The sequence below is a fragment of the Achromobacter sp. 1011791174 genome (assembly GCF_059760925.1).
Genome location: NZ_JCBANH010000025.1, coordinates 1 through 56,483, shown reverse-complemented (window position 1 = coordinate 56,483; position 56,483 = coordinate 1). Strand labels below are relative to the sequence as shown.

Sequence of the window (56,483 nt, the reverse complement as noted above, 5' to 3'; positions counted from 1 at the left end):
ATGGCGGGCCACACGAGCACCCGCAGCGCCTCGCGCGCGAGTGAACGGCAACGCGCGAGGCGCAAGGCCACGACGCGAAACTTCATATCGGACTCCGGGAGAGTTCGGCCGCGACATCGGCGTCGCCAGGCTCGGGAAAATCAAGGCGAAAGCAGGCGCCGCCGTCCGGCCCGGACGCCACGGAAACTTCGCCTCCGTGGCGGCGGATGATGCGGGCCACCAGGTTCAGGCCCAGGCCGGCGCCCGTGCTGTGCGGCGACTCCTTGACGAAGGGTTTGAAGATGTCTTCCCGCCAGCCTGGCGGCACGCCGTCGCCCTGGTCGCAGACCTCGACCGCGCGAACGCCATGAACGCGCAAGGTGATGACGCCGCGACGGCCGCCGTGCTGAATGGCGTTCTGCACCAGGTTCGACACGGCCCGCTCCAGCGCGGGCCGATCCCCGGCCACCGTCACCGGCCCTGCCCCCGACTCGAATGCGATTTGGTACCCGGCGCCAACGGCCAGCGGCGCCAGCTCCGCCGTGACACCACGCACCAGCTCGACCAGGTCCAGCGGCAGCAGCGGCGCGCTGTCGCGCTCCAGCCGCTGCGCGTCGAGCAATTGTCCCGCCAGCAAGGACAGGCGCGCCGCGTCCTCCAGCAGGCGGGCGCGCTCCGGCCCGGCCGGCAAGGTCTCCAGGCGCATGTTCAGGATGGCGATCGGCGTGCGCAGCTCATGCGCGGCATCGGCCAGGAAGCGCTGGTGGCGCGCATAGCCTTCGTCCAGCCTGGCCAGCGCGCCGTTGACCGCCCGCACCAGCGCGGCGGCTTCTTCCGGCACGTCGCCCAGGGGCAGTCTCGTCTCGCGACGATCGATGTCGATGCGACCGGCCTGCTCGGCCGCCGCGCGCAATCCGCCCAGCGTGCGCCGCACCACCAGATGGGTGGCCAACAGCGTCGCCGCGAGCGTCATCAACGCGATCGGCAACACCATCTTCCACAGGACCAGGCCCGCCCCGATCAGCGCATTGCGCGCCGTGATCGAACTGGCTGGCCCCGTCAGCACGGCCACGCGACCCGCCTCGGTCTCGACCTTGCGCATCCGCGCCGTGCCGCGCGGCGGATCGCCCAGGTTCCAGCCCAGCCGCGCCTGGCCCACGCCGTCCAGCGCGCCGCCAATGGCGGCGAATTCCGGCGGCACGGGCCCATCGCGCAGCTCCCTGCCCTGGCCGTCCCGCAACACGGCCCATAGATCGGGCTGCTCGGCGCGCAGGCCGCGCAGGCGTGGCGTGTCACGCAGCACCAGCGCGCCGGACGCATCCCGCGCCACGGCCTCCTGCAGGATCTCCACCGTGTTCTCCTGCGACGAGAATTCGACCAGGTTGCCGGTGACAAACAACAGCGCCACGACCAGGATCTGTATGCCCACCTGCGCCAGCACCAATCGCCAGACCAGCCGCCGTCCCAGCGAGGCGCGGCGTCCGGCCGGCGGATCGGAAAGGCCGTCCGCCGTCATGATGCGGCAGCCTGGGGCGGCAGGGCCCGCAGCAGATAACCCACGCCGCGGATGCCGCAGATCTCCACGCCCGCCGACGCCTGTTCCAGCTTGCGCCGCAGGCGCGACACATGCGTGTCCAGCGCGTTGGACTGGATATCATCATCCAGGCTGAACACCGCGCTCTCGAGCGCGGCGCGCACCACGGTGCGGCCGGCCCGCCGGACCAGGGTTTCCAGCACCAGCAATTCGCGGCGCGGCAGTTCCAGCCGCTGGCCCGCGACGCTGGCCTCGCTGTGTGTCAGGTCGAACGCCAGTCCCCCCAGCCGGACCACGTCGGGCTGCATCAGCACGGGACGACGCAGCACGGCGCGCAGGCGTGCCAGCAGTTCATCGAACGCGAAGGGCTTGACCAGATAATCGTCCGCGCCCGCGTTCAGGCCGCCGACCTTGTCGGCCAGCTCGCCCACCGCCGTCATGACGATGACCGGCACGCCCTCTTGCCGGGCGCGCAGCCGGACCAGCAGCTCCAGCCCGTCGCCATCCGGCAGCCGCCGGTCCAGCAGCACCGCGTCGTGCTGGCCGCTGTCGGCGAGGCTGCGCGCCGCGGCCAGCGTGCCGGCGTGATCCAGCGCGATGCCATGGCGGCGCAATGCGGCCGTCAGCGCGTCGACCATGCCCGCCTCGTCCTCGACCAGAAGAATCCGCACGTGCAGTCTCCCTATCCCTAGTACCGGATCACGGGCGGCAACGCGCGGCGGCCGCGAAACAGCGCCTCGCAATCCACCGGCCGTCCCCAATGGATGCGGCCGTCCCGGCACGGATCATATGCCGGCTCGGCGCCGTAGAGTATGACCGGCCCCTGACCGCGCCGCATCAGCTCCTCGCAGTTCACGGGACGTCCCCAGTTGATGCTGCCATCGCGGCAGGGGTCGTAGTGCGGCGCGGGCACCACCACGGCCGGCGGCGGCATCACGATCACCGGCGGGCCGCCGTAGACCCAATCCTGGGCCGGCGCGGCGGCCGGCGCCAGGCAGGCGCAGGCGACAAGCAGCAAGGCCAGGCGCGACGGCCTGGAAGCAACGGTATGGGCGAATTCCTGGAGCATGGCTTTTCCCGAAACGCGGGGCGCATCCCCGCCACGGCCGCCAGTATCGAAGGGGTCGATTGCGTGAACATTGCGCGCGAACCGCCCCCGCGCGCCCTTGCGCCAGCGCCCGCAGGCTGCAAGATTCATCCCATACAATCGAGCGGCTCCGCCACGTTCGCATCGCGCCCTTCCATGCACGACGCGACGTTCCTCCATCCCCACACCTGTATAGATAGCCTGCATCCGATGAAAGCGCTATTGCTTTGCCTGACCCTCGCCGCCGCCAGCGGCGCCGCCCTCGCCCAATCCGCGCCTGCCGTGTCCCAGAAGGAAATGCAGGACACGATCGAACAGCTCAAGAAACTGCAGAACCCCGCGCCCGGCGCCAGCGCCGTCAAGGGCTGGGTGTGCCGCGACATGGAGGATGGCGGCACGCGCCTGTACATCGTGGACCGGACCGGCATCGCCCGCATGAACAAGGTCCCCAGCACGGAAGCCGCGCTGCTGGACACGACCACGCCGCTCGAACAGCTGCAGGCCTGCAAGCGGCCGGACTGACGCCGCCAGGCAGCCAACCCGGCGCGGGCGGCGCAACGCCATCATCCCGCGCCGGACGGCGGCTTCGCCCGCGGCGACGATGTCCATCGCCAGGCATTGGCGCCGGGCGAGCCTCGGGAGTAATCTGGCGTGGCATTCACGACATGCCGGAGACCATCATGTCCCGCAGCCCTCTTATCGAAGCCGGCACATCCCAGACGGGCAATCTGCTGCAGTTCCTGGCCTGGCTGTCCGAGCGCCCCCGCAGCTACGCCGACACCATGGAAGCCTGGAAAACCAGTTGCCCCCGGCTGTCCGCCTGGGAAGACGCGACGTCCAACGGCCTGGTCGACACCGCCCACGGTCCCGCCAGCGCCGGATCCATCATCGTGCTGACAGACAAAGGCCGGGCGCTGCTCGACGCCTATAAAGGCGCGTAGCACGCGGCATCGGCCGCGTGCGGTTACATCCCGTGCCACGGCAAGCAAGAATCCTTACAGTCGACCCGCAAATCTCCACTATTCCGCGCGCCGCGACGCCGCACAATTTCGTTTCGATCAACCAGGATTCACACTGATCAAATGAAATGGCTATTGGTCGCGGCGCTTTGCGCGCTCGCATCGGGCTGTGGCCTGGCCGCCGCGCCCTGCCGCGTTGCATCGGCCGCCATCAAGATTGTTCCCGTCGTCGGCCACACCGTCGCAACGCCGACGGACGCCTGCGCCGACATCATCGACTGACGGCTCCGCTCGTGCCACCGATGGATCGGCAGCGCCATTGGGTGGCACCAGGATCAGTCTGAGAATTGACATGCGGCACATGCCGGCGTCGACCCGCGCGACATGCACGCCGCCATCATCATTCCTGCTCCGACGCGCTCGCTCACATCACCAAGAACAAGCCTGCAGCGCGGCGAATGCGTGTCCGCCACGCCGAATCGATACGCGAACGCGTCTATCGTTTTCCCTCATCCATCAGTCGCCCCCCAGCACGGCGCGACGCCATCGTTACAGAAGCGGATCAACATGTAATTCCCCTGTTCGGTGAATGACAGAAGCACGGGACTAGAGTGCGTTGACCAGGCTGCCGCGAAGAGGGGACGGCACGCACTGGGCAGCTGCCGGTGGCGTCATGCCGCCGGCGGTTTCGTCCCCTGCCGCGCGCGAATGGCGATCTACCCGATAGCGATCAAAACCAAACAAGGGGAGCCACTCCATGAAGAAACACCTGTTCGCGGCCAGTGTGACCACTGCGCTCGCAGTCACCTCTGCAAGCGTTGCCGCCGAATCATCCGTAACGCTGTATGGCGTCATCGACACGGGCCTCGGCTACGCCAAGGTAAGCGGCGACTACCGCGATCCGAAGACTGGCGCGGTCAATCGCCTGGACAACAGCCATGTCGGCATGACCAACGGAACCACCGCAGGATCCCGCTGGGGCCTGCGCGGCAAGGAAGACCTGGGAGGCGGGCTGTATGCAACATTCAAGTTGGAATCGGGCTTCAACTCGGCCAATGGCACGCCGGGACAGAACAACCGGCTGTTTGGCCGCGACGCCGTGGTCGGCCTGACCAGCGCTGACTTGGGAAAACTCGAATTCGGCCGCCAATTCAACATCGGCACTCAGTACATGCTGAGCATATTCGGCGCGAACTTCGGCAACGGTTTCACGCAGTGGAACACCGGCGCGGGCCTGGGCCTGAGCGGAGCGGCTTTTGGCCGCTACGACAACATGGTGCTCTATGAAACACCGTCCATGGGCGGGCTGACCGCAGCGATCAGCTACTCGAGCAACATCGACGACAAGCGGGACGGCGAAACCGGATTCGCGACCGCGGACAATACCCGCGCCGTCACGGCGGGGCTGCGCTACCTGAATGGACCGCTCGCCGCGTTCCTTTCCTATGACCAGCTGAACGGCTCCAACAAGCTGTCACAGCCGAGCGAGCGCAACGCCACCCCTCGCTCGTACCTGATCGGCGCCTCATACGACTTTGAGGTCGTGAAACTCCTGCTCGCGTATGGCCGTACCACGGATGGCTGGTTTGGCGGCAGTTCATTGCCCGCCGGCGCCACGATCGGCAAATTCAGCGGCATACCAACCAACGCCTTCGTCGACGGCTTCAAGTCCAACTCGTACCTGGCAGGCATTTCAGCGCCGGTCGGCGCGGCCGGCAGCATGTTCGCGTCCTGGCAGCGCGCCGACGCGAACAATTCGCGCCTGACCTCCGATGACGCCACCACCAACACGTTCTCGCTCGGCTATACCTACAGCCTGTCCAAGCGAACCGCCATCTACGGACTGGCGTCCTATACCAACAACTATGCGTTCCTGAAGGACGCGAAATACACGGACGTCAGCGTGGGCTTGCGGCACGCGTTCTGACGAGCGTCGGCGCGACACGCCTGAATGCGAGCCTGAAGGCGTGACGCGCCGCTCCTGCCGATAGCCGGCCTCCAACCGCACGTCGCCTGCAATGAGACAGGTCGAGACAAACCCACGGCGTGCCAGCGGCAATCGGTCTATTTGACGGACATCCCTCCTCCGCGAAGGGACGGGAATCGTCGCAGCGCATGCCCGCGCAAGCAGGCATGCGCTTTTTTTCATTGCGCGCCTGTTGCGCACATCCGCAACGACGATGGCAGATTTGTCTTTTACACAAGAACTTCCATGCTATTTCTTGGCACAGCGCCACATCACATGGACGGACGAGTCTAAAAGAGCGCATGCTGTGGACTTGATCCCCGGCCGGTACAGCCGGGGATTTCTTTTTCCCGTCGCAATCGTCCGAACGCATCGCACCCAAAAAACGAGCCACCGCTCGCGCCGTCCTTGTCCGCAACGTCGCATGCATCGGCAGTATCATGGCCTCCCACGACAGGCGCCAGCCTGTATGCCACAGCACAGACGCCCATCTCCAGGACCCGACGCGATGACCATCATGACGTTGCTCGAATTCGCCGGCATGGATCGGCAGGCCTACGACAGACTGGGCGCAAGCCTGCAGGCGCAAGGCGCGCCCGCAGGCATCCTCTTCCATTCCTGCGGCGCGGTTCCGAATGGCTGGCGCATCGTCGACGCCTGGCGGTCGCAGGAGGACTTCGATCACTTCGTTGATGAAACCCTGTTGCCCGCGGCCCGAAGCCTGGGCATCCCCGCGCCGGCCCGGCGCGAGCACTTTCATGCCTACCATGCGGGCATGGTGGCCCCAGGGGCCTGCTGAGCGCGAATGCCCGGCATCCGCATGTGGCCGTTCCCCACGGCATGACAAAAAGAAGTCAGTTTTCTTGAACAACTCGCAAGACCGACGATCAATTGTTCACGAAACTTCAAATTTCTCGTCGACGCGATTGATAGAGTGACCGGACTGTTGAACAAATTGGTTCGGCAGCGACGCTTGCATGGACAAGGCCTCCATAGCGGAGAGAGGCTGCCATATCTGCGCCCGCATCCCGGAAGCCCGCCACGGATTCTCGATTCATCCAAGGGCGGATTGCCGTTGCGTTGCACTCATCTTTCAGTCGACAACATGAAAACCAACAATCAGAAAACAAGCAGGAAGCAATCCAGCAGGAACGGGATCTTGTCAGGCATCACTTGCCTGATGCTATTCAATGCCGCGGGCCCGGCCACCGCAAGCTCCGGTGGTACGCAAGGCGGCATCAGCGTGCACTACGGCGTCGGGGATCGATACCAGCGCTACACGTTGAACTATGAAACGCCCTCGGTCTGGACCACGCGATTCGGCGGCCGCTGGGGCCGCCTGGACCTGACGCCGGAGATCGGCGTTTCGTACTGGACCGCAGACCGCCCGCGCTCGCCCGGCCAGGCCTGGCAATTCAGCGCGATCCCGATGTTCCGATGGTGGACCAGCGAACGCTTCTACATCGAGGCCGGCGTGGGCGCCACGGTGCTCACGCGCACACGATTCTCGAATCGGAACATCGGCTCGGCGTTTCAGTTTGGCGACCACATCGGCGTGGGCTTTCTGCTGACGCCCAACAGCCGTGTTGGCGTGCGCTATTCGCATTTCTCCAACGCGGGCATCAAGCGACCGAATCCGGGACTGGATACGGTGCAACTGACATACACGCATCAATTCTGATGCATGGCCCGCATCGCCGACAAGGCGTTGCGGGCGCCGCCCTTGCGGCTTGCCGGCAAGCGCCGGTTTGATCGTCAACGGGCAATGGACTACTCTATTGCGATGATAACGATTAGATCTTCCCGCCCCGGCGAGGGCGCCCGCGTCGTCGAAATCTGGCGCCGCGCGGTTGACGCCACCCATGATTTTCTTTCCCCTGAAGACCGCCAGGCCATCGATGAAATGGTGTGCGGCTTCCTGCCCCAGGCGCCGCTGCTGCTTGCCGTGGACGCGCAGGACTATCCGCAGGCATTCATGCTCATCGACAACGGCCACATGCAGGCGCTGTTCGTCGACCCGGCCTGCCGCGGCACCGGCATCGGCGCCGCGCTGGTGCGCCACGGCCTTGCGCTGCATCCCCGGATGACGACCGACGTCAATGAGCAGAACGGCCAGGCCGTGGGTTTCTATGAAAGGATGGGGTTCAAGCGCATCGGCCGGTCGGCGCTTGATGATCAGGGCAGGCCTTATCCGTTGATTCATCTGGCGTATCAGGCGTAGCGCTGCGCTGAACGAAAATACAGTCCGAGCCACCTGCGGGTGGCTTTTCATTTGAGTCGCTCGGGGGCTGGGATGCCGTGGAAGTTTCAGCCGCGTCGGCGTGACGATTTCCTTGCGTTTCTTGTCTGGTTCCGTGATTAGAATAGTCGCATCCCGATGCCGCCGACCATCACACGGAATTCCCATGAAAGACATTCGATCTCTCACATTTGCGCTTGCTATAGCTGCCATTGCGCTTGCTGTGGCCAATCCGGCCGCGGCCGAACAGGGATGCTCGGACGGCTATAAGCCCACTCCCACGCAGAATGGAATTGAATGCCGGCCGGTTCCCGGGCTGTACAGAGGATCGGGCGGAGGAGCCGCCCCCCAGGTCCGCTGGGAGGAGCGCTGGGGCGCGATCGTCATGGATGCCGCTTCCGGGATGACCGGCATCGGCGGCAGCCAGCCCACCGAGGAAGCCGCCATCCAGACCGCCACGGCCATGTGCCAACGCAAGGGCGGCAAGAGTTGCCGCGTCGACATCACCTATTCCAATCAATGCGGCGCTCTCGCCTGGGGCAGCAACCATGCCGTCTCGGCCCGCGGGCGGACGCTGGAAATCGCATCCAAGTACGCCATTGACTCGTGCGAGAAAACGACTGGCAAGAAGTGCGAGGTCTTCTTCTCCGATTGCAGCTTGCCGGTGCGAGTCCAATAGGCAGGTCGCGCATCAATCATGGCGCGATAGCCTGTCCAGGCTTCCTGCCGCAGCCCTGAAGCCTCGGTGCCCCAGGAGCGGAAGAGGCACCTTTCCGGACACAACAAACGCTGGAAAAGAAACAGCCGCCATCGCTGGCGGCTGTTTGCTCCTGATAAATCAGGAGTTTCTTGGTAGGCCCCCCGAGAGTCGAACTCGGCACCAACGGATTATGAGTCCGCTGCTCTAACCAGGCATGAGCTAGAGGCCCAGGAAACTTACTGCCCTTCCAGGAAGCTCTTCAGCTTGTCGGCCCGGCTGGGGTGACGCAGCTTGCGCAGTGCCTTGGCTTCTATTTGGCGGATGCGCTCGCGGGTCACGTCGAATTGCTTGCCCACTTCTTCCAGGGTCTGGTCGGTGCTCATTTCGATGCCGAAACGCATGCGCAGGACCTTGGCTTCACGCGGGGTGAGAGAGTCTAGCACTTCCTTGACCACGTCGCGCATGGAGCCGTGCAACGCCGCGTCCGAAGGCGCCAGCGTCGAGGTGTCCTCGATGAAGTCGCCCAGGTGCGAATCGTCGTCGTCGCCGATCGGCGTTTCCATGGAGATCGGTTCCTTGGCGATCTTCAGGATCTTGCGGATCTTGTCTTCCGGCATGTCCATCTTCTGCGCCAGGGTCGCGGGATCCGGCTCGGCGCCGGTTTCCTGCAGGATCTGGCGGCTGATCCGGTTCATCTTGTTGATCGTTTCGATCATGTGAACCGGGATACGGATGGTGCGCGCCTGGTCGGCGATGGAGCGCGTGATGGCCTGACGGATCCACCACGTGGCGTAGGTCGAGAACTTGTAGCCGCGACGGTACTCGAACTTGTCCACGGCCTTCATCAGGCCGATGTTGCCTTCCTGGATCAGGTCCAGGAACTGCAGGCCGCGGTTCGTGTATTTCTTGGCGATCGAGATCACCAGGCGCAGGTTGGCCTCGGTCATTTCGCGCTTGGCCTTGCGGGCCTTGGCTTCGCCGGTGGCCATGCGCTTGTTGACGTCCTTCAGGTCCTTGAGCGGCAACACGACGCGCGTCTGCAGGTCGATCAGCTTCTGCTGCAGTTCCTGGACGGCCGGGATCTGGCGCTCAAGCGTCTCGGCGTAGGGATGGCCGGCGGCGACTTCGTCCATCACCCACTGCAGGTTGGTTTCGTTGCCGGGGAAGACCTTGATGAAGTGCGTGCGCGGCATGCCGGCACGGTCCACACACGTGTGCAGGACGGCGCGCTCGAGCTGGCGCACTTCCTCGACCTGGTTGCGCAGCGTGTCAGCCAGCTTCTCGACCATCTTGGCGGTGAAGCGGATGCCCATCAGTTCGTTCTGGATGGATTCCTGGGCGCGCACGTAGATGTCCGACTTGTAGCCGTCCTTCTCGTACGACAGGCGCATCTTGTCGAACTGCTTGCCGACTTCGTCGAACTTGGCCAGGGCCTTGACGCGCAGGTCTTCCAGCTGCTTGCTGGACATGCCGCCGGCCGGGCCGTCATCGCTCTCGTCTTCGTCGGCGCTGACGCCGGCGCCGGCGTATTCCTCGCCGTCTTCCGGGTCGACCAGGCCGTCGACGACTTCGTCGATCTGGGCCTGGCCTTCGCGCACGCGCACGACGTGTGCCAGGATTTCGTTGATGGTGGTCGGGCAGGCCGAGATGGCCATGACCATGTGCTTCAGGCCGTCTTCGATGCGCTTGGCGATTTCGATTTCGCCTTCGCGGGTCAGCAGCTCGACCGAGCCCATTTCACGCATGTACATGCGCACGGGATCGGTGGTGCGGCCGAAATCGGAATCCACGGTGGTCAGCGCGGCTTCGGCTTCGTCCTCGACGTCGTCGTCGTTGGACGCGACCGGCGCGTTCTCGCTCATCAGCAGCGTTTCAGCGTCGGGAGCCTGGTCATAGACCGCGATGCCCATGTCGCTGAAGGTGCTGATGATGCCGTCGATGGCCTCGGCGTCGACCAGGTCGTCAGGCAGATGGTCGTTGATTTCGCCGTAGGTCAGGTAGCCACGGTCCTTGCCCAGCTTGATCAGCTGCTTGAGGCGGTTGCGGCGGGCTTCGTATTCCTCGGCGGACACCGGACCGCGGGCGATCAGGTCCTTGGGATCGGCCTTGCCGCGCTTGCCGCCGCGCTTGGGCGGCTTCAGGTCGGGCAGGACTTCGCCTTCGCCGTCCATCGGATCGTCGAAGCCGTCGGAATCATTGTTGGCGTTCTTGGCCGGACGACCAGGACGGCGGCCGCTGGGGGCCGGGCGCGCGCTGCCCACCAGGTCGGCCAGCTTGTCCTCGGCCTTCTTGGCGCGGGTCTTGGTGGCCTTCTCGGGCTTATCCGCCGCGGCGGTCTTGGCGGCCTTCTTGACGGCCGTCTTCGCAGCGGGCTTGGCGACCTTCACCGCAGTCTTGGCGGGCGCCTTTTCCGCCGCCATGCTGACGGCGCGCTTGGCCGTCGTGACCTTGGTTTCAGCCGCATCAATTGCAGAGGAGGATTTGCCAGTGGATTTGGTCATAGTCGCTTCCGTGGTCGTCGCAACCCGTTCGGGCATGTTGCACCGCGCGGAGCCGCGGGAGGCTGGGCCTGCCGCGGCGGCGTTGCGGGTAAAACTGATGAACCGGCCGACTCCATGCGGCTGCGTTGGTCGCAGCGCCTGTCCTTGCGGACCCGCCTTGCGCCATGCCGGTGCGAAACCGTTGGGGCGCTTGGCATACATGGACTCATCCCGCGGGGATGCCCGGGCGTCGGGGGGGCTGCCTGCCTATAAATAGGCGACGCTTGCTTATCGGGTCGTTGCCCTTAGCAGCTGAGTAGACACAGCACCCAAACCTCGAACGCTACGCGGAAGCATCATCCGCCGAACTGCTCGATTCACCTCTGTATAGTAATTAACTGTGTAACAAGCTTGGCGCCCCTGACGTAAGCACCCGCGTTTTTCAGGCGGGGCATCCGGACTTGCCGTTGCCGCTCAGCCGCGAAAACACGTGCCAAACGCCAGACTCGCCAAACTGCACTTCGATTCTGCTTAATCTTTTCCGGCTTTACACAAGGCCCGCGAAAACCGCACATCCGGCAAACTCGGGACCCGACTGGCAACTGTCCGACAATCCGGCCCCGCAATCTTGCGCTGCTGTCCTGCCTGCTTTCCTGCCTGTTGCCCGGCGCTACGGCCCTGCCTTGAACCCTCGGATCCGTCCTGGATCCGGCCGCCCAAGCCATGCGACCGCCATGGTGCTTAGATCACATACGGCGGAAATAGATCCTGCCGCCTGGGCCTCCCGGCACTTCTGGCCAATCCGGCCCCGCCACAATCAAGGACTTATCCGCAGCCAGTGCGGAAAACCCTTGATTTTAACGTATTTAGCGTATGCCGGCACCTTTCAGCACCATCATGCGCTGATTCAGCTCCATGTAACGCTTGCGCGCCTCTTCCGTCGCCAGCCCGCCCGCGGCCAGCTTGGCCATTTCGAGCTTGGCCGAGTCGAACTCGATGCGCCGCAAGGCGTCGTCCCATTCGGTCTGGGGATCGGGCAGATCCTCCTGCGACAGCACGTCCGCGCGCAGGCCCTTGAGCACGGTGGCCAGATCCGAATCCGGCTCGGCCGCCTCCAGCAAGGCGCCCACATGGCGCGCGCCGCTGGATTGCGCCAGCATGATCAAGTCCCGCACAAGACCTAGATGGGGGCCGTGGTCGATCACTTCAAGCTGCTGGTCTCCCATAGAGTCCACCAGCTCGGGATGCGCCAGCAGCAAGCCGAGCAGGCGCTTGGCCAGCGACGGCATGGTGCGGCGGCCTTCGAAACCGCCGACGTCGTCCTCGCGCCGGCCTTTCCAATTGCCCTTGCCCTTCCAGTCGCCCTTGCCTTTCCAGTCGCCCTTGGGCTTCCATTCCTGGCGACGCTGACCGCCCTGCTGACCTCCTGGCGCACCGGCGGGCTCGCCATGGGCGCCGTGAAAATGCCCGTAATCGGTGTAATCGGACTCTTCCGCCGGAATGTCGTGAAAGTCATGGCCGGCGAAGTCATAGCCCCCATCCACGAAGCCCGTATCCGATCCCGAGGATCCGGTCGGGGCGTCGCCTGCCGGCTGCGCCTTGGCAGCCGCCGGCGCGCCGAATGGTTTGGCCGGCTGCTGCGCCAGCACCTGGGCCATTTCTTCGGGCGTGAGCTGGACCAGCTTGGCCATCTCGCGCTCGATCTGGACGCGCAGCGCGCATTCCGGGATCGCGGCCAGCAGCGGCTTGGCCTCATGCAGACAGCTCGCCCGCCCTTCGGCCTCGTCCATGTTATGGCGCGAGGCCAGCTCGTCCAGCAGGAATCGCGACAAGGCGACGGCTTCGCCCAGACAGGCCCGGAACGCCTCGGCGCCGAGTTCGCGCACATAGGAATCGGGATCGTGCTCGGCCGGCAGGAAAAGGAAGCGGATCGCGATGTCGTCGCGCAGCACCGGCAGGCAGGCCTGCAGGGCGCGCCAGGCCGCGCGGCGGCCCGCGCCGTCGCCGTCGAAGCTGAAGATGACCTTGTCGCTGGCGCGCAGCAGCTTCTTCACATGGTCGGGCGTCGTCGCCGTGCCCAGCGTCGCCACCGCGTTGGCGATGCCTTGCTGCGCCAGGCCGACCACGTCCATGTAGCCCTCGACCACGATGACCTGGCCTTCCTGCCGGATCGCCTGGCGGGCCTCCCACAGGCCGTACAGTTCCTGTCCCTTGGAGAACAGCGGCGTCTCGGGCGAATTCAGATACTTGGGCTCGCCCTTGCCGATGATGCGGCCGCCAAAGCCGATCAGGCTGCCGCGCGCATTGCGGATGGGGAACATGACCCGCTCGCGGAAGCGGTCGTAGCGACGTCCGTCTTCCGACTCGATCACCAGCCCGGCCTCGACCAGCGCCGGATCGTCGTAATTGGGAAAGACCTGCGACAGCCCATGGCGGTCGGTGCCCGACCAGCCCAGCCCGAAATGCGCGGCGATCTCGCCGGTCAGGCCACGTTGCTTGAGATAGCGGATCGCGGCCGGCGAGGCCTTCAGCAGCTTCAGGTACTGCGCCTGGGCGGCGTCCAGCACTTGCGTGTGCCTGGATTCCTCGGCCTTGCGGCGCGCGGTTTCGGCTTGCTGTCGGGGGCTGCGATTTTCTTCGGGTACCGTCATTCCCGCCGAAGCCGCGAGCGTGCGCACGGCTTCGGGGAAACTGGCGCCCGTATGCTCCATCAGGAAGGTGATGGCGCTGCCATGCGCTCCACAACCGAAGCAGTGATAGAACTGCTTGGTGGGGCTGACAGTGAACGACGGGCTTTTTTCGTTATGAAAGGGGCACAGGCCAAGCAAGTTGGCCCCACCCTTTCGCAACTGCACGTATCGCCCGACGACATCGACGACGTCGACCCGGGCGAGCAAATCCTGGATGAATGATTCTGGAATCAATAGATTCGGGAATCAAAGATCAATACAGGCGCGGGGGCAGTTGCTGGCTACGAATCCGCTTGTAGTGGCGCTTCACCGCGGCGGCGTGCTTGCGCTTGCGCTCGGCCGTGGGCTTCTCGTAGAACTCGCGCGAACGCAGTTCGGTGAGCAAACCGGTCTTTTCGATGGTGCGCTTGAAGCGACGCAGAGCGGCTTCAAACGGTTCGTTTTCCTTCAGTCGAACGATAGGCATAAAGTATTGGGCCTGCTTAAGGGGTAACAAAAGTTGATGATAAACCTGGCTTGCTTACCAGCGACGCTGCACAGGTCCAGCCTGCCGGCGCCTGCCCTGGCGTTCAAACGCCTGGCGCTGGCGCCAGTACAACCCCGGCTGGGATCTCCTGACAATCTCTCTTAACGCTATTTCAGCTGGCTGTTCCCGTTACCCGTGAGACACAGTTCACCTTGCAGTCCGGCCCCGCCAATGTTGAACATTCTTATTCGAATGCCCAAGGCGTGGCCCAAAGGAAGGGCGGAAAGCCAAGTTCGGTTTAGCGATAACCAGCGATTCTAGCACGGGCGGCCGGATTTTGACCATAGACCGGGCACAATCGGCGCCCGGCCCCGCCCTGCCGCCTCGCGATCCGGCGGCTCAGCTCTTGGAGCCCTTGCGGATCCAGGCTTCGAGTTGGTGCGGCCGCAGGCTGTCGTAATCCTCGAACGGCTGGTGAATCCAGGGATTGGTGGGCAGCTTGTCGACGTAGTAGTCCGGCGTGGCCTGAGAGTGGCCCTTCCACCACAGCACGGCGCTGCGCAATTCGGTGATCTCGGCGAACTGGTTCTTCAGGTGGTCGAAAACCTTGTTGAAGGTCATGCCGGTGTCCACCATGTCGTCCACCAGCAACACCCGCCCGGACAGGGTGCCGCGCGTGATGGTGATGAACTGGGCGATGTCCATGTCACCCTGCTTGGTGCCGGCCGCCTCGCGATAGCTGCTGGTGGCCAGGATGCCCAGGGGCACGTCGAAGATCCGCGACATCACATCGCCGACACGCACACCGCCGCGCGCCAGACAAAGAATCTTGTCGAACTGCCAACCGGATTGGTGCACCTGCAAGGCAAGCCGCTCGATCAGGCGGTTGTAGTCGTCCCACGTCACCCACAGATGGCTGTCATCATTGGTCGGCGCGCTCATAGGCGGAATTCTCCTGCATGAAAATACGAAAAGGCCGCCTGCTGGCGTGAGCTGCGGCGGCGATGTGGCGAAATCATAACCCGGCGGCCGGCGCCGCGGATATCAGGACCGGCGCGCGGGCGTCGAGCCGCGTTCCAGACAATGCCCGTCCAGCACGATGCGGCGCGGCGGCGCGGCGGCGTTTTCGACGCGGTCCAGCAACAGCATCATGGCGCTGCGGCCGATTTCCTCCACCGGCTGCTCGATCAGCGTGATGCCGCCCCCGACCATCTCCGTCCACGGCTCGTTGTCGAATCCCGCCAGGGCGATATCCTGCGGCACGACCAGGCCGGCGCGCTGCAAGGCGCGGATGACATCCAGCAGCATGAGTCCGTTGCTGGCGATCAGGGCATCGGGCCGGCCCGGCGCGGCCAGCAGCTCCGCCAGCCGGGCATCCACATCGCCCGCGCGGTGCTCGACATAGGCGGCGCGCACGGGCAGCCCCAGACGCTGCATCGCCGACTCGTAGCCCTGGCGCCGCTCCGCGCCGGTGGCGGACGCGGCGCCGAACAGGCCTGCGATCCGCCGATACCCCTGGCGATGCAGATGCTCGACCAACGCCGCCGACGCGCCGGCATTGTCCAGCACCACGCAATCGTGCAACTGGCCCTGCTCCGCCCGGTCGACCATCACTATCGGAAAACCGCGCCGCACGCGCCCGACCTGCCCGGCCGTGCGCCGCGTCGGCGCGCAGATGGCGCCGAGCACGCGCTCTTCTTCCATCAGCCGCAAGTACATCTCTTCCTTTTCGGGATTCTCGTCGGTATTGCAGAGAATCACCCGCAGGCCACGCGCATAGGCCAGATCCTCGACGCTGCGGCTGATGGCCGTGAAGAACGGATTGCGGATGTCGGCGACGATCAGGCCTATGGTGTTGCTGTGGCGCGAGCGCAGGCGCCGGGCCGCCAGGTTGGGCAGGTAGCCGGTGCGCCGGACGGCCTCTTCGACGCGGCTGCGCATCTCCGGATCGATGGCCTTGCCCGCCAGCGCCCGCGATACCGTGGCCGGCGACACGCCGGCCGCCTTGGCCACATCCTTGATGCCCACCTTCATTGGAAAACGTTTCCTGAAATAGAAAAAAACAAGCGCCCCAGGGAATCCCGATTGTATTTTCAACACCCTTTGAGATCCAGGCACTTTTTCTTCTAAAATCCAGAAAACGTTTTCCCAAGCATGGGTTCCAGGAGACAGATCATGACAACCACGCAGGTTGAATCCCTGCTGCGCCCGGATTGCGTGCGCCTGGATGCGGCCGTGACCGACAAGCGGCAGGCCATCGCACTGCTCGGACAGCTCCTGGCCGCCGGCGGCTGCACGGACGAAAGGTACGGGCACAGCATGGCGCAGCGCGAGGCCCTGGCGGATACCTTCCTGGGCGCCGGCGTGGCCATTCCGCACGGCCGGGTCGAAGACCGCCATCTGGTGCGCCGCGATGGACTGGCGGTGCTGCAGATTCCAGGCGGCATCGAATGGAACCCCGGCCAACGCGTCCGGCTCGTGGTCGGCATCGCGGCCCGCTCGGATGGACATATCGCCATCCTCAAACGGCTCACCGGCCTGATTCAGGACGAGGCCCGTCTGCGCCAACTGGCCGCGACCCGCGATCCGCAGGACATCATCGCAGCACTGACCGCCGCTGTGCCGAAGACCGCGGCAGCCGCGGAGCCCGCCACCGATCTGGAGCACAGCCTGGAATGGGTCGTCTCGTATCCGTCCGGCCTGCATGCCCGGCCGGCCTCGACCTGGGCGCAGGCCGCACAGGCCAGCGGCCTGCCGATACGGGTGCGGCACGGCGCGGACAGCGCCGACGCGCGCAGTCTGGTCGACCTGTTGCAGCTGGGCCTGACGGCCAAGGCGCGCGTGTTGTTCTCCGCGTCGGGCAGCGAAGCGCCTGCGGCGCTGGCGAAGTTCCTCGCCGTGGTCAATGGCCTGACCGCCCAGGAACGCAGCGCCGCCCAGGCGCAGGCGCCCTCCGCCGCGCCAGGCCGGACCTGGCAGCCCGTCACCGCGCTGGCCGCCGTCACGGGCGTCGCAGCCAGCGCGGGCCTGGCGGTCGGCCGCGTCCGCCGACTTGCCAGCGCCGACGCGCAGGTGCCCGATCGCCCCGCGCCGCTACTCAACGGCAAGGCGCTGCTGGAAGCCGCGCTGGCCGCTGCCCGCCAGGAAACGCAGGCCCTGGCCGATGCCACCGCCAAGCGCCTGGGCGCGGCCGATGCCGCGATCTTCCAGGCCCAGGCCGGCCTGCTCGACGACGTCGGCCTGATCACCGACACCTGCCAGCTGATGGCGGCGGGCCACGGCGCGGCCTGGGCCTGGCATGAAGCGGTGCAAGCCCAGGCCGAACGCCTTTCCGCGCTGGGCAATCCGATGCTGGCCGCCCGCGCGGCCGACCTGCGCGATGTCGGCCTGCGTGCGCTGCGGCACATGGAGCCATCGCTCGCCGGCGACTCCGAGCAGGCCGCCACGCACGGCGACCCGGTCGTGCTGATCGCCGCCGATCTCGCGCCTTCCGATACCGCCGCGTTGGATATCCGCCGCGTGGCCGGCCTGGCGACGACGCTGGGCGGCCCCACCTCGCATACGGCCATCCTGGCGCGCACCCTGGGACTGCCGGCGATCGTCGCCGCGGGCGCGGAGCTGCTGGATCTTGTCGACGGCGCGCAGGTGATCATCGACGGCGATGCCGGACGCATCCACCTGTCGCCCACCGAGGCAGACCTGGACAGCGCGCGTGCCTGGATCGCGCAGGCCGAGGCCGCGCGCCAGGCTGCCGCCGCCGAGCGTCAACTGCCGGCCAATACACGGGACGGCCATACCGTCGCCATCGGCGCCAACATCATCCGCGCCGAACAGGTCGCGTCCGCGCTCGAACAGGGCGCCGAAGGCGTGGGCCTGATGCGCACCGAATTCCTGTTCCTCGAGCGCCACGACACGCCCGGCGAGGACGAACAGTTCCACGCCTATCGAGGCATGCTGGACGCGCTTGCCGGCCGACCGCTGATCGTCAGGACGCTGGACATCGGCGGCGACAAGCAGGTGCCGCACCTGGGCCTGCCCGTGGAGGAAAACCCCTTCCTGGGCGTGCGCGGCGCGCGCCTGCTGCTGCGCCGCCCCGACCTGCTCGAACCCCAACTGCGCGCACTCTACCGCGCCGCCGCGCAAGGGGGCGACCTGTCCATCATGTTTCCCATGGTCACATCGCTGGCCGAACTGCTCCAGCTTAAGGATGCCTGCGAGCGCGTGCGCGCCGAACTGGCCGCGCCCAGTATCGCGCTGGGCGTCATGATCGAAGTCCCGGCCGCGGCGCTGCTGGCGGATGCGTTTGCCGAGCACGCGGACTTCTTCTCGATCGGCACCAACGATCTGACGCAGTACACGCTGGCGATCGATCGCCAGAACCCGGCGCTGGCAAGCGAAGCCGACAGCCTGCACCCGGCGGTGCTGCGTCTGATCGCGCAGACCGTGCAAGGCGCGCGGACGCATGGGCGATGGGTGGGCGTGTGCGGCGACCTGGCCGGCGACCCGTTTGGCGCAGCGCTGCTGACGGGCCTGGGCGTGGCGGAGCTGTCGATGGCGCCGCGCGCGATCGCCCCGGTCAAGGCGCGCCTGCGCCGCTCCGCGCTGCCCGAGCTGCAGGCCCTGGCCGCGCACGCGCAGACACTGACCAGCGCACAGGCCGTGCGCGCGCTGGACGGAGACATGGCATGAAGCTGATCACCGTCACCCTGAACCCGGCGGTCGACGCCACCGTCACACTGGACAGGCTTGAACGCGGACACGTACATCGCGCCAAGTCGATCCGGCACGATGCCGGGGGCAAGGGCGTCAACGTCGCTTCCTGCCTGGCGGACTGGGGGCTGGATGTCGCCGCCACGGGCCTGCTGGGCCGCGAGAACGCCGGCGTCTTCGAGGCCCTGTTCCGCGCCAAGCGCATCGAGGACCGCTTCGTGGGGGCCGACGGCGCGACCCGCACCAATATCAAGCTGGTGGACAGCGACGCCACCACCGACATCAATCTGCCCGGCCTGACCGCGACCTGGGAACTGCTGACTGAAGCCGAGGCCACCTTGCTGACCCTGGCCGAACCCGGCGCGCTCGTGGTGCTGGCGGGCAGCCTGCCGCTAGGCTGCCCGCCGGACCACTACGGCCGCCTGATCGCCCGGCTGCAATCCCGGGGCGTGCGCGTACTGCTGGACACCAGCGGCGATGCGCTGGCCGATGCGCTGGCCGGCCCCGCCCTGCCCTGGGCCATCAAGCCCAACCGCGACGAACTGGCCGAATGGGCGGGCCAGCCGCTGAACACGGTCAGGCACATCGCCGCGCAAGCGCAACGGCTGCGCGAACAGGGCCTGGGACTGGTGGCGGTATCGATGGGCGAGCAAGGCGCCTTGTTCGCCACGGAGCATGGCGTGCTGCATGCGCAGTTGCCAGCCACCGCCGTGGCCAGCACCGTCGGCGCGGGCGACGCCATGGTCGCCGGCATCGCCGCGGCCCTGGCCGAACAGGCGGATACCGAGCGCGTGGCGCGCCTGGCGGTCGCCTTCGCCGTCGCCAAGCTCGGGCTGGCCGGCCCCAACCTGCCCTCGGCGACCATCGTCGCCGACCTGGCCGAGCGCGTGTCGCTGCGGCCCATCTCGACTCCGGGAAACCAAGCATGAACAAGATCTGGATAGCCATCGAGGCCGGCGGCAGTGCGGTCGCCGGCGCGCTTGCGAGCGCGGCCCTGCGCAAGGCGGCCACGGAACGCGGCTGGGACTGCGATATCGAAATCCGCAACGCCGCCGGCATGCGGCAGGCCTATGCCGGCGCCGCGCCCAAGCCCGGCGATGTCCTGCTGTTGATCGGCGGCGCGCAGCCGGCCGCGCCACAGGCAGGACTGGCTCGCGGCGTGGCGGGCCTGGATGAAGCGCTGGCGGCGCCCGACCGCGTCATCGCGGCAGCGATCGCGCAGGGACAGGCTCCGGACACCGGCGCGGGCGCCCGGGCCGCCGCCCACGCGGCCGGCGCCAATGCGGCGCCCCTCTCCTCCGACGCCGCGTCCCCTGGCGCTCCTCGCGCCGGCGCCAAACGCATCGTTGCCGTCACGTCCTGCCCCACCGGCATCGCCCATACTTTCATGGCGGCCGAGGGTTTGACACAGGCCGCCCACGCCCTCGGTCATCACATCCGCGTCGAGACGCAGGGATCGGTGGGCTCGGGAACACCGCTGACGACCGAGGAAATCGCGGCGGCCGATCTCGTCATCATCGCCGCCGACCGCGAGGTGGACCGCTCGCGCTTCGGCGGCAAGCGCGTCCATGCGTCCAACACCAAGCCCGCCATCAGCGACGGCCAGGCCCTGATCGCGCGCGCCTTCGAGCAGGCCAGTCTGCAAGCCGCGAGCAGCGACGCCGCCGGCCCGACCCAGGCCCAGCCGCGCCGCGCGGGACCGTACAAACACCTGATGACGGGCGTGTCCTTCATGCTGCCCTTCGTCGTGGCCGGCGGCCTGCTGATCGCGCTGGCCTTCGCGCTGGGCGGCATCTACGCCAGCGACGAGTCCCAGGCCGGCACGCTGGCCCACGCGCTGTTCCAAATCGGCGCGCAGGGCGGATTCGCGCTGATCGTGCCGGCGCTGGCCGGCTACATCGCCTACTCCATCGCGGACCGGCCCGGCATCGCGCCCGGCATGATCGGCGGCCTGCTGGCGGCGAACATGGGCACGGGCTTCCTGGGCGGCATCGTGGCCGGATTCATCGCCGGGTACGGTACGGATTTCATGAACCGACGTATCCCGCTGCCCAAGCAGTTGCAGGGACTCAAGCCCGTGCTGATCCTGCCGCTGCTGGGCACCTTGCTGACCGGATTGCTGATCACCCAGGTGGTCGGCGCGCCGGTGGCGGCGGCGCAGACCTTCCTGACCGACTGGCTGCGCGGCATGCAGGGCGCCAGCGCCGTCATGCTGGGCATGCTGCTGGGCGGCATGATGGCCTTCGACATGGGCGGCCCGGTCAACAAGGCCGCCTATGCTTTTTCCACCTCGCTGATCGCCAGCCACGTGTATACGCCCATGGCCGCGACCATGGCCGCCGGCATGACGCCGCCGCTGGCCATCGCGCTGGCCACGCGGCTGTTCGCCAACCGCTACACCGCCGAAGAACGCGAGGCCGGCGGCGCCACCGGCATCCTGGGCCTGGCCTTCATCACCGAGGGCGCGATTCCCTTCGTGGCGCGCGACCCGTTGCGCATGATCCCGTCGCTGATGGCGGGCTCGGCCGTCACCGGCGCCATCTCGATGGCCATCGGGGCGGAATTGAAGGTGCCGCACGGCGGGATCTTCGTGCTGCCCATTCCCGGCGCGGTCACGCACCTGCTGGGCTATGTCGCGGCGCTGATCGCCGGGACGCTGGTCAGCGCGCTGGCGATCGGACTGCTGAAGCGGCCGCTGGCGGCGGCGCAACCGAAATAAGGGCTGCGCAACCGCAGTCGCCACGCGCGTGCGGCCTGCCTGGCAACACGTTTCCTCGGGAAGCGCGCAGCAATGGAAAAGCCCCCGATGAACGGGGGCTTTTCACATCAAGACCGGCGCGAAGCCGAGCCGCAACGCGGCCCGGCCGGCGTTCAGCCCTTCAGCGGGTGACGCAGGACGATGGTCTCGTTGCGGTCCGGGCCGGTCGACACCAGGTCGATGGGCACGCCGCAGACTTCGGCCACGCGTTCCAGGTAGCGGCGGGCGGCGGCCGGCAGCTTGTCGTACTCGGTGATGCCGACGGTGGATTCGCTCCAGCCCGGCAGCTCTTCCAGCACCGGTTGCGCCTGGGCCACGGCATGCGCGCCGTAGGGCAGCACGTCGCGGAATTCGCCGTTGACGCGGTAGCCGACGCCCAGCTGGATGGTTTCCAGGCCGTCGAGCACGTCCAGCTTGGTGATGCACAGGCCGGAAATGCCGTTCAGGCGCACCGAGCGCTTGAGCGCGGCGCCGTCGAACCAGCCGCAGCGACGCGGACGGCCCGTGACGGAACCGAATTCCTTGCCGATGGTGGCCAGGCGGGTGCCGATCTCGTCGACCAGCTCGGTCGGGAACGGACCCGAGCCCACGCGGGTCGTGTAGGCCTTGGTGATGCCCAGCACGTAGTCGAGCGACTGCGGACCGACGCCGGCGCCGGCCGAGGCCGCGCCCGCCAGGCAGTTGCTGCTGGTGACGTAGGGGTAGGTGCCGTGGTCCACGTCCAACAGCGCGCCCTGCGCGCCTTCGAACAGCAGGCGCTTGCCTTCCTGTTGCATGGCGTACAGGTTGCTGGACACGTCCTTGACCATGGGGGCGATGGCCGGAGCCAGCGCCATGGCCTGATCGCGCACTTCGTTGGCCGAGACGGCCTCGGCGCCCAGGTACTTGGTCAGCACGAAGTTGTGGTAATCCAGCACCTCGGCGAGCTTCTCGTCGAACAGCGAGGGATTGAACAGGTCCTGCACGCGGATGGCGCGGCGGGCGACCTTGTCTTCGTAGGCCGGACCGATGCCGCGGCCGGTGGTGCCGATCTTGCCGTCACCCTTGCGCGCTTCGCGCGCCTTGTCCACGGCCACGTGGTACGGCAGGATCAGCGGGCAGACCTCGGAGATCTGCAGGCGCGAACGCACGTCCAGGCCGGCGGCCTCGAGCTCTTCGATTTCCTTGAGCAGGGCCTCGGGCGACAGCACCACGCCATTGCCGATGAAGCAGGTCACGCCGGGATGCATGATGCCCGACGGGATCAGGCGCAGAATCGTCTTCTGGCCGTTGATCCACAGCGTATGGCCGGCGTTGTGGCCGCCCTGGAAGCGGACCACGCCCTGGACGGACTCCGCCAACCAATCGACGATCTTGCCCTTGCCCTCGTCACCCCACTGGGTGCCGATCACGACTACGTTCTTGCTCATGTTACGAATCAATATCGAGTTTCTCGGGAAATCCGGAAATCTCCCCGCGGCCCTCTTGTCGCCAAGAGGGGGTTAGTCACAGCGTTCTGACCGTCCAGGCGCCATCCTGCAGCGCCAGCTCGCGATCGCAAACGAATTCGTCCTGATCCTGCTCGTGACCGGGCAATACCTGAACGACGATTTCCCCCGACCGGCGCAGGCGGCGCACCGCCTCGGTCAGGGCGGGCTCCTGGCCCCAGGGCGCGCGCACCGCGCGAGCCCGTTCCGCCGGCGGCAGACCGGCCGCCAGCTTGCGTAAATCGAGGCTGAAGCCAGTGGCCGGACGCGCGCGGCCGAAAGCCCGGCTGACGTCGTCGTAACGGCCGCCGGAAACCAGCGCATCGCGCCAGCCTTCAGCGTAGAGCGCGAACTTCACGCCCGAGTGATAGCCATAGCCGCCGACATCGGCCAGGTCGATGCTGAATGCCGTGTCGGGCATCGCATCGGTCAGCGCCTGCAGCGCGTCCAGCGCCGCCGCCACGCCGGGCAACAGCGGCAGTTCGCGGCGCGCCTGCTTCAGCACCTCGGGCCCGCCGTACAGGTTAGGCAGCAGGCGCAGCGCGTTGAGCGTCTCGTCGCGCAGGCCGGGCGCCCGCCTGGCCAGTTCGACCAGGCCGGGCACGTCCTTCTCGCGCAGCAGCGGGAACAGCGCTTCCGACAGGCTCTCGGCCACCGGATCCGATTCCAGGATGGCCCGTAGCACGCCGGGATGACAGAGGTCCAGGCGCGGATTGCGCACGCCGGCGATGGCGACGGTCTCCAGGACCAGCTGGATGATTTCCAGGTCAGCCTCGAAGCCGGCATGGCCGTAGATCTCGGCGCCGATCTGCAGCAGCTCGCGGCTGGACAGCAGGTCCGCCGGGCGAGCGTGCAGCACGTTGCCGCAATAGCACAGGCGGGTCACGCCAGCGCGGTTCAGCAGGTGGGCGTCGATGCGCGTCACTTGCGGGGTCATGTCCGCCCGCACGCCCAGCGTGCGGCCCGAAAGCTGGTCGATCAGCTTGCAGGTGCGCAGATCCAGATCGCTGCCGGTGCCCGACAGCAATGAATCGATGTATTCGACCAGGGGCGGCGCGACCAGCTCGAAACCGTAAGTGCGATACAGATCGAGAAGTTCGCGGCGCAGTTCCTCGATGCGCCGGGCCTCGGCCGGAAGTACGTCGGCGAGGCTCTCGGGCAGCAACCAGTTACCCATGAGTGTTTACCTGAAGAACGCCTAGTGATGCATGGGCGTCGCCCAAACGAAAAGCGGCTGAGGGGCGTAAGCCCGCTCAGCCGCTGCGGAATGTTTTCTAGCTTACGCGGTATTGTACATGGTTCAGCGACGCGCGCCAGCCGCCCCGGACCGAGGCTCAAGCCGTCCCCGATTCCCGACCCGATCTGCGTGGGCCGCAAAGCAAAAGCCCCTTGGCGAGCCAAGGGGCTTTTGCCGGCCGGGGGCCGTGCGGGCTTACTTGGCCGGCACGGTCACCGGCGCCAGGGCCGCGCCCGGATCCTTCATGAACTGGAAGAAGCTGGAGCTGGGGTCGACCACCAGCACGTCGCCCGGCTTCGAGAACGAAGCGCGGTAGGCTTCCAGGCTCTTGTAGTACGTGTAGAACTGCGGGTTCTTGCCATAGGCCTGTGCATAGATCGATGCCGCCGCGGCATCGCCCTCGCCCATGACGCCCTGCGCCTTGGCATAGGCTTGGGCCACGATGACCTCGCGCTGGCGGTCGGCTTCGGCGCGGATCTTCTCGCCCTCGGCCGCGCCGATCGAGCGCAGCTCGTTGGCCACGCGGGTACGCTCGGCTTCCATGCGGCGATACACCGACTCGGAGATCTCGGGCGCGAACTCGATGCGGCGCAGGCGCACGTCGACGACCTGCACGCCCAGCGGCTCGGCGCGCTTGGCCACGTTGGTCAGGATTTCGGCCATGACCTTGTCGCGCTCGGACGAAACGACGTCACGCACGGTGCGCACGTTGACCGAAGCGTTCAGCGCGTCGCGGATCTGCGCCTGCAGGCGTTCCTGCGCGGCGCGTTCGTTGCCGCCGAAGGTCACGTAGTACAGGCGGGGATCCGCGATGCGCCACTTGACGTAGGAGTCGATCAGCAGGTTCTTCTTTTCGGAAGTCTGGATGCGCTCGGCGTCGTTGGTTTCGATGGTCAGGATGCGCTTGTCCAGCGTCACCACGTTCTGGAACGGCGGCGGCGCCTTGAAGTACAGGCCCGGTTCGCTGATGACCTTGCGCACTTCGCCCAGCGAGAACACCAGGGCGTAGTCACGCTCGCGCACCACGAAGACGCAGGAAGAAAGGGCGGCCAGCACGATGAGCAGGCCGACCAGGATAGGCATGAGACGTTGCATGATCAGTGGTCCTCCGGATTAACGCGACGCACGGTCGCGAGGCAGCGTGTTGCTATTGCTGCTGCCGGAAGATGGCGCGGCCGGCACGGCGCCGCTGCGCAGCGGCGGCTGGGACGGCGGATTGACCAGCGAGGACGAAGCCGAGCCGGCGGCAGCGGCGGACTTGGCGGCGTCCTGGGCGGCCAGGTGCATGATCTTGTCCAGGGGCAGATACAACATGTTGTTGTTGCTCTTGGTATCGACCATGACCTTGCTGGCGCGCGTGAAGATCTCCTGCATGCTCTCCAGGTACATGCGCTGGCGCATGACCGCCGGCGCCTTCTCGTATTCGCCCAGGATGCTGGTGAAGCGCGCGGTATTACCCTGCGCATCGCCGATCACCTTGGCCTTGTAGCCCTCGGCCTGCTCCTGCATGCGCGAGGCCTGACCGCTGGCCAGCGGCACGACCTGGTTGGCGTAGGCCTGGCCTTCGTTGATCTGGCGCTCGCGGTCCTGGCCAGCCTTGACGGCGTCGTCGAACGCGGCCTGCACCTGCTCGGGCGGCTGCACGTTCTGGATGGCCACGGTGCTGACCTGGATGCCGGTCTGGTAGCGATCCAGGATCTGCTGCATCAGCGCCTGAACCTGACTGGCCACGGTGGTCCGGCCTTCGTACAGCACGAAGTCCATGGTCTGCTTGCCGACGATCTCGCGCATCGCGGTCTCGGAGGCCTGGCGCACGGACTCGTCCGGGTCGCGGGTCATGAACAGATAATCGGGCGCGCCGTCGGCGCGCAGGCGGTACTGAACGACGAACTGCATATCGACGATGTTCTCGTCCGTCGTGAGCATCAGCGCCTCGGGCAGCACCTTGTTGCGCGCGCCGCCGCGGAAACCGACTTCGAACGTGCGCAGCTGCGACACGTTGACGGTTTCATGGCTCTGGATGGGATACGGCAGGCGCCACTGGAAGCCGGCTTGCGATGTGCTCTTGTATTTGCCAAACTGGGTCACTACCGCGACCTGGCCTTCCTGCACGATGTAGAAGCCGCTGGCCGCCCAGACGCCGATCGCGACCAGGGCAATGACGCCCAGGCCGATGCGGGCGCCGCGCGGCGAAGGCGGCTGCATGCCGCCACGGTTGCCAGGACGGTTGTTTCCCCCGCCGCCCTTGCGCCCGAACAGCGAGCCGATGCGATTATTGAAATCGCGCCAAACCTCGTCCAGGTCGGGCGGACCATCGCCTCCGTTTTGCGGCCGCTTGGGCGGCGGCTCGGAGCCGTTGTTGTTGCCACGACCCCAGCCGGGGTCATTCAGATTGAATAGTTTGGAAATTCGAGGCATTGTTTCCCACAATCTGTCCGATCTCTGCAATTGCCCCGCGCAACGCATCCAGACCGGCGCGCTCGGTGGCGCTTACAAATACTCGCGCAATCGTACCATGGGCGTCGCGCTCCACTCGCGGCTCCAGTCCGGCCCTGTCGATCTTGTTATATACAAGAATGGTCGGGATGGCGGCGGCGCCGATTTCTGCCAGCACCTTGTTCACTTCGAATATCTGCTCATCGCGCTGGGGACTGGCCGCGTCCACCACGTGCAGCAGCAGGTCCGCGTGCACGGTTTCCTCCAGCGTGGCGCGGAACGCGGCGATCAGGCCGTGCGGCAGGTCGCGGATGAAGCCCACCGTGTCGGACACCACGACCGAGCCTGCGCCTTCGATCCAGATCCGCCGCGTGGTGGTGTCCAGCGTGGCGAACAGCTGGTCGGCCGCGTAGCTGTCGGCGCGGGTCAGTGCGTTGAACAGCGTGGACTTGCCGGCGTTGGTATAGCCCACCAGCGACACCGACAGCGCGCCGCCCCGGGCCCGGGCGCGGCGCTGCGTGACGCGCTGGCGCTCGACCTTGTCCAGGCGCTCGCGCAGCACCTTGACCTTGGCGCCGATCATGCGGCGGTCCATTTCCAGCTGCGATTCGCCAGGACCGCGCATGCCGATGCCGCCGCGCTGACGCTCCAGGTGGCTCCACATGCGCGTCAGGCGCGTGGCCAGATGCTGCAGCTGGGCCAGCTCGACCTGCAGCTTGCCTTCGTGGCTCTTGGCGCGCAGCGCGAAGATATCCAGGATCAACGCGACCCGGTCGACCACGCGCAGGTTGAACAGCCGTTCCAGGTTGCGCTGCTGGGCCGGCGACAGGGGCTGGTCGAACAGCACGATGTCGGCCAGCAGGGCCTGGGCCATGCCCACGCCCTCGTCCGCCTTGCCCGAGCCGATGAAGAACTTGGCGTCGGGGCGGTCGCGCCGCGCCGTCAGCGTGCCGACGATTTCGGCGCCGGCGCCCTTGGCCAGCATGGCGAATTCCTCGGCATGGGCAAGGAAATCCGGGTCCCCGAGGTCGACGCTGATGATCAGTGCGCGCATACATGCACCATTTTGAAGCCCGAAATCAAACCAGGGCGCGACAGCGGGCGCCTGTATTCCCCTGAAACGGGAATTTCGTCCTGGCGACGAAAATGCCCGCCGACGTGGACCGTCAGGCGGGCAATAAAAGGTAAAGCGGCCGGAGCAGGTTTATTCAGCGGGGACTTCCACCTGGAAATTCACGGCGCGGGCCGGGACCACGGTGGAAATGGCGTGCTTGTAAACCATTTGGGTGACCGTATTGCGCAGCAGCACCACATACTGGTCGAAGGATTCGATTTGCCCTTGAAGCTTGATGCCGTTCACCAGGTAGATCGACACGGGCACATGGTCCTTGCGCAGCGTGTTCAGGAACGGATCTTGCAGAGTTTGCCCTTTATTGCTCATTGGCCAGGCTCCATTTGTTTGTTATTTAAGTGGCGGCGCGCTGAAAATGTTGGTCGCGCGCACCGAAATACGTACTCTACAGGGTTTTCCCGGCCCGTGCTACTTGCGCCACGCACAAAGTGGCACAAGAGATTTCCGGCCGGAAAAACATCCTTGGCGAGGCCATCAGCGGGCGTTCAGGATGTCCGCCAGCGCGGCCAGCAACAGCCCCGTCTGCTCGTCCGTGCCGACGGTGATGCGCAGGAATTGTTCGATGCGCGGCTGCCGGAAATGGCGCACGATGATGCCGCGCTCGCGCAGCGCGGCGGCCAGCGCCGCCGCGTCGTGGCCCGGGTGGCGGGCGAAGACGAAGTTCGCCGCCGAAGGCAGCACGTCGAATCCCAGCGCGCCGAGCCCCTGCGCCATGTCCTGGCGGGTCTTGATCACCGCCTGGCGCGTGCGCTCGAAGTACTCGCGGTCCTGCAGCGCGGCGATCGCGCCGGCCGAGGCCAGCCGGTCGATGGGGTAGGAATTGAAACTATTCTTGACCCGCTCCAGCCCGTCGATCAGCTCGCGACTGCCGACGGCGAAACCCACCCGCAACCCCGCCAGCGAACGCGACTTGGACAGGGTCTGGACCACCAGCACATTGTCGTGCCGCGCGATCAACGGAATGGCCGATTCGCCGCCGAAATCGACATAGGCCTCGTCCACCACCACAACCGCGTCGGGATTGCCGGCCGCGATGCGCTCGATGTCGCCCACGGCCAGCGCCCGGCCCGTGGGCGCGTTCGGATTGGGGAAGATGATGGCGCCCGCCGGCCCATTGCGGCCTGGCAGGTAGTCTTCCGGATCGATGCGGAAATCGTCGGTCAGCGGCACCGTTTCATGGTCGATGCCGTACAAGCCGCAGTAGACCGGATAGAAGCTGTAGCTAATGTCGGGAAAGCGCAGCGGACGCGGATGCTTGAGCAGCGCCAGGAACACGTGCGCCAGCACCTCGTCGGAGCCATTGCCCACGAAGACCTGCTCCGGGCGCACGCCGCAGTTGTCGGCGATGGCCTGGCGCAGGCTGTCGGAAGACGGATCCGGGTAGAGCTTGAGCGTATCGTCGCAGGCGCCGCGTATGGCCTCGAGCACCCTGGGCGACGGCCCGTAGGGATGCTCGTTGGTATTGAGCTTGACCAGATTCCGAAGCTTGGGCTGCTCGCCCGGCACGTAGGGGCTCAACGTCCCCACCACGGGGCTCCAGAATCTGCTCATGGGGTCAATCTTCCTGCGCGTAAGGATTGTGCGATGACTTGAATTCGATCCGCAGCGGCGTGCCGGCCAGGTCGAAGGCGTTGCGGAAACGCGTTTCCAGGTAGCGCCGGTAGGAATCCGGCACCGCATCCAGCGCGTTGCCGTGGATGACGACCAGCGGCGGGTTCTGGCCGCCCTGGTGCGCGTAGCGCATCTTGGGGCGGAAGATGCCCTTGCGGGGCGGCGGCTGCTGCTCGACCGCGGCCTGCAGCTCGCGGGTGAGCTTGGGCGTGGACAGCTTGGCGAAGGCGGCGCTGTGGGCGGCGTTGATGGACTTGAGCAGCGGCCGCATGCCCTGTGCACGCAACGCCGAAATCGTGTGCATACGGGCGAAGGACAGGAAGCGCAGCTTGCGCTGGAACTCGCGCTCGATGCGTTCCTTCTGGTCGGCGTCCAGGCCATCCCATTTGTTGATGGCGACCACCACCGCGCGGCCCGTCTCCAGCACGAAGCCCGCGATGTGGGCGTCCTGCTCGGAGATTTCGGTCTGCGCGTCCAGCATCAGCAGGACCACGTTGCTGGCCTCGATGGCCTGCAGGGTCTTGATGACCGAGAACTTCTCGACCGCCTCGAACACCTTGCCGCGCTTGCGCAGGCCGGCCGTGTCGATCAGCGTGTAGCGGCGGCCGTCGCGCTCGAAGTCGATTTCGATGGCGTCGCGCGTGGTGCCCGGCATGTCGAACGCGATGACGCGCTCTTCGCCCATCAGCGTGTTGATGAGCGTGGACTTGCCGACGTTGGGACGGCCGACGATGGCCAGCTTGATGCGGTGATCGTGCGGGCCTTCCTCGACGGGCTCTTCCTCGACCGGCGGCGCCAGGTCCTTCAGCGCCAGCTCGATCAGGTCGACGATGCCATCGCCGTGCGCTGCCGAAATCGCATACGGCTGGCCCAGGCCCAGTTCGTGGAACTCGGCCACGGCGGCGCCGGATCCCATGCCCTCGGCCTTGTTGACCGCCAGCAGCACGCGCTGCTGGCCGGATTTGCGCAGCAGCTGGGCGATCTCGTGGTCATGGGCGTTGAGGCCGGCTCGCGCGTCCACCAGGAACACGACCACGTCGGCCTCGGCGATGGCCTGCCGGGTCTGGCGCGCCATTTCCAGCAGGATGCCGTCCTTGGCCACCGGCTCGAAGCCGCCCGTGTCGATCGCGATGAACGGGATCTCGCCCACCCTGCCCTCGCCATAGTGGCGATCGCGGGTCAGGCCGGAATAATCGGCCACCAGCGCGGCGCGCGATCGCGTCAGGCGGTTGAAAAGGGTCGACTTCCCCACATTGGGGCGGCCGACCAGGGCGACGACAGGCTTGAAAGACACGGTAAGGGCTTTTGTTCTATGGGTTTCAGTTGGAGCCGATCAGGGCAAGGTTGCCATTGCCCGTCTGGATCAGCACGCCTTGCGACGTGGTCTGCGGCGGCGAGACGATCGCTCCGCCGCCCACCGACAGGCGCGCCATCAGGCTGCCGTCGCTGCGCGACAGGAAGTGCACGTAACCGTCCAGGTCGCCGACGGCGAGCGCGCCGCCGAGCAGGGCCGGCGCGGTCAGCTGGCGGTTCTTCAGCGCGGCCTGCTTCCAGACGTTGCCGCCATTGTCCAGCGCGAAGGCGCTGACCACGCTGTTCTGGTCGGACGCGTAGGCGAAGCGCTCATCCAGGCTCATGCCGCTGACGCTGGAGAAGTCCTTGGCCCAGATCGGACGGCCGCCGGCCGTCACGTCAAAGCATACGATACGCCCTTGGTAGGCAACCGCGCAAAGCAGGTTGCCGGCGATGCGGGGCGAGCCCACCACGTCGGTCAGGCGTTCCAGGTCGCTGGCGCCGCGCGGCGTGGCCACGGTGCCTTCCCACTGGACGTTGCCGCTGTCGGAGGCGATGGCCATGAGCTTGCCGCCGGGCAGGCCGGTGATGACCAGCCCCTCGGCCAGCACCATCTGGGCGGCGCTGCGCAGAGCCAGGGCCGGGCCGGGCCGCTGCACGCTCCAGAGGCGGTCGCCGCTGTTGGCGTCAAAGGCCTGGATGCGATAGTCGCCGCTGCGCACCACGACGATGCCGTAGCCCACCACGGGCGGAATCGTCACGTCGCTGGTGGCGCGGGCCTTCCACTTGACCTTGCCGGTATCGTCGAAGGCGATCACGTCGCCGTCGGGCGAAGCCACGGCCGTGGTCGTGCCGTCGCTGCCGACGCCGGCGGAGAGCTGCTTGGTCTCGGCGCGGACCTTCCAGATCTGGCGGCCGCTTTGCAGGTCGAACTTGCCGACCGAGCCGTCGGGCGTGGCGGCATAGACGGCGTCGTTGACGACGGCGGGCGCGAAGCCCAGGCCCGAGCCGCTGCCCACCGAAACGGACCAGACCTGACGCACCGACATGCCGGCCTTGTACTCGGTCAGGGGCGCCGGGTCGTAACGGCCGTCGTCCCGGGAAAACATGCCGCAACCGCCCAGGACCAGCAGGCCCGTCAGGCATACGGCGCCGCGCAGGGCACGGCCAGTGGCAAATTTACGCATTACAGTCAGGCTCCGCTCAGGGCATCCAGTTTCAATTGCACGACTTGGGTCAGCGGATTCGCGGTTCCCAGGCCATCGATGGCGCTTTGCCATGCGGCCCGCGCCTCGTCGCGCTTGCCCTGGGCAGCGAGGATATCGCCACGGCGGTCGGCGAACAAGGCCGCGAACGCGGGCGGCGGGCTGTTCAGCTGCGTCAGCGCGGCATCGTATTGCTTCTGGTCAAGCAGCAGACCCGCCAGGCGCAGGCGCGCGACGGATTGCATGGACGGGTTCTTGTTCTGGGCGGCCAGCCATTCGAGCTGCTCGCGCGCGCCGTCCGTATCCTTCTGGATCAGCAGGGCCTGGGCCGCCACCAGCGCGCCGCGGGCGGCGTAGCCGGTGGAGCCGTACTGCTCGCGCAGCGTGGCGGCGGCGGTCTTGATGCGCACGACCGAATCGGCGGTGCCCAGGCGCGCCGCGTCCTCAAGCGCCTCGAAGTAGCTCATGGCCTGGTTCGCGCGATGCGACTCATAGGCCTTCCAGCTCCACCAGCCGCCCCAGGCCAGGGCCACGGCGGCCACCAGCGAGATGACCACCGTGCCGTAGCGGGCCCACCAGGCCTTGATTGCGTCGAGTTTTTCCTGTTCTTCGAGATCGTATGCCATGCCTTAACCCTTGTTCTTCAATACGCTGGCCAACTCCGCCAGGGCAACCTGCCGCTGCTCGGCCTCGCCTTGCGCGTCGGCCCGCAGGAACTTGACGCTGGCGGTCCGCGCGGCCACTTCGTCGGCGCCAAGAATAACCGCAACCCGCGCGCCGCTGCCGTCGGCGCGCTTGAATTGGGATTTGAAGCTGGCCGCGCCCGCGTGCACGATCACCGACAGACCGGCGTCGCGCAGGTCCTCGCCAACCTGCGCGGCCAGGCGCTGAGCCTGCTCGCCCTGGTGCACCACGTATACCTCGCACTCGGGCTCGGCCTGGACCTCGACGCTCTGCTCCCACAGGTCCAGCAGGCGTTCCATGCCGATGGCGAAGCCCACGGCGGGCGCCGGCTTGCCGCCCAGCAGCTCGATCAGGCCGTCGTAGCGGCCGCCGCCGCACACCGTGCCCTGAGAGCCCAGGCGATCGGTCACCCACTCGAACACGGTCAGGTTGTAGTAGTCCAGCCCGCGCACCAGGCGCGGGTTCAGGCGGTATTCGATGCCGGCATCGGCCAGGCGCTGGCACACGCCGTCGAAGTGCGCGCGCGATTCCTCGCCCAGGAAATCGAACAGGCGCGGCGCGCTGTCGGCCATTTCCTGCATGGCGGGATTCTTGGTGTCCAGCACGCGCAGCGGATTGGTGTACATGCGGCGCTGGCCATCCTCGTCGAGGATGTCGCGGTGCTTTTCCAGGTGCTCGATCAACGCGGCGCGGTGCGCGGCGCGCTCGGCCGGCTGGCCCAGCGAATTCAATTCGAGCCGCACGTCGGTCAGGCCCAGCAGCTTCCACAGGCGGGCCAGCATGACGATGAGTTCAGCGTCCACGTCGGGACCGGCGAAGCCCAGCGCTTCGACGTCGATCTGGTGGAACTGGCGGTAGCGGCCGCGCTGCGGGCGCTCGTGGCGGAACACGGGGCCGATGGAATAGACGCGCTGCGGGCGATCGTAGAGCAGGTTGTGCTCGATGGATGCGCGCACGATGCCGGCCGTCATTTCCGGACGCATGGTCAGCGATTCGCCGTTGAGCGCGTCGGTGAAGGTGTACATCTCCTTCTCGACGATGTCGGTGACCTCGCCGATGCCGCGCGCGAACAGGCGCGTATGCTCAAGCACCGGCGTGCGCACGTTGCGATAGCCGTAGCCGCGCAGCCAGCCGCGCACGATTTCCTCGAATTGTTCCCAGCGGGCGCTGGCCCCCGGCAACAGGTCATTCATGCCGCGTATCGCGGCCACTTTCTGGAAAGCTTGAGTCATCTTGATCATGCCGTCCCGCGCGCCTGCCGGCGCACGCAACGACCCTACCCTTACTTTTAGTGAGAGGCGTGCGCGCCGTAACGGCGCGCAACGTAGTCTTCGACAATGGCCTGGAACTCTTCGGCGATGTGATCACCCTTGAGCGTGACCGTGCGCTCGCCGTCCACGAACACCGGCGCTGCGGGCACTTCACCCGTGCCCGGCAGGCTGATGCCGATGTCCGCGTGCCGGCTTTCGCCCGGCCCGTTGACCACACAGCCCATGACCGCGACGTTCATGTTCTCGACGCCCGGATACTGCGTGCGCCACAGAGGCATCTGCCGTCGCAGATAGGACTGGATGCTGTCGGCCAGCTCCTGGAAGAACGTGCTGCTGGTGCGGCCGCAACCCGGGCAGGCCACCACCAGCGGCGTGAACGCGCGCAGGCCCATGGTCTGCAGGATTTCCTGCGCCACCACGGCCTCGCGGCTGCGGTCGCCGCCCGGCTCGGGCGTCAGCGAAATGCGGATGGTGTCGCCAATGCCCTGCTGCAACAGCACGGCCAGCGCCGCCGTCGAGGCCACGATGCCCTTGCTGCCCATGCCGGCCTCGGTCAGGCCCAGGTGCAGCGGATAGTCGCAACGGGCGGACAGATCACGATAGACGGCGATCAGGTCCTGCACATGGCTGACCTTGCAAGACAGGATGATGGCATCGCGGCGCAGGCCCAGCTCTTCCGCGCGCTGCGCATTGCTGATGGCGGACACGACCAGCGCGTCGCGCATCACCGCCTGAGCCTCCCAGGGCACCGCGCGCTGGTTGTTCTCGTCCATCTTGCGGGCCATCAGCTCGTGGTCCAGGCTGCCCCAGTTCACGCCGATGCGCACCGGCTTGTCGTAGCGGCAGGCAACCTCGATCATCTGCGCGAAATTGTCGTCGCGGCGCTTGCCGCCACCCATGTTGCCCGGATTGATCCGGTACTTGGACAGGGCCTGCGCGCATTCCGGGAACTGCGTCAGCAGCTTGTGGCCGTTGTAGTGGAAGTCGCCCACCAGCGGCACGTCCACGCCCATGCGGTCGAGCTGCTCTCGGATGGCCGCGACTTCACGGGCGGCTTCCGGCGTGTTGACCGTGATCCGCACCATTTCGGAACCGGCCAGCGCCAGTTCCTTGACCTGGATCGCGGTGGCGATGGCGTCGGCGGTGTCGGTATTGGTCATGGACTGGACCACCACCGGCGCGCTGCCGCCGATCGTCACCACGCGCTCGCCCCACTTCACGTCCACTGAACGCGTGGCGCGGCGCGGCGCGGCTCCCACATCGGGAGGCGGCGCATCCTGGCAAGGCAGAGAGGATTCTTGCATCGGGGAAACCGGGTTTACTTGGACAGCTTGGGGAGCCAGTCGAACGCCAGCCAATGCTGGGGCAGCCAGCCCTGCCAGAACGCATAGGCCACGCCGGCGGCCAGCACCAGCACGATGGCGATCAGCCAGCCCCAGGACGCCGACGAGGAACGCTCGTCGTCGGCCCCGGACTGGGGAATGGAATGCGCGGAATGCAGCGCGCCCGGGCTGAGCTTGACCGGCCCGGTGACGCGTTCCTTGGGATCGAGCGACTCGACGATGGCCTGCGAGTCCGCGCCAAGCAGACGCGCATAGTTGCGGATCAGGCCGCGCAGCGACACGCCCGAGGGCAGGTCGGCCCATTGCTCGTTTTCAAGGGCTTCGATCTGACGGGCGGAGAACTTGATCCGGCTGGACACTTCGTCCACCGACCAGCCCTTGGATTCGCGCAGCGCGCGCAGCGCCGAGCCGATCTTTCCAGTACCGGCCGCGGACGTCTCGGACACCGCTGCGGAAGCCAATTCCTGCGTCATGCATGCACCTGTTTAATTGGTATGGTCTGGCGCTGTGCGGCGTTGCGCTCGGTGATCCGGGTGCGGTCGCGCACTTCCCCGGCCAGTTGGCCGCAAGCGGCATCAATGTCGTCTCCCCGTGTCTTGCGCACCGTCGTGACGATGCCCGCGTCCATCAGGCGCTGCGCGAAGACTTTCACACGCGCCGAAGGCGAGCGCTTCAGGCCCGACTCGGGGAAAGGGTTGAACGGGATCAGGTTGAGCTTGCAGCGCACCAGTCGTGCAAGCTGGATCAATTCCTTGGCGTGCTGGTCGGTGTCATTGATGCCGTCCAGCATGCAGTATTCAAAAGTGATGAAGTCGCGCGGCGCATGCGCCAGATAGCGCTCGCAAGCGGCCAGCAGCTCCTTCAACGGGTATTTCTTGTTCAGCGGCACGAGTTCGTCGCGCAGCGCGTCGTTGGGCGCGTGCAGCGACACGGCCAGCGCCACCGGACAGTCCTGCGACAGGCGGTCCATCATGGGAACCACGCCCGAGGTCGACACGGTGACGCGGCGGCGCGACAGGCCGTAGGCGTTGTCGTCCAACATGAGGCGCAGCGCCGGCAGGACCTGGTCGTAGTTGAGCAGAGGCTCGCCCATGCCCATCATGACGACGTTGCTGACCACGCGGGTGTCTTCGGATGCCTTGGCGCTTTCCAGGCGCGCCGTGCCGATATCGGCCTCGAGCACACGCTTGGCCCACCACAGCTGGCCGATGATCTCGCTGGTCTTCAGGTTGCGGTTGAAGCCCTGGTGTCCGGTCGAGCAGAAACGGCAGTTCACCACACAGCCGGCCTGGCTGGAGATGCACAGCGTGCCGCGATCGTCTTCGGGGATGAAGACCGTCTCGATGGCGTTGCCCTGCCCCACGTCGAACAGCCACTTGCGCGTGCCGTCGGACGAACGCTGCTCGGTATTGACCGGCAGGGCCTCGATGCGGCAGCGCTCGGCCAACTGGCCCCGGAACTCGCGGGCCAGGTCGGTCATGGCGTCGAACGAATCGGCGCCGCGCTGGTGCATCCAGCGCTGCAGCTGGCGGGCGCGAAACGGCTTGCCCCCCCATTGCCCGACGAGTTCGGACAGGGCGGCGCCATCAAGCCCCAGCAGATTGATTCGTTCGACGGATTCCATGACCTGGCAAAGCTAAAAAACGATTACGGCGTTTCCGCGAGAATCAACGGCTGTGGATGTTGATTTCGGGGAAGAAGAAGGCGACTTCGACAGCGGCCGTTTCCGGAGCGTCGGAGCCGTGCACGGCGTTGGCGTCGATGCTGTCGGCGAAATCGGCGCGGATGGTGCCCGGGGCGGCCTTCTTGGGGTCGGTGGCGCCCATCAGGTCACGGTTCTTCTGGATGGCTTCTTCGCCTTCCAGCACTTGCACGAACACGGGGCCCGAGACCATGAAGTCGACCAGGTCCTTGAAGAAGGGGCGTTCTTTGTGCACGGCGTAGAAGCGCTCGGCATCGGCGCGCGACAGCTGTTGCAGGCGGGCGGCGATGACCTTCAGGCCGGCTTGCTCGAAGCGGGCGACGATCTGGCCGATGACGTTCTTGGCGACGGCGTCGGGCTTGATGATCGAGAGGGTGCGTTGGATGGACATGGAGAACTCCGAAAACTGGTTTCTGACTGGTTTCTGATTAATTGCCCGGCGTGGTTCCGCGCCTGTCGGTTTCACCCTTCAGGCGCCGTCGCGCTGCCTGCGCGCAAGCGGTCCGGAACGCATCACCGTTCCAGGCCGGCCCGTACCACACGGCCGAGGCAGGATTCGACACTGCCCACCTATGTCCATCCCATGCCGGCCTGCGCCGATATCCCGCCAGGCCGCCGGCATTCCGTCTGAGGGAATCCGCCGGCCCGCGGCCCTGCCGAAGTAATGGTCCGGCAATGCCCAACGGACGCGCTGGACGGCATGTTCTGAAATCTCACCGCGTTTTCATTGAAGTTTCAATATGAACTTTTTCAATGAATCCTCAATGAATTCAGGGACTTCCAAAAGGTTTACAGTAACCCGGTATTCTAACACGGCGAGAAGACCGCATTACATCTTAAAATGATCGGTTTGCTGCCCGCCTCCATCGACCGGGCCACCTGTCTGCCGGAACCCTGCAATGACCCAAGCCGCAACCCCGAACGCCGCCGCTGGCGCCACCGAATCCCCGGAGCTTTCCAAGAGCTTCGAACCCGCCGAACTCGAATCCCGCTGGTATGCGGAATGGGAGAAGCGCGGATATTTCACGGCCGGCCAGCACGTAAAAACGGGGCCGGAAGCCACGCCCTATGTGATCCAGTTCCCGCCGCCCAACGTGACGGGCACGCTGCACATGGGCCATGCCTTCAACCAGACCATCATGGACGGCCTGGTCCGCTACCACCGCATGTCGGGCAACGACACCGTGTTCATTCCCGGCACCGACCATGCCGGCATCGCCACGCAGATCGTCGTTGAAAGACAGCTCGACGCCCAAAAGGTTTCGCGCCACGACCTGGGCCGCGAGAAGTTCGTCGAAAAAGTCTGGGAATGGAAGGAAAAGTCCGGCAGCACGATCACCGGACAGGTCCGCCGCCTGGGCGCATCCGCCGACTGGCCGCGCGAGTACTTCACCATGGACGAGCGCATGTCGCGCGGCGTGGTCGAGACCTTCGTGCGCCTGCATAAACAGGGCCTGATCTACCGCGGCAAGCGCCTGGTCAACTGGGATCCCAAGCTGCTGACGGCCGTGTCCGACCTGGAAGTGGTGTCCGAGGAAACCGACGGCCACATGTGGCACATCCTCTACCCCTTCGTCGACGGCCCGCAGACCATCACCGACAAGGACGGCCAGAGCGTCACGCTGCGCGGCCTGACCATCGCCACCACGCGCCCCGAGACCATGCTGGCCGACGGCGCGCTCTGCGTGCATCCGGAAGACCCGCGCTACAAGCACCTGGTCGGCAAGCTGGTCGAGCTGCCGCTGTGCGACCGCAACATCCCCATCATCGCCGACGATTTCGTCGACCCCGAATTCGGCACCGGCTGCGTCAAGATCACCGGCGCGCACGACTTCAACGACTACGCCTGCGCGCTGCGCCACGATCTGCCCATGATCGTGATCTTCACGCTGGACGCCCACATCAACGAGAACGGCCCCAAGCAATTCCAGGGCATGGAGCGCTACGAGGCCCGCAAGGCAGTGGTCGCCCAGCTGGAAGCCGAGCAGTTCCTGGTCAAGGTCGAGCCGCACAAGATGATGCAGCCCAAGGGCGACCGCACCGGCGTGGTGCTGGAACCCATGCTGACCGACCAGTGGTTCGTCGCCATGAGCAAGCCGGCGCCCGAAGGCACGCTGAACCCGGGCAAGAGCATCACCCAGGTGGCGCTGGAAGTCGTGGCCGACGGCCGCATCCAGTTCTACCCCGACAACTGGACCACCATCTACAACCAGTGGCTCAACAACATCCAGGACTGGTGCATCTCGCGCCAGCTGTGGTGGGGCCACCAGATCCCCGCCTGGTACTCGGAAGACGGCCAGGTGTTCGTCGCCCACAACGAGGCCGAAGCCATCGAACAGGCCCGCGCCGCCGGCGTGACGGGACCGCTGACGCGCGACCCCGACGTGCTCGATACCTGGTTCTCGTCCGGCCTGGTGCCCTTCACCACGCTGGGCTGGCCCGAGAACACGCCGGACCTGCAGCGCTACCTGCCGTCCAGCGTGCTGGTCACGGGCTTCGACATCATCTTCTTCTGGGTCGCCCGCATGGTCATGCTGACCACGCACATGACCGGCCAGATCCCGTTCAAGCACGTCTACGTGCACGGCCTGATCCGCGACGCGGACGGCCAGAAGATGAGCAAATCCAAGGGCAACACGCTGGACCCCGTGGACCTGATCGACGGCATCGACCTGGATGGGCTGGTGGCCAAGCGCACCTACGGCCTGATGAACCCCAAGCAGGCCGGCTCCATCGAGAAGGCCACGCGCCGCCAGTACCCGGACGGCATCCCCGCCTTCGGCACCGACGCGCTGCGCTTCACCATGGCCGCCTATGCCACGCTGGGCCGCAACATCAACTTCGACCTGAAGCGCTGCGAGGGCTACCGCAACTTCTGCAACAAGCTCTGGAACGCCACCCGCTTCGTGCTGATGAACACCGAGGGGCATGACCTGACGGGTTCGGACGCCGGCGAGACCTCGTTCGTCGACCGCTGGATCATCAGCCAGCTGCAGACGCTGGAAGCCGACGTGGCGCGCGGCTTCGCCGACTACCGCTTCGACAACGTCGCCAACGCGCTGTACCGCTACGTATGGGACGAATACTGCGACTGGTACCTGGAGCTGGCCAAGGTCCAGATCCAGACCGGCACGCCCGCTCAGCAGCTGGGCACGCGCCGCACGCTGATCCGCGTGCTGGAAGCGGTGCTGCGCCTGGCGCACCCCATCATCCCCTTCATCACCGAGGAACTGTGGCAGACAGTCTCGGTGGTGGCCGGCAAGCGTCAGGCCGGCGTGCCCGGCAGCGTCAGCGTGCAGCCCTTCCCGGTCGCCAACCCCGCCGCCCAGGACGCGGCGGCGGAAGCCGACGTGGCCGAACTCAAGGCCCAGGTCGAGGCCGTGCGCGCGCTGCGCGGCGAGATGAGCCTGTCGCCGGCCCAGAAGGTGCCGCTGTGCGCCCAGGGCGAAGACCGGAACATGCTCAAGCGCAACGCGCCCTACCTGGCCGCGCTGGCCAAGCTGAGCCAGGTCGATGTGCTGGATGCCCTGCCCGATGCCGGCGCGCCGGTGCAGGTGGTCGGCGCCAGCCGCCTGATGCTGCACGTGGAGATCGACGTCGCCGCCGAACGCGTGCGCCTGGACAAGGAAATCGCCCGCCTGGAAGGCGAGATCAACAAGGCCAACGGCAAGCTGTCCAACGCCAGCTTCGTCGAACGCGCCCCCGCCGCGGTCGTCGAGCAGGAAAAGGCCCGCGTCGCGCAATTCGGCGAAACGCTGCGCAAGGTGCAGGAACAGCGCGCCAAGCTGGGCGCCTGATCGTCGCGCGAGGCCCTGATGGCAAAAACCCCGGACGCAGGTCCGGGGTTTTTTATCGACCGTTCTTTTTATCGACCGTTCTTTACTGGCCGCTCTTGACTGTCCGCATTTTTGGCGGGTTCGTGCCGGCGCCCGGCCCCGCCATGAATGCACCGCGCAGCGCGCCAGGCAGCAACGCAATACGGCGGGTTCCAGCGGCCGGAACCAAGCCGTCGACTCAGCTGGCCTGGGACGGTTTGGATTTGCGGCGGCGCGCCGGCTTGGCCGGATAGGGATCGGGCAGTCCGGCCAATGCCGCCAGATGGCGCTCATCGGCCTTGTCGAGCAGGCCGCGCGAACGGGCCGCCTCGATCAGCTCGGGTCGCCGGGCAGCCGTCAGTTCAAGCGAGCGCTCGCGCCGCCAGGCGGCGATCTGCGCATGGTGACCGCTGAGCAGCGGCGCGGGCACGGCCGCGCCCTCATAGACTTCCGGGCGCGTGTAATGCGGACTGTCCAGCAGGCCGGACAGCGTATCGTTGAACGAGTCCTGCAAGGCCGAGTCGCCATCGTTGAGCACGCCGGGCAGCAGGCGCACGGCGGCATCGATGACCGCCAGCGCGGCGATCTCGCCGCCGGACAGCACAAAGTCGCCCAGCGAGATTTCCTGGGTGACGCAACGTTCGATGAACCGCTGGTCCACGCCCTCGTAGCGGCCGCAGATCAGGATCAGCCCATCGCTCGCGGCCAGGGCCTCGGCTCCGGCCTGGTCATAGCGGCGCCCCACCGGCGCCAGCAAGGCGACCGGCGCAGGCCCCAGCCCCTGGGCAGCCCGCGCCTGCTGGGCGGCGCTGACAGCCGCCTCCAGCGGAGCGGCCATCATCACCATGCCCGGACCGCCCCCATAGGGACGGTCGTCCACGGTGCGATGGACATCGTGCGTGAAGTCGCGGGGATTCCAGGCATGCAGGGACCACCGACCCTGGGCGTGCGCCCGGCCGGTGACGCCGAGGTCGCGCACTACCCCGAACATTTCGGGAAAGAGCGTAACGACGTCGATACGCATCAGAGGTCCAGCGGCCAGTCGCTGTCAATGCGGCGAGCGGCGAGGTCCACGGAAAGAATGTGCGCGCGTACGAACGGAACGAGCATATCGGCAGGCTTGCCCTTGGCATTGAGGATGGCTTCGGGACCGTCGGCCCCTTCCCTCTGGCACAGGACCTTCAGCACGGCGTGGGCGCCGTTGTCGAAGACCTCGTCCACCACGCCGATCAGCGCGGGTTCGCCATTGGCGTTGGTATACAACGCGCAGCCTATCAGGTCGACCCAGTAGTATTCGTCTTCTTCGGGCGCGGGGAAGGACCCGCGCGAGGCCCGCACGGAAAATCCGCGCAAGGCTTCGGCCAGATCGCGATCGGCAATGCCCGCCAACTGCGCCACGACCGTGGCGCCCTGGGAACGGGATTGCAGGACCTTGTATGCGACCGGCCCAGACGCGACAACGCCCCGCGCCGATTCGGGCACAGGGCGAGTCAACCACCATTCAGAAGCCGTGAGCAGCACTTCGGCTTGCGCCGAGTGTGGCTGCACCTTGACCCAGCCTTTGATGCCGTAGGCCGCAGTGATGCGGCCCAGCTCGATCAGATCCGCAGGCGCCGCGTTGGAGGGTGCGGCAGCAGACATGTCGTGAGTATGGGTTGCGTAATGGCAGCTATTGAAGCTGTAGCAGGCAGGAAAAACCGGCAGGGCTACCGCGCAGGCACTTAGGCCGCGGCGGAAACCTTGGCCGAGTAATCCTTGACCAGACGCTCGACAGCGGGCGACAGTTGGGCGCCGTTGCTGGTCCAGTGTTGCACGCGATCCAGCGCAATGCGCAGGTTCTCGGCACCATCATTGCCCACCGGGTTGTAGAAACCCACGCGCTCAATGAAACGGCCATCGCGACGGTTGCGCGAATCAGCAGCCACCAGGTTGTAGAACGGACGCTTCTTGGACCCACCGCGGGCCAGGCGAATCACCACCATAGGTAATCCCTTGAATTAGTTGTGAAAAACGGGAAATTCTAGCACCTAAAGAAGCCGGCTGGCAAATCCAGGCGCCAAATTTCATCGGGAAGCGCGTTTTATACGACAAACAGCACGCCAAAACGCCACATCCCTGCATTGTACAAATCCGGGCCGGAACCCGCTCGCCGCCTAGCGTCTGCGCAGGAAATGCGTGCAGCCGCCGTCCGACTCCTGCTGCGCGAGCAGCGCGTTGCCGGTCTGGCGCGAGAACGCCTGGAAGTCGCGGACAGCATTGCGGTCGGTCGTGACCACTCGCAACACCTGCCCGCTTTCCATCTGCGCCAGGGCTTTCTTGGCGCGCAGGATGGGCAGGGGGCAAGTCAGGCCGCTGGCGTCGACTTCCATATCGAAAGCCGGCGTCTCGCCGCCCTGCCCTGCCTGTACGTCCGACGCATTCATCAGAGACGCTCTTCCACCCACTTCTGCACGCTGGCGATCGCCGCTGGCAGGGCCGCGGCGTCGGTGCCGCCGCCCATGGCCATGTCCGGACGTCCGCCGCCCTTGCCGCCCACCTGGCCGGCCACGAAGCCCACCAGGTCGCCAGCCTTGACGCGGCCGGTCAGGTCGGCCGTGACGCCGCCCACCACGCTGATCTTGCCTTCGGCGCCGGTCGCCAGCAGCACGACTGCGGGCTTCAGGCGGTCCTTGAGGTTGTCGACCATGCCGCGCAGGGCCTTGGGATCGACGTCGGCGATGCTGGCGGCCAGGACCTTGATGCCCTTGACCTCGACCGCGGCGCTGGACGCCAGGTCGTTGCCGGCGCTGGCGGCCAGCTTGCTGCGCGACTGCTCCAGGTCTTTTTCCAGGGCCTTGACCTGATCCTGCACCTGCGCGATGCGCGCGGGCAGGTCGGCCGGCGTGCTACGCAGCATGCCCGCGACCTGCGTCAGCAGCGCGTTCTGGTTCTGCACCCAGGCCAGCGCGTTGTCGCCGGTGATGGCTTCGACGCGACGCACGCCCGCGGCCACGCCACCTTCGGACACGATCTTGAACAGGCCGATGTCGCCGGTGCGGGACACGTGGGTGCCGCCGCAGAGTTCGCGCGAGAAACCGATATCCAGCACGCGCACGGTGTCGCCGTACTTCTCGCCGAACAGCGCCATGGCGCCGCCCTTGACCGCGTCGTCATAGGGCATGACCTGCGCCACGGTGGGCTGGTTGGCCAGGATCTCAGCATTGACGATGGCTTCCACGCGGGCGATCTGCTCGGCGGACAGCGGCGCGTCCTGCGCGAAGTCGAAACGGGTCTTGTCGGGATCGACCAGCGAGCCGCGCTGCTGGACGTGAGCGCCCAGCACCTGGCGCAGCGCCTTGTGCATCAGGTGGGTGGCGGAGTGGTTGCGCACGGTGCGCGCGCGGCGCACGGCGTCGACGCGGGCCAGCAGGCTGTCGCCCACCGACAGCGTGCCCGATTCCAGCACGCCATGATGGCCGAACACGCCGGCCTGGATCTTGAGCGTATCGGCCACGGCGAAGCGCAAGCCGTCGGCTTCCAGCAGGCCGGTGTCGCCGACCTGGCCGCCCGATTCGGCGTAGAACGGCGTGGCATCGAGCACCACGACCGCGCTCTGGCCGGCCTGCACCTGCTGCACCTGGGTGCCGTCCACGTACAGGGCGGTGACCTTGGCGCCGCTCAGCTCGAGCTGCTCGTAGCCTTCGAAGCGCGTGTCGGCGCCTTCGTAACTCAGGCCCTCGGCCATCTTGAACTTGCCTGCGGCGCGGGCCTGGTCGCGCTGGCGCTCCATGGCGGCCTCGAAGCCTGCCATGTCCACGTCGACATCGCGCTCGCGGCAGATGTCGGCGGTCAGGTCCACCGGGAAGCCGTAGGTGTCGTACAGCGTGAACAGCGTGGTGCCGTCCAGCTGCCCGCCCTTGGCCACGCCGGCCAGCGCGCCGTCCAGGATGCGCATGCCGTGCTCCAGCGTTTCGCCGAAGCGTTCTTCTTCCTGCTTGAGCACCTGGGCCACGCGCTCGGCGATCGCGGCCAGCTCGGGATAGGCTTCGCCCATTTCGGCGACCAGGTCCGGCACCAGGCGGTGGAAGAAGGGCTTGGTCTGGCCCAGCTTGTAGCCATGGCGCAGCGCGCGGCGCACGATGCGGCGCAGCACGTAGCCGCGGCCTTCGTTGCTGGGGATCACGCCGTCGACGATGAGGAACGAGCAGGCGCGGATATGGTCGGCGATGACCTTGAGGGAGTTGTCTTCCAGGTTCTTGACGCCGGTCTCGCGCGCGGCGGCGGCGATCAGGCGCTGGAACAGGTCGATTTCATAGTTGGAGTGCACGCCCTGCAGCACGGCGGCGATGCGTTCCAGGCCCATGCCGGTATCGACACAGGGACGCGGCAGGCGCGGCATGTTGCCGGCGGCGTCGCGCTCGAACTGCATGAACACCAGGTTCCAGATCTCGATGTAGCGGTCGCCGTCTTCCTCGGGCGATCCAGGGGGGCCGCCCCATACGTCCGGGCCGTGGTCGTAGAAGATTTCCGAGCACGGACCGCAGGGGCCGGTGTCGGCCATCTGCCAGAAGTTGTCGGAGGCGTAGCGCGCGCCCTTGTTGTCACCGATGCGGATGATCCGCTCGGCCGGCACGCCGACTTCCTTGGCCCAGATGTCGTAGGCCTCGTCGTCTTCCTGGTACACCGTGACCCACAGCTTCTCGGCGGGCAGCTTGTAGACCTGGGTCAGCAGCTCCCAGGCGTACGAGATGGCGTCGCGCTTGAAGTAGTCGCCGAAGCTGAAGTTGCCCAGCATCTCGAAGAACGTGTGGTGGCGCGCGGTGTAGCCCACGTTTTCCAGGTCATTGTGCTTGCCGCCGGCCCGCACGCTACGCTGCGACGACGTCGCGCGCGAATACGAGCGCGTCTCCTTGCCGGTGAACACATCCTTGAACTGGACCATGCCCGAGTTGGTGAAGAGCAGGGTCGGGTCGTTGCCCGGCACGAGCGACGACGAAGGAACGATGGTGTGTCCCTTGGACTTGAAGAATTGCAGGAACTGCTGGCGAATCTCGGAGGATTTCATCGTGGACGACGCGGAATTTAGGCGAATCTTTGATTATATAGAGGGTTGGCGGCAATGGAGTCCCTCCCGGACGCTGCCGCCCGGCTCCTGATTGCGCAGCGCCGTGGCCCTCAGGCCGCCGCCCTGGAAGCGCAGTTCGGGCCAGACGCCGGGCAGCACCACGTAGGGCGCGCGGCGCGTATGGGGCAGCGGGCGCTCGCCCTCTTCGTCCACGCCCAGGATGGCCGGCAGCCGGGCCTCTGGAGCGAAATGCAGCCAGGTTTCGCGGCCGTCGTCGAATACCTGCATCGGCGCGACAGCCTGATCGCCGGACAGGCGCCAGCCAAAATCGAACGGGCACGCCGACGGCGCCGGCACCGGCCAGGCCGCCCCGTCCATGCCCGGCGGGCTTGCGCACGCCCCAAGCCCGCCCAAGCCGGCCGCGATGATGATCCGCCAAGACATGCCTTCTCCTCCGTCACCGGCGCGCCGGACGGCGCACGCTTGCAGGCATGATCGCGGGCGGCGAAATCCGGCGCCAGACTGGCATGTACGGAGGGACGGATTTATCCCCGTGCCGTCGCGCCGGGTGACGGCACAGGCCGGAAAGACGCGGCCCGGCGATGACTGGCAACCAGGTCCGGCGCGTCGGCAGGGCGAAAAAAAGCCCGGTCCGAGGACCGGGCCTTGCCTTAGGCGACCGCCGACGGCGTCGCGCTCAGCGTTGCGTGGCGATGGTACGCGCCTGGTTGGCGGCGTTGTTCAGCGCGGCCATCGGCGGGGTCTTGCCTTCGAACGCGTCGGTCAGCTGCTGGTTCAGCACCGGTTCAATACGCGTGTAGTTCGCCATGCGGAAGCCGCGGCTGCTGGCGGACGGACGGGCGCTCATGGAAGCGATCACGGCTTGCGCGCCGGGAATGCTCTTGTAGAACGACACATCGGACGCGCGGAAAGCGGCCTCGGTCAGCGGCAGATAGCCGGTGCGCTGGTGCCATTCGGCGGCGACCACGGGCTTGGACAGCCAGGCCAGGAACTGGGCCGTGGCCTTTTCCTGGTCCTTCGGATGGCCTTCCATCGCCCACAGGGCCGAGCCGCTGACGAAGGGCTGGCCGCCATTGCTGGTGGCCTGGTCGTAGTACGGCAGCGGCGCGACGCCGAAGGACAGCGACTTGGTCGCCAGGAACTGACCGAACGAACCGGAATTGGACGTCAGCACCGCGCACTCGCCCTTGGCGAACAGCTTGTCGGCGCCGTTGTCGGCCGTGTGCGCCATGAACAGCAGCGAACGCTTCCAGCTCACCATCAGCGAGATGTGGCGCATGTAGAGCGTGTCGAACTGCATGGTCGGCGCCGGCGTCTTCTTGGTGACGGCGTCCAGGCCATTGTTGTTGCTGGTGAACAGCTGGCCGTTCACGGGCGCCAGGTTCTCAAGGTGCACCGCGACCTGGTCGCTGGAGGCATAGGGACAGTCGATGTCGGCCACGTCGCGCAGCTTGAGCAGCTCGCCTTGCAGGGTGGACCAGGTGCGGGCGGGCTTCTGCGGATCCAGCCCGGCCTTCTTGTAGGCGGCGGTGTTGTAGAACATCACCGGTATCTCGGCCATCCAGGGGAAGGCCAGCAAGCGGCCCTTGCCGTCGCGCACGAAGCTGCTGGTGGCGGGCACGTACCAGTTCAGGTCCTTGATCGGATACTTGGCCAGCAGTTCGTACATCGGCATCACGGCCTTGTGCTCGGCCACGACTTCGGGCGAACGGTTGTCGGCCAGTTGCAGCAGATTGGGGGCCTTCTTGGCCTTGACCGCGGCAGTGGTTTCCTGCTGCAGCTGCGCCTGCGAGGCAAAGGCGCGCAGCGTGACGCTGACCTGATCCTGCTCCTTGTTGTATTGCTTGGCCAGCTTTTCGAACTCGGCCTTGTTCGCGTCGGTCAGCGTATGCCAGACCTGGATTTCCACGGGGGCGGCATGCGCCACGCCCGCGGCCGCCATGGCGGCGCCAAAGACCCATGCCCGCCGGCTGGCGAACATCGCGCGGGCAACACCCGCCAATTGCAGTTTCTTCATAGGTTCACAGACCAAGGAAAGGAAATTCCGGTTCAGGCTGGCGCCCGCTGACCACGTCAGCCAGGGCCCGGCCCGAGCCAACACCCATCGTCCAGCCGAGCGTACCGTGTCCCGTGTTGACATACAAATTGGGGATACGACTGCGGCCGATGATGGGCACGTTGGAAGGCGTGGACGGGCGCAGGCCCGACCAATAGCCGACGCGCTCGAAATCGAGCGCGTCGGGAAAAAGTTGGCGGGCGAGGCGGGTAAGCGCCTCGCAACGCGCGGTGTTCAGGCCACGGGAATAGCCCGACAGCTCTGCCGTGCCGGCCATGCGCAGCCGGTCTCCCAGCCGCGAAAAGACGATCTTGTGGCTGCTGTCCGTCAGGCTGACCACGGGCGCGGCATCGGGCCTGACGATCGGGAAGGTCGCCGAATAACCCTTGGCCGGATAGACGTTGCAGGGGATGCCCAGTGGACGCAGCATGGCGGGACTGAAGCTGCCCATCGCCACCACGTAGGCGTCGGCCGACAGCGTGCCGTAGCGGCCGTCCGGATCGATCAGCTCCACGCCCTGCACGTTGCCGCCGGCCGTGAGCAGCCGGGTGGCCTGGGTGTTGTAGCGAAACTCGACACCGGCCCGCGCGCAATGCTCGGCCAGCGCGACCGTGAACAGGTGCACGTCACCGCTTTCGTCTTCCGGCGTGTAGTCGCCGCCGACGATGGTATTGCGATGCGGCGCCAGCGCGGGCTCGATGGCGATGACCTCGTCGGCCGACACCACGCGGCGCTCGACGCCGAAGTCGCGCATCAGCCCGGCGGCGCGCTGGGAATTTTCGAATTCCTGCGGATCGCGATAGAAATTCAGGATGCCGCGCTCCAGATGGTCGTACTGGATGCCCAGGTCGGCGCGCATGGCGCGCAACGTGGCGCGGCTGTATTCGGCCATGCGGACCATGGCGCGGATGTTGGGCGCCAGCCTGCCGGGCAAGCACTCGCGCAGGAACGCCAGGCCCCACATCCATTGGCGCCAGTCGAGCTGCGGGCGGAACAGCAGCGGCGCGTCTTCCTGGAACATCCACTTCAGCAGCTTGAACGGCGCCTGGGGATTGGCCCAGGGTTCGGCGTAGGACACCGAGATCTGCGCGCCGTTGGCCAGGCTGGTTTCCTGGGCGGGGCCGGTGCAGCGGTCGATCACCACGACGTCGTGGCCCGCCTGGCTCAGCCACCAGGCGCTGGAAATTCCGATGATGCCGCTACCCAATACCGCTACTTTCATGCCCGCATTGCTCCATGCGCGGAGTCTGGCGTCGGACCCGATGTCCGCGCGCCGCTCCAGGCCGCTGCCGAAATGACACTGCAGTTTACTCCGGCGGCCTGCCGCCGCCTACGATGCCCGCAGGCAAAAATTGGGGCGGAATCCGACGGCCCGGCTCCAGCCTGCCCGATCCGCCCCTTGCACCCAGCCGGCCAGGCCAGGCCCGGCTCAGCCAGCGGCCTTGGCCAGGTCGGCCTCCGACGTGAAGGCGTCGGCGTAGAACTCTTCCGCCGGCAGGCCGCACTGGACGCTGAATTCGCGCCGCGCCGCGTCCACCATCAAGGGCGTGCCGCAGGCATAGACCTGGTGGCCCGACATGTCGGCGATGTCCTGCATCACGGCCTCGTGCACGAAGCCGGTGCGGCCCGTCCAGCCGTCTTCCTGCAACGCGTTGGAGACCACGGGCACGTAACGGAATCCGGGCAGCGCCTCGGTCCACGACTGCGCCAGCGCGTCCATGTACAGGTCCTGCGGACGGCGACCGCCCCAGTACAGCGATACCGGACGCTGGATGTTCTTGTGGATCATGTGCTCGACGATGGCCTTGACCGGCGCGAAGCCGGTGCCGCTGGCCAGCAGCACCACCGGCTTGTCGCTGTCCTCGCGCAGGAAGAACGAGCCGAACGGTCCTTCCAGGCGCAGGATCTCGCGCTCTTTCATCTGCGTGGCGCCAGCCCCGAACACGTGGTCGGTGAACAGGCCGCCGGGCATGTGGCGGATGTGCAATTCCAGCGGGCTGCCAGTGTGCGGCGCGCCGGCCATGGAATAGCTGCGGCGGCGGCCGTCCTTCAGGATGACCTCGACGTACTGGCCCGCGTAATAGCGGAACTGCTCGGAGGCCGGCAACTGCAGCTTGAGCACGGCGACGTCGGGCGCGGCGCGCTCCATCGTCTGCACGCGCGAGGGCAGCTTGCGGATCTGGATATCGCTGGCGAGGCGAACCTCGGTGGATTCCACCACCAGATCCGACTCGGGCCGCGCCTGGCAGAACAGCGTATAGCCGTCGGCCAGTTCTTCGGGCGACAGGATCTGCGCGGGGTACTGGCCGGCGTCGAACTCCCCGGACACCACCTTGCCTTTGCAGGTGGAGCAGGCGCCGTTGCGGCAGCTGTAGGGCAGCACGATGCCCGCGGCCAGGGCCGCGTCGAGCACGGTCTGGCCGGGCTCGACCGGGAACTGGTGCTTGCTGGGTTGGATGATGACCTGGAAGCTCATGGCATGAAACAGTATGGGGTTGACGGGGCGCGCCATCGCGCGCGTCCCGCCCGGCCCGGCCTCAGGCCGGGAACTTGCGGATTTCCTTGACGCGGTTGGCGTCGTCCACCAGCACGACCTTCGGCTTGTGCGTGGCCGAGTCTTCCTCGGACATGGGGCCGTAGGTGCAGATGATCATCAGATCGCCCACCTGGGCGCGGCGGGCGGCGGCGCCGTTCAGCGAGATCGCGCCGCTGCCGCGGGCGGCCTTGATGATGTAGGTGTCGAAGCGCTCGCCGTTGGTGACGTTGTAGAGCTCGATGCGCTCGAACTCGCGCATGCCGGCAGCGTCCAGCAGGTCCTCGTCGATGCCGCAGGACCCCTCGTAATGCAGGTCGGCTTCGGTGACGGTGACGCGGTGCAGCTTGGCCCGCAGCATGATGCGTTGCATGGTAGAAAATATCCTGGTTTCGCGACCCGGAGCGCGAAGTGATGCAAGAATCCCGTCCTGGCGGCCAGCCTCGGCCGGCGACGCCCGGAACGGGACGGAAGGACGACGGCGCCCGGTTTTGCCGTCGAAAGCCGGTATTCTATAATTTTTGCCGCTGCGGGACGGCCTGCGGCTGCGCGCGATCAAACAAGCCGCGCATCCTGTCCCGGGGACGACCCCATCGCGCCGGCGGCGCGCCGGCAATCGGCGCATCGGTCATGCCGGCGCGGCTTTCGTAGGAGTCGTCATGACTTGGATCATCTTGGTGCTCGCGGGCCTGTTTGAAGTCGTCTGGGCCGTGGGCCTGAAATACACGCACGGATTCACCCGCCTCGTCCCCTCGCTCGTCACCGTGGCCGGCATGGCCATCAGCTTCTGGCTGCTGGCCCTGGCCATGAAAACGCTGCCGCTGGGCACCGCCTATGCCATCTGGGTGGGCATCGGCACCATCGGCGCCTTCATCGCCGGCATCGTGCTGTTCGGGGAATCCACCAGCTGGATGCGCATCGTCAGCGTGGGACTGATCGTGCTGGGGCTGGTCGGCCTGAAGCTGTCGTCGGCCTGACGCCAATCCGGTCCTGCCCCCCCACCCGGCGGCCATGTCCGCCGGGCCTAGAAATCCAGTTCGATCCGCACCGCGTCGCCAACCTTCAGGCGCGCCTGCGCCGGCGCGTCCAGGATGGCGTTCTGGCCGAACACCACGCCGATGTCCAGATTACGGTAGGACGCCAGCGTGCGGCCCGGCTCGTCGAACTGCTGCGCGCTGCGCTGGTCGATGTCCGGAATCGAGCAGCGGGTGCAGGGCTTGACGAAAGCCATGCGCACGTCCGCCGCCTCGATCAGCGCGGTGTGGTCCTCTTCGAATGCCTCCCAGTCCCCCTGCACCACGATATTGGGCCGGAACCGGTCCATCGGCACCTCGGCCGCGCCCTTCGCGCGCAGCCGGGCGTTCAGGTCGTCCAGCGAGGCCTGGTTGGCCACCAGCAGCGGAAAGCCGTCGGCGAAACCGAAATGATGGGTGCCCGAGAAACGCTCGGACTCGTCCGGATGCGCATCCAGCCAGCGCGACACCCAATCGGTCTTGGCCGGTCGGCGCGCGGCGGGATCGACCTTGTACAGGCGACAGGGCGTGCCCAGGAAATCCGAGAACCAGCGGCCGGCGGCGGCGCTTTCGCGCAGCGCGGGCAGGCTGTCCTTCCAGACGGTGACGGTTTCGCTGCCCGCTTCCAGGCCGGAGCCGTCCAGCGCGATCAGCAGGTCGGCCATGTCGGGCGCCGACACGCGCAGCGCGCCGTCGTCGATCGCGGTGCGGATGAGCGCCATGCGCGGCCACTGGCGCTGCGTCATGAACTGCCCGCTGCCGTCGATCAACATCCAGCGCCGGTCGTGCGCCAGCCCCGCGCGGTCGATAGGCGATTCGCTCAGATCGATGCCGGCGCAGGATTTGATGGGATAGATATGCAGGCTGAGGATACGGGCGGACATGGCGCGGATGGCGAGATGTGAAAGTCGCCAGAGCATAGCGGAAGGTCGAAAAAAAGCCCAGGCCGCGGCCTGGGCTGCGCGCGCCGGCGCTCCCCGTTGGGGATGCCGGCGCGCCGATCGCGGTGCAATCCTGCCTCAAGCGCCGACCAGCTTGAGTGCGTCCAGCGGCGTGACCGCCTTGAAGGCCTTGCGCGTGGCGATGTGCTCGGGCCTTGGCGTCAGGCCGTACTTCGGCGGACCCAGCGTGTTCTCCATGCTGTTGTAGACCATGAATACGTTGGCGCGCGGCCAGGGCGAGATGTTGCTGTTGGAGCCATGCATGGTGTTGCAATCGAAGAACACCACCGATCCGGCCTTGGCCGTCATGGCCTGGATGCCGCCCTGCTCCACCAGCAGCTGCAGGCTGACCGGATCCGGCACGCCGTACTCCTGCTTCTTGAGCGACTGCTTGTAGTGCTCGTTGGGCGTCTGGCCGACGCAGGAAATGAACTGCCGGTGCGAACCCGGCACCAGCATCAACGGGCCGTTGTTGGCGTTGTTGTCGGTCAGCAGCACCGAGCAGCTCAGCGCCCGCATGGCGGGCATGCCGTCCTCGACGTGCCAGGTCTCGAAGTCCGAATGCCAGTAGAACTCCTTGCCCTTGAAGCCCGGCTTCATGTTGGCGCGCGACTGGTGCACGTACACCTCGGACCCGAGGATCTGGCGCGCCACGTTGACCAGGCGCGGATCGCGCGTCAGGCGGGCCAGCACGGGGTTGAGCACATGCACCATGAAGATCGAGCGCACGGCGTTGCTGCCCGGCTCGGTGATGGCCTCTTCGCGCCGCATGATGGACGGGTCGCGCGTCATGCGCTCGACCTCGGCCGCCAGGGCGCGGACCTCGCCGGGCGACAGCAGATCTTCCAGCAGCAGGAAGCCGTCGCGTTCGTACCGTTCCAGTTGCGCGGCATCCAGGGCATCGGCGTAAAGGCCGTCGCCGTGGACCACCGGATCCTGGCGGGAAATGATGGCGGAACCGCGATCCGTACGCGAGGCGTACGGATCTTGCGCAGGTGAAATCATGTTCGCCTCCTTGTTCAGGCCGCGACCGCGTCGGCGCCCGCCTCGGGCAACGCATAGACGCCGTCCTTGTCGTGCACCTCCTGACCGGTCAGCGGCGGATTGAATACGCAGATGACGCGCAGCGGCTCCTTGCCGCCGCACAGCCAGTGCTCGTCATGCTCGTTCAGGGCATAGACCACGCCCGGTTCGAGCGCGTAGGTCTTGCCGTCGGCGATGGTCTGGATCGAGCCGTCGCCCTCGACGCACCAGACCGCTTCCAGGTGGTTCTTGTAGTGGATGTGCGTGCGGCCGCCCGGGAAGATCGTGGTTTCATGGAAGGAAAATCCCATGCCGTCCTTTTTCAGCAGCACGCGGCGGCTGACCCAGGTGTCCGTGCGGACTTCGTCCGCCGTTCCGATCACGTCCTTGACATTGCGTACGATCATCCGCGTTTACCTCCAAATTTCAGAATGCGGGCGGACTGCCCGTCTTCGTCGGCCAGCGCCTCGGACACGCTGGCCTCGATCACTTCCAGGCCGCGCATCAGCAGGCCTTCCTCGATAGTGAGCGCGGGCAACAGCTTGAGCACTTCGTCGTGCGCGCCCGAGGTCTCGATGACGACGCCCTTGCCGAAGGCGCGCTTGGCGATACGGTTGGCCAGCGCCGGCGAGGCGTTGGACACCAGCCCCTGGATCAGGCCGCGGCCGCGCACCGACAGGCCGGCATTGGGAAAGCTGTGCACCAGGTTTTCCAGCCAGTCGCGCACCAGGCTTTCCTTGCGCTGGATCTCGGCGCTGAAGGCAGCGTTGGTCCAATAGGTTTCCAGCGCCTGCGTGGCGGTGACGAAGGCCAGGTTGTTGCCTCGGAACGTGCCGCTGTGGGCGCCCGGTTTCCAGACGTCCAGCTCGGGTTTCATCAGCACCAGCGACATGGGCAGGCCGAAACCCGACAGCGACTTCGACAGCGTGATGATGTCCGGCCGGATGCCGGCGGCCTCGAAGCTGAAGAAGGTGCCGGTGCGGCCGCAGCCGACCTGGATGTCGTCCACGATCAGCAGCATGTCGTGCCGCTGGCAGAGCTTGGCCAGCTCTTTCAGCCAGCGCAGCGTGGCGACGTTCACGCCGCCCTCGCCCTGCACGGTCTCGACGATCACGGCGGCCGGCTTGTCCAGGCCGCTGCTGGGGTCATCCAGCATGCGCTCAAGATAGGCCATGGTGTCGACGTCGGGACCGAAGTAGCCGTCATACGGCATGAAGCTGGTGTTGGCCAGCGCGTAGCCCGCCGCGTCGCGGAACTTCATGTTCGCGGTCGCCGCCAGCGAACCACCGCTCACGCCGTGAAAGCCGTGCGTGAACGACACCACATTGGGGCGGCCCTTGACCTGGCGCGCGATCTTCAGCGCCGCCTCGACCGCGTTGGTGCCGGTGGGTCCGGTGAACTGCAAGGTGTATTGCCAGTTGCGCGGCTTGAGCAGCACGCGGTCCACGGTTTCCAGGAACGCCTTCTTGGCGCTGGTGGCCATGTCCAGGCCGTGCACCACGCCATCGGCGCGCACGTAGTCCAGCAGCTTTTCCTTGAGGACAGGATTGTTGTGGCCATAGTTCAGCGTGCCGGCGCCGCTGAAGAAGTCTATGTACTCGGTTCCCTCCTCGTCGATCAGCGTCGAGCCCCTGGCCTGGCTGAATATCACGGGGAACGACCGGATGTAGCCCCTTACTTCCGACTCCATCCGGTCAAAGATTTTCAAGTCCATGTGATCAATCCTCCCTTTCAGATCATGAGTTGACAGACGGCCTGCTCCCGCCCGGCCACGCCTCGCGGCGGCCGGACCGTCAGCACCATCCCGGTTATGGCAGGGCGCCCGCCCCACCCGCCTACGGGGCGGGCAAGGTGAACGGGCCTATCCTCAACAACATCTCGTCGTCATGGTCCGCGCCGCCGAACAATTGCCGGTCGAAGAACGGCTGCTCGCTGACGTGGGCGCCCAGCTCCGCGGCGAGGCCGGCGAAGCTGCGGCGCGAAGCCTGGTTGTCAGGCCCCACCGTGGTTTCGAGATGACGAACATGCTCCAGCCCCTTGCGCCGCAAGAGTTCTCTGAGCATGGCGCGGCCTAACCGATGGCCGCGTGCGCGGGCGTGCACCGCGACCTGCCAGACGAACAGGACGTCGGGCCGGTCGGGCAGCACATAAGCGGAGATAAAACCGTCGATGCGTCCTCCGGCGCTTTCGGCCAGGACGCAGGTGTCGCTGAAATGCTCAGCCAGGAGCAAGTACGCGTAGAGGGAATTGAGGTCGAGCGGCGGGCACTCGGAGATGAGGCGGTGCAGGGCGGCGCCGTCCTTGCGGCTGGGCGGGCGCATCTGCTGCGTCCCGCCGCAAGCCGCCGGCGCCACGGCACTTGAGAGGATGGGGGTTTCCTGTGCGGTATCGATCATACGACCAGCCCCGATTCGGGAGGCGCGCCGCCGGTGGGCACCTCGAGGATGGGAGAAGCAGGATCGGCGTGCGGCTCGGCGGCGGCCGCGTGCCCGTCCTGCTCCATCAAGGCCACGATGCGCTCCAGCGACAGCGTGATGGTGGCCTGCTCCAGTTCCGGCAACGCGTTCAGCGCGTCCGCCAGGTGTTTCTGTAGCGGCGATGGCGCATCCTTGGCCAGTGCGCGTCCGGCTTCGGTCGCGGTGACGAACACGATGCGGCGGTCTTCACGGCCGCGCTCGCGCCGGATCAGCCCCTTGTCCTCCAGGCGGTCCAGGATTCCGACCACGGTGCTGGGACTGACGTGGATCTCGCGGCTGATCGCCGTGGCCGTCAGCGGCCCGTTGGCGATGACGGTGCGCAGGCACATGAGCTGCGGCGCGGTGATGTGGCTCACCGCCGACAGCTGCCGCGAATGCAGGGCGATCGAGCGCGTGATGCGGCGCAAGGCCCGCAGGATGCGCAGGTCGTACTGCTGCGAGGGATCGGTTACGGTCTGTTTATTCATGACTGAATCAGTTCAGTTAAATTGATTTCTGTACAAATGATATGAGCGCAATTCTCCTCTGTCAAACCTGAGCCCGGCGGATTTTGTAATCAAATCCATGTACCCCGCCCGCCCTCTGCCCCGGCGTTTCCCGCGACGACAGCCG

General features: G+C 66.5%; 53 protein-coding genes and 1 tRNA gene (1 of these 54 running past the window's edge). 13 read left to right on the top strand and 41 right to left on the bottom strand.

What is annotated here, in order from left to right; genetic code table 11:
- The 4 genes in view from AC6LJ5_RS11655 to AC6LJ5_RS11640 are tightly spaced (at most 17 nt apart) and all read right to left on the bottom strand, a layout consistent with a single transcriptional unit that may run on beyond the window.
- Nucleotides 1-86, bottom strand: the 5' portion of a protein-coding gene (locus AC6LJ5_RS11655; protein ID WP_498140535.1) for a sterol desaturase family protein. The gene continues 871 nt to the left of window position 1, outside the view; 86 of the gene's 957 nt are visible here — the first part of the coding sequence; the start codon lies at nt 84-86; its stop codon lies off the left edge, out of view.
- Entirely contained in the window at nt 83-1,495 is a 1,413-nt protein-coding gene (locus tag AC6LJ5_RS11650; protein WP_498140534.1) for a sensor histidine kinase, read from the bottom strand. The genes AC6LJ5_RS11655 and AC6LJ5_RS11650 overlap by 4 nt, the downstream gene beginning before the upstream one ends.
- Nucleotides 1,492-2,184, bottom strand: a complete 693-nt coding sequence (locus AC6LJ5_RS11645; protein WP_392410796.1) for a response regulator transcription factor — start codon at nt 2,182-2,184, stop codon at nt 1,492-1,494. Before AC6LJ5_RS11645 ends, AC6LJ5_RS11650 begins: the two co-directional genes overlap by 4 nt.
- Before the next feature lie 17 nt (nt 2,185-2,201).
- Nucleotides 2,202-2,582, bottom strand: coding sequence for a hypothetical protein (locus AC6LJ5_RS11640; RefSeq protein WP_103275302.1), 381 nt, complete (start codon nt 2,580-2,582; stop codon nt 2,202-2,204).
- A gap of 228 nt (nt 2,583-2,810) precedes the next feature.
- Here AC6LJ5_RS11640 and AC6LJ5_RS11635 point away from each other — a divergent pair, with 228 nt between their 5' ends.
- From AC6LJ5_RS11635 to AC6LJ5_RS11600, 8 genes are all read left to right on the top strand, one after another.
- Complete coding sequence (locus tag AC6LJ5_RS11635) at nt 2,811-3,122, top strand: hypothetical protein (protein WP_498140533.1); 312 nt, start codon at nt 2,811-2,813, stop codon at nt 3,120-3,122.
- A 158-nt stretch (nt 3,123-3,280) separates the two neighbouring features.
- Nucleotides 3,281-3,541, top strand: coding sequence for a hypothetical protein (locus AC6LJ5_RS11630; protein WP_103276572.1), 261 nt, complete (start codon nt 3,281-3,283; stop codon nt 3,539-3,541).
- A gap of 141 nt (nt 3,542-3,682) precedes the next feature.
- Nucleotides 3,683-3,841, top strand: coding sequence for a DUF6726 family protein (locus tag AC6LJ5_RS11625; RefSeq protein WP_199770890.1), 159 nt, complete (start codon nt 3,683-3,685; stop codon nt 3,839-3,841).
- Between the two features lie 475 nt (nt 3,842-4,316).
- On the top strand, nt 4,317-5,486 hold the full coding sequence (locus tag AC6LJ5_RS11620; RefSeq protein WP_498140532.1) for a porin: 1,170 nt from the start codon (nt 4,317-4,319) through the stop codon (nt 5,484-5,486).
- 547 nt (nt 5,487-6,033) lie between these two features.
- Nucleotides 6,034-6,324, top strand: a complete 291-nt coding sequence (locus tag AC6LJ5_RS11615) for a hypothetical protein (protein ID WP_103275305.1) — start codon at nt 6,034-6,036, stop codon at nt 6,322-6,324.
- A gap of 381 nt (nt 6,325-6,705) precedes the next feature.
- A complete protein-coding gene (locus tag AC6LJ5_RS11610; protein WP_103275306.1) occupies nt 6,706-7,206 on the top strand; it encodes an acyloxyacyl hydrolase in 501 nt (166 codons plus the stop codon).
- Between the two features lie 102 nt (nt 7,207-7,308).
- Nucleotides 7,309-7,746: an acetyltransferase gene (locus AC6LJ5_RS11605; protein WP_498140545.1), complete on the top strand. Its 438-nt coding sequence runs from the start codon at nt 7,309-7,311 to the stop codon at nt 7,744-7,746.
- 184 nt (nt 7,747-7,930) lie between these two features.
- A complete protein-coding gene (locus tag AC6LJ5_RS11600) occupies nt 7,931-8,443 on the top strand; it encodes a DUF4189 domain-containing protein (protein ID WP_498140531.1) in 513 nt (170 codons plus the stop codon).
- Nucleotides 8,444-8,614: 171 nt separating this feature from the next.
- Here the strand turns inward: AC6LJ5_RS11600 and AC6LJ5_RS11595 are convergent.
- The 6 genes from AC6LJ5_RS11595 to AC6LJ5_RS11570 form a co-directional block, all read right to left on the bottom strand.
- Nucleotides 8,615-8,693 (bottom strand) — tRNA-Ile (locus AC6LJ5_RS11595).
- Between the two features lie 7 nt (nt 8,694-8,700).
- Nucleotides 8,701-10,965 (bottom strand): RNA polymerase sigma factor RpoD, encoded by a 2,265-nt coding sequence (gene rpoD / locus AC6LJ5_RS11590; protein WP_103275315.1) that lies wholly within the window; start codon nt 10,963-10,965, stop codon nt 8,701-8,703.
- A gap of 845 nt (nt 10,966-11,810) precedes the next feature.
- Nucleotides 11,811-13,868, bottom strand: coding sequence for a DNA primase (gene dnaG, locus AC6LJ5_RS11585; RefSeq protein ID WP_103275316.1), 2,058 nt, complete (start codon nt 13,866-13,868; stop codon nt 11,811-11,813).
- Nucleotides 13,869-13,887: 19 nt separating this feature from the next.
- Nucleotides 13,888-14,100 carry a 30S ribosomal protein S21 gene (gene rpsU / locus AC6LJ5_RS11580; protein WP_006218592.1) on the bottom strand — a complete coding sequence of 71 codons (213 nt, stop codon included), beginning with the start codon at nt 14,098-14,100 and terminating at the stop codon, nt 13,888-13,890.
- Nucleotides 14,101-14,499: 399 nt separating this feature from the next.
- Nucleotides 14,500-15,042, bottom strand: coding sequence for a phosphoribosyltransferase (locus AC6LJ5_RS11575; protein ID WP_103275317.1), 543 nt, complete (start codon nt 15,040-15,042; stop codon nt 14,500-14,502).
- Nucleotides 15,043-15,144: 102 nt separating this feature from the next.
- The gene (locus AC6LJ5_RS11570; protein WP_103275318.1) at nt 15,145-16,134 is read right to left on the bottom strand and encodes a LacI family DNA-binding transcriptional regulator; all 990 of its coding nucleotides are present in this window, start codon (nt 16,132-16,134) and stop codon (nt 15,145-15,147) included.
- Nucleotides 16,135-16,275: 141 nt separating this feature from the next.
- Between AC6LJ5_RS11570 and ptsP the strand changes: the two genes are divergently transcribed.
- The 3 genes from ptsP to AC6LJ5_RS11555 are packed head-to-tail and all read left to right on the top strand — an operon-like array spanning nt 16,276 to nt 21,529.
- Nucleotides 16,276-18,789, top strand: a complete 2,514-nt coding sequence (gene ptsP, locus AC6LJ5_RS11565; RefSeq protein WP_498140530.1) for a phosphoenolpyruvate--protein phosphotransferase — start codon at nt 16,276-16,278, stop codon at nt 18,787-18,789.
- On the top strand, nt 18,786-19,739 hold the full coding sequence (gene pfkB / locus AC6LJ5_RS11560; protein WP_498140529.1) for a 1-phosphofructokinase: 954 nt from the start codon (nt 18,786-18,788) through the stop codon (nt 19,737-19,739). The genes ptsP and pfkB overlap by 4 nt, the downstream gene beginning before the upstream one ends.
- Entirely contained in the window at nt 19,736-21,529 is a 1,794-nt protein-coding gene (locus tag AC6LJ5_RS11555; protein WP_498140528.1) for a PTS fructose transporter subunit IIC, read from the top strand. Before pfkB ends, AC6LJ5_RS11555 begins: the two co-directional genes overlap by 4 nt.
- A 152-nt stretch (nt 21,530-21,681) precedes the next feature.
- On the opposite strand, the gene AC6LJ5_RS11550 is transcribed toward AC6LJ5_RS11555, so the two are convergent.
- The 15 genes from AC6LJ5_RS11550 to ndk form a co-directional block, all read right to left on the bottom strand.
- Nucleotides 21,682-22,977: an adenylosuccinate synthase gene (locus AC6LJ5_RS11550; protein ID WP_199770891.1), complete on the bottom strand. Its 1,296-nt coding sequence runs from the start codon at nt 22,975-22,977 to the stop codon at nt 21,682-21,684.
- Nucleotides 22,978-23,053: 76 nt separating this feature from the next.
- The gene (locus tag AC6LJ5_RS11545) at nt 23,054-24,211 is read right to left on the bottom strand and encodes an ATP phosphoribosyltransferase regulatory subunit (protein WP_103275323.1); all 1,158 of its coding nucleotides are present in this window, start codon (nt 24,209-24,211) and stop codon (nt 23,054-23,056) included.
- A 255-nt stretch (nt 24,212-24,466) separates the two neighbouring features.
- Entirely contained in the window at nt 24,467-25,366 is a 900-nt protein-coding gene (gene hflC / locus AC6LJ5_RS11540; RefSeq protein ID WP_103275324.1) for a protease modulator HflC, read from the bottom strand.
- An 18-nt stretch (nt 25,367-25,384) separates the two neighbouring features.
- Complete coding sequence (gene hflK, locus AC6LJ5_RS11535) at nt 25,385-26,689, bottom strand: FtsH protease activity modulator HflK (protein WP_103275325.1); 1,305 nt, start codon at nt 26,687-26,689, stop codon at nt 25,385-25,387.
- Nucleotides 26,655-27,761 (bottom strand): GTPase HflX, encoded by a 1,107-nt coding sequence (gene hflX, locus AC6LJ5_RS11530; RefSeq protein WP_103275326.1) that lies wholly within the window; start codon nt 27,759-27,761, stop codon nt 26,655-26,657. The genes hflK and hflX overlap by 35 nt, the downstream gene beginning before the upstream one ends.
- Before the next feature lie 150 nt (nt 27,762-27,911).
- Nucleotides 27,912-28,148, bottom strand: a complete 237-nt coding sequence (gene hfq, locus AC6LJ5_RS11525; RefSeq protein WP_006218585.1) for an RNA chaperone Hfq — start codon at nt 28,146-28,148, stop codon at nt 27,912-27,914.
- Between the two features lie 165 nt (nt 28,149-28,313).
- Nucleotides 28,314-29,390: a histidinol-phosphate transaminase gene (hisC, locus tag AC6LJ5_RS11520; protein WP_498140527.1), complete on the bottom strand. Its 1,077-nt coding sequence runs from the start codon at nt 29,388-29,390 to the stop codon at nt 28,314-28,316.
- A gap of 4 nt (nt 29,391-29,394) precedes the next feature.
- Nucleotides 29,395-30,744, bottom strand: coding sequence for a ribosome biogenesis GTPase Der (der, locus tag AC6LJ5_RS11515; protein ID WP_103275328.1), 1,350 nt, complete (start codon nt 30,742-30,744; stop codon nt 29,395-29,397).
- Nucleotides 30,745-30,769: 25 nt separating this feature from the next.
- Entirely contained in the window at nt 30,770-31,930 is a 1,161-nt protein-coding gene (gene bamB / locus AC6LJ5_RS11510) for an outer membrane protein assembly factor BamB (RefSeq protein WP_103275329.1), read from the bottom strand.
- A gap of 5 nt (nt 31,931-31,935) precedes the next feature.
- On the bottom strand, nt 31,936-32,574 hold the full coding sequence (locus tag AC6LJ5_RS11505) for a YfgM family protein (RefSeq protein ID WP_103275330.1): 639 nt from the start codon (nt 32,572-32,574) through the stop codon (nt 31,936-31,938).
- A gap of 3 nt (nt 32,575-32,577) precedes the next feature.
- The gene (gene hisS, locus AC6LJ5_RS11500; protein ID WP_498140526.1) at nt 32,578-33,864 is read right to left on the bottom strand and encodes a histidine--tRNA ligase; all 1,287 of its coding nucleotides are present in this window, start codon (nt 33,862-33,864) and stop codon (nt 32,578-32,580) included.
- Nucleotides 33,865-33,920: 56 nt separating this feature from the next.
- The gene (ispG, locus tag AC6LJ5_RS11495) at nt 33,921-35,207 is read right to left on the bottom strand and encodes a flavodoxin-dependent (E)-4-hydroxy-3-methylbut-2-enyl-diphosphate synthase (RefSeq protein WP_103275331.1); all 1,287 of its coding nucleotides are present in this window, start codon (nt 35,205-35,207) and stop codon (nt 33,921-33,923) included.
- 14 nt (nt 35,208-35,221) lie between these two features.
- Complete coding sequence (locus AC6LJ5_RS11490) at nt 35,222-35,719, bottom strand: helix-turn-helix domain-containing protein (protein WP_103275332.1); 498 nt, start codon at nt 35,717-35,719, stop codon at nt 35,222-35,224.
- On the bottom strand, nt 35,716-36,870 hold the full coding sequence (rlmN, locus tag AC6LJ5_RS11485) for a dual-specificity RNA methyltransferase RlmN (protein ID WP_212312488.1): 1,155 nt from the start codon (nt 36,868-36,870) through the stop codon (nt 35,716-35,718). The genes AC6LJ5_RS11490 and rlmN overlap by 4 nt, the downstream gene beginning before the upstream one ends.
- 43 nt (nt 36,871-36,913) lie before the next feature.
- A complete protein-coding gene (ndk, locus tag AC6LJ5_RS11480) occupies nt 36,914-37,339 on the bottom strand; it encodes a nucleoside-diphosphate kinase (protein ID WP_103275334.1) in 426 nt (141 codons plus the stop codon).
- A 508-nt stretch (nt 37,340-37,847) separates the two neighbouring features.
- Here ndk and AC6LJ5_RS11475 point away from each other — a divergent pair.
- Entirely contained in the window at nt 37,848-40,745 is a 2,898-nt protein-coding gene (locus AC6LJ5_RS11475) for a valine--tRNA ligase (protein ID WP_498140525.1), read from the top strand.
- A gap of 217 nt (nt 40,746-40,962) precedes the next feature.
- Here the strand turns inward: AC6LJ5_RS11475 and trmD are convergent, their stop codons facing one another.
- The 10 genes from trmD to panD form a co-directional block, all read right to left on the bottom strand.
- Nucleotides 40,963-41,787: a tRNA (guanosine(37)-N1)-methyltransferase TrmD gene (trmD, locus tag AC6LJ5_RS11470; RefSeq protein ID WP_498140524.1), complete on the bottom strand. Its 825-nt coding sequence runs from the start codon at nt 41,785-41,787 to the stop codon at nt 40,963-40,965.
- A complete protein-coding gene (gene rimM, locus AC6LJ5_RS11465; protein ID WP_498140523.1) occupies nt 41,787-42,404 on the bottom strand; it encodes a ribosome maturation factor RimM in 618 nt (205 codons plus the stop codon). The genes trmD and rimM overlap by 1 nt, the downstream gene beginning before the upstream one ends.
- An 80-nt stretch (nt 42,405-42,484) precedes the next feature.
- Nucleotides 42,485-42,745: a 30S ribosomal protein S16 gene (gene rpsP / locus AC6LJ5_RS11460; protein WP_103275338.1), complete on the bottom strand. Its 261-nt coding sequence runs from the start codon at nt 42,743-42,745 to the stop codon at nt 42,485-42,487.
- Between the two features lie 171 nt (nt 42,746-42,916).
- A complete protein-coding gene (locus AC6LJ5_RS11455) occupies nt 42,917-43,186 on the bottom strand; it encodes a sulfurtransferase TusA family protein (RefSeq protein WP_498140522.1) in 270 nt (89 codons plus the stop codon).
- A complete protein-coding gene (alaS, locus tag AC6LJ5_RS11450; protein ID WP_392411555.1) occupies nt 43,186-45,807 on the bottom strand; it encodes an alanine--tRNA ligase in 2,622 nt (873 codons plus the stop codon). Before alaS ends, AC6LJ5_RS11455 begins: the two co-directional genes overlap by 1 nt.
- A gap of 33 nt (nt 45,808-45,840) precedes the next feature.
- The gene (locus AC6LJ5_RS11445; protein WP_498140521.1) at nt 45,841-46,251 is read right to left on the bottom strand and encodes a TrbG/VirB9 family P-type conjugative transfer protein; all 411 of its coding nucleotides are present in this window, start codon (nt 46,249-46,251) and stop codon (nt 45,841-45,843) included.
- 253 nt (nt 46,252-46,504) lie between these two features.
- A complete protein-coding gene (locus AC6LJ5_RS11440) occupies nt 46,505-47,845 on the bottom strand; it encodes an extracellular solute-binding protein (protein ID WP_103275342.1) in 1,341 nt (446 codons plus the stop codon).
- A gap of 4 nt (nt 47,846-47,849) precedes the next feature.
- Nucleotides 47,850-49,106 carry a D-amino acid dehydrogenase gene (locus AC6LJ5_RS11435; RefSeq protein WP_103275343.1) on the bottom strand — a complete coding sequence of 419 codons (1,257 nt, stop codon included), beginning with the start codon at nt 49,104-49,106 and terminating at the stop codon, nt 47,850-47,852.
- A 207-nt stretch (nt 49,107-49,313) separates the two neighbouring features.
- Nucleotides 49,314-50,360 (bottom strand): CDP-6-deoxy-delta-3,4-glucoseen reductase, encoded by a 1,047-nt coding sequence (locus AC6LJ5_RS11430; RefSeq protein ID WP_103276574.1) that lies wholly within the window; start codon nt 50,358-50,360, stop codon nt 49,314-49,316.
- A 61-nt stretch (nt 50,361-50,421) separates the two neighbouring features.
- Complete coding sequence (panD, locus tag AC6LJ5_RS11425; protein WP_103275344.1) at nt 50,422-50,790, bottom strand: aspartate 1-decarboxylase; 369 nt, start codon at nt 50,788-50,790, stop codon at nt 50,422-50,424.
- Nucleotides 50,791-51,076: 286 nt separating this feature from the next.
- Here panD and sugE point away from each other — a divergent pair, with 286 nt between their 5' ends.
- Nucleotides 51,077-51,394 (top strand): quaternary ammonium compound efflux SMR transporter SugE, encoded by a 318-nt coding sequence (gene sugE / locus AC6LJ5_RS11420; protein WP_212312470.1) that lies wholly within the window; start codon nt 51,077-51,079, stop codon nt 51,392-51,394.
- Between the two features lie 47 nt (nt 51,395-51,441).
- Here sugE and AC6LJ5_RS11415 read toward each other — a convergent pair whose 3' ends face one another.
- The 6 genes from AC6LJ5_RS11415 to AC6LJ5_RS11390 form a co-directional block, all read right to left on the bottom strand.
- The gene (locus tag AC6LJ5_RS11415; RefSeq protein ID WP_103275346.1) at nt 51,442-52,314 is read right to left on the bottom strand and encodes an MOSC domain-containing protein; all 873 of its coding nucleotides are present in this window, start codon (nt 52,312-52,314) and stop codon (nt 51,442-51,444) included.
- A gap of 135 nt (nt 52,315-52,449) precedes the next feature.
- On the bottom strand, nt 52,450-53,376 hold the full coding sequence (gene thpD, locus AC6LJ5_RS11410; RefSeq protein WP_103275347.1) for an ectoine hydroxylase: 927 nt from the start codon (nt 53,374-53,376) through the stop codon (nt 52,450-52,452).
- A 14-nt stretch (nt 53,377-53,390) separates the two neighbouring features.
- A complete protein-coding gene (locus tag AC6LJ5_RS11405; protein ID WP_103275348.1) occupies nt 53,391-53,801 on the bottom strand; it encodes an ectoine synthase in 411 nt (136 codons plus the stop codon).
- The gene (gene ectB, locus AC6LJ5_RS11400; RefSeq protein WP_103275349.1) at nt 53,798-55,108 is read right to left on the bottom strand and encodes a diaminobutyrate--2-oxoglutarate transaminase; all 1,311 of its coding nucleotides are present in this window, start codon (nt 55,106-55,108) and stop codon (nt 53,798-53,800) included. Before ectB ends, AC6LJ5_RS11405 begins: the two co-directional genes overlap by 4 nt.
- 121 nt (nt 55,109-55,229) lie before the next feature.
- Nucleotides 55,230-55,790, bottom strand: a complete 561-nt coding sequence (gene ectA / locus AC6LJ5_RS11395; RefSeq protein ID WP_103275350.1) for a diaminobutyrate acetyltransferase — start codon at nt 55,788-55,790, stop codon at nt 55,230-55,232.
- Entirely contained in the window at nt 55,787-56,338 is a 552-nt protein-coding gene (locus AC6LJ5_RS11390; RefSeq protein ID WP_103275351.1) for a MarR family winged helix-turn-helix transcriptional regulator, read from the bottom strand. The genes ectA and AC6LJ5_RS11390 overlap by 4 nt, the downstream gene beginning before the upstream one ends.
- Nucleotides 56,339-56,483 lie beyond the last annotated feature (145 nt).

Coding starts and splice junctions, on each gene's coding strand:
- AC6LJ5_RS11650 (WP_498140534.1), bottom strand. CDS start 1,495: ATGACGGCGGACGGCCTTTCCGATCCGCCGGCCGGACGCCGCGCCTCG.
- AC6LJ5_RS11640 (WP_103275302.1), bottom strand. CDS start 2,582: ATGCTCCAGGAATTCGCCCATACCGTTGCTTCCAGGCCGTCGCGCCTG.
- AC6LJ5_RS11635 (WP_498140533.1), top strand. CDS start 2,811: ATGAAAGCGCTATTGCTTTGCCTGACCCTCGCCGCCGCCAGCGGCGCC.
- AC6LJ5_RS11630 (WP_103276572.1), top strand. CDS start 3,281: ATGTCCCGCAGCCCTCTTATCGAAGCCGGCACATCCCAGACGGGCAAT.
- AC6LJ5_RS11625 (WP_199770890.1), top strand. CDS start 3,683: ATGAAATGGCTATTGGTCGCGGCGCTTTGCGCGCTCGCATCGGGCTGT.
- AC6LJ5_RS11620 (WP_498140532.1), top strand. CDS start 4,317: ATGAAGAAACACCTGTTCGCGGCCAGTGTGACCACTGCGCTCGCAGTC.
- AC6LJ5_RS11615 (WP_103275305.1), top strand. CDS start 6,034: ATGACCATCATGACGTTGCTCGAATTCGCCGGCATGGATCGGCAGGCC.
- AC6LJ5_RS11610 (WP_103275306.1), top strand. CDS start 6,706: ATGCTATTCAATGCCGCGGGCCCGGCCACCGCAAGCTCCGGTGGTACG.
- AC6LJ5_RS11605 (WP_498140545.1), top strand. CDS start 7,309: ATGATAACGATTAGATCTTCCCGCCCCGGCGAGGGCGCCCGCGTCGTC.
- AC6LJ5_RS11600 (WP_498140531.1), top strand. CDS start 7,931: ATGAAAGACATTCGATCTCTCACATTTGCGCTTGCTATAGCTGCCATT.
- rpoD (WP_103275315.1), bottom strand. CDS start 10,965: ATGACCAAATCCACTGGCAAATCCTCCTCTGCAATTGATGCGGCTGAA.
- rpsU (WP_006218592.1), bottom strand. CDS start 14,100: ATGCCTATCGTTCGACTGAAGGAAAACGAACCGTTTGAAGCCGCTCTG.
- AC6LJ5_RS11575 (WP_103275317.1), bottom strand. CDS start 15,042: ATGAGCGCGCCGACCAATGATGACAGCCATCTGTGGGTGACGTGGGAC.
- AC6LJ5_RS11570 (WP_103275318.1), bottom strand. CDS start 16,134: ATGAAGGTGGGCATCAAGGATGTGGCCAAGGCGGCCGGCGTGTCGCCG.
- ptsP (WP_498140530.1), top strand. CDS start 16,276: ATGACAACCACGCAGGTTGAATCCCTGCTGCGCCCGGATTGCGTGCGC.
- pfkB (WP_498140529.1), top strand. CDS start 18,786: ATGAAGCTGATCACCGTCACCCTGAACCCGGCGGTCGACGCCACCGTC.
- AC6LJ5_RS11555 (WP_498140528.1), top strand. CDS start 19,736: ATGAACAAGATCTGGATAGCCATCGAGGCCGGCGGCAGTGCGGTCGCC.
- AC6LJ5_RS11550 (WP_199770891.1), bottom strand. CDS start 22,977: ATGAGCAAGAACGTAGTCGTGATCGGCACCCAGTGGGGTGACGAGGGC.
- AC6LJ5_RS11545 (WP_103275323.1), bottom strand. CDS start 24,211: ATGGGTAACTGGTTGCTGCCCGAGAGCCTCGCCGACGTACTTCCGGCC.
- hflC (WP_103275324.1), bottom strand. CDS start 25,366: ATGCAACGTCTCATGCCTATCCTGGTCGGCCTGCTCATCGTGCTGGCC.
- hflK (WP_103275325.1), bottom strand. CDS start 26,689: ATGCCTCGAATTTCCAAACTATTCAATCTGAATGACCCCGGCTGGGGT.
- hflX (WP_103275326.1), bottom strand. CDS start 27,761: ATGCGCGCACTGATCATCAGCGTCGACCTCGGGGACCCGGATTTCCTT.
- hfq (WP_006218585.1), bottom strand. CDS start 28,148: ATGAGCAATAAAGGGCAAACTCTGCAAGATCCGTTCCTGAACACGCTG.
- hisC (WP_498140527.1), bottom strand. CDS start 29,390: ATGAGCAGATTCTGGAGCCCCGTGGTGGGGACGTTGAGCCCCTACGTG.
- bamB (WP_103275329.1), bottom strand. CDS start 31,930: ATGCGTAAATTTGCCACTGGCCGTGCCCTGCGCGGCGCCGTATGCCTG.
- AC6LJ5_RS11505 (WP_103275330.1), bottom strand. CDS start 32,574: ATGGCATACGATCTCGAAGAACAGGAAAAACTCGACGCAATCAAGGCC.
- hisS (WP_498140526.1), bottom strand. CDS start 33,864: ATGACTCAAGCTTTCCAGAAAGTGGCCGCGATACGCGGCATGAATGAC.
- ispG (WP_103275331.1), bottom strand. CDS start 35,207: ATGCAAGAATCCTCTCTGCCTTGCCAGGATGCGCCGCCTCCCGATGTG.
- AC6LJ5_RS11490 (WP_103275332.1), bottom strand. CDS start 35,719: ATGACGCAGGAATTGGCTTCCGCAGCGGTGTCCGAGACGTCCGCGGCC.
- rlmN (WP_212312488.1), bottom strand. CDS start 36,870: ATGGAATCCGTCGAACGAATCAATCTGCTGGGGCTTGATGGCGCCGCC.
- ndk (WP_103275334.1), bottom strand. CDS start 37,339: ATGTCCATCCAACGCACCCTCTCGATCATCAAGCCCGACGCCGTCGCC.
- AC6LJ5_RS11475 (WP_498140525.1), top strand. CDS start 37,848: ATGACCCAAGCCGCAACCCCGAACGCCGCCGCTGGCGCCACCGAATCC.
- trmD (WP_498140524.1), bottom strand. CDS start 41,787: ATGCGTATCGACGTCGTTACGCTCTTTCCCGAAATGTTCGGGGTAGTG.
- rimM (WP_498140523.1), bottom strand. CDS start 42,404: ATGTCTGCTGCCGCACCCTCCAACGCGGCGCCTGCGGATCTGATCGAG.
- rpsP (WP_103275338.1), bottom strand. CDS start 42,745: ATGGTGGTGATTCGCCTGGCCCGCGGTGGGTCCAAGAAGCGTCCGTTC.
- AC6LJ5_RS11455 (WP_498140522.1), bottom strand. CDS start 43,186: ATGAATGCGTCGGACGTACAGGCAGGGCAGGGCGGCGAGACGCCGGCT.
- alaS (WP_392411555.1), bottom strand. CDS start 45,807: ATGAAATCCTCCGAGATTCGCCAGCAGTTCCTGCAATTCTTCAAGTCC.
- AC6LJ5_RS11445 (WP_498140521.1), bottom strand. CDS start 46,251: ATGTCTTGGCGGATCATCATCGCGGCCGGCTTGGGCGGGCTTGGGGCG.
- AC6LJ5_RS11440 (WP_103275342.1), bottom strand. CDS start 47,845: ATGAAGAAACTGCAATTGGCGGGTGTTGCCCGCGCGATGTTCGCCAGC.
- AC6LJ5_RS11435 (WP_103275343.1), bottom strand. CDS start 49,106: ATGAAAGTAGCGGTATTGGGTAGCGGCATCATCGGAATTTCCAGCGCC.
- AC6LJ5_RS11430 (WP_103276574.1), bottom strand. CDS start 50,360: ATGAGCTTCCAGGTCATCATCCAACCCAGCAAGCACCAGTTCCCGGTC.
- panD (WP_103275344.1), bottom strand. CDS start 50,790: ATGCAACGCATCATGCTGCGGGCCAAGCTGCACCGCGTCACCGTCACC.
- sugE (WP_212312470.1), top strand. CDS start 51,077: ATGACTTGGATCATCTTGGTGCTCGCGGGCCTGTTTGAAGTCGTCTGG.
- AC6LJ5_RS11415 (WP_103275346.1), bottom strand. CDS start 52,314: ATGTCCGCCCGTATCCTCAGCCTGCATATCTATCCCATCAAATCCTGC.
- thpD (WP_103275347.1), bottom strand. CDS start 53,376: ATGATTTCACCTGCGCAAGATCCGTACGCCTCGCGTACGGATCGCGGT.
- AC6LJ5_RS11405 (WP_103275348.1), bottom strand. CDS start 53,801: ATGATCGTACGCAATGTCAAGGACGTGATCGGAACGGCGGACGAAGTC.
- ectB (WP_103275349.1), bottom strand. CDS start 55,108: ATGGACTTGAAAATCTTTGACCGGATGGAGTCGGAAGTAAGGGGCTAC.
- ectA (WP_103275350.1), bottom strand. CDS start 55,790: ATGATCGATACCGCACAGGAAACCCCCATCCTCTCAAGTGCCGTGGCG.
- AC6LJ5_RS11390 (WP_103275351.1), bottom strand. CDS start 56,338: ATGAATAAACAGACCGTAACCGATCCCTCGCAGCAGTACGACCTGCGC.